This window comes from Candidatus Krumholzibacteriota bacterium (assembly GCA_016932415.1).
In the GTDB taxonomy this organism is placed as follows: Bacteria; Krumholzibacteriota; Krumholzibacteriia; order Krumholzibacteriales; family Krumholzibacteriaceae; genus Krumholzibacterium.
On the sequence record JAFGCX010000011.1, the window covers coordinates 115343 to 173013 of the forward strand.

Annotated in this window: 43 protein-coding genes (1 of these 43 cut by a window edge); 18 read left to right on the forward strand and 25 right to left on the reverse strand. The window is 52.7% G+C overall.

The window, feature by feature from the left end:
- From JW814_04900 to JW814_04935, 8 genes are all read right to left on the reverse strand, one after another.
- Nucleotides 1–1469, reverse strand: partial view of a peptidyl-prolyl cis-trans isomerase gene (locus tag JW814_04900; protein ID MBN2070777.1) — the 5' portion only. It extends 232 nt beyond the left edge of the window; the window shows 1469 of its 1701 coding nt (coding positions 1–1469); its start codon is at nucleotides 1467–1469; its stop codon lies beyond the left edge, outside the window.
- Nucleotides 1470–1542: 73 nt separating this feature from the next.
- A complete protein-coding gene (gene mfd / locus JW814_04905; GenBank protein MBN2070778.1) occupies nucleotides 1543–5004 on the reverse strand; it encodes a transcription-repair coupling factor in 3462 nt (1153 codons plus the stop codon).
- Complete coding sequence (locus JW814_04910; GenBank protein ID MBN2070779.1) at nucleotides 4994–7120, reverse strand: BatA and WFA domain-containing protein; 2127 nt, start codon at nucleotides 7118–7120, stop codon at nucleotides 4994–4996. The genes mfd and JW814_04910 overlap by 11 nt, the downstream gene beginning before the upstream one ends.
- Nucleotides 7121–7123: 3 nt before the next feature.
- Nucleotides 7124–8029: a DUF58 domain-containing protein gene (locus JW814_04915; protein ID MBN2070780.1), complete on the reverse strand. Its 906-nt coding sequence runs from the start codon at nucleotides 8027–8029 to the stop codon at nucleotides 7124–7126.
- 41 nt (nucleotides 8030–8070) lie between these two features.
- A complete protein-coding gene (locus tag JW814_04920) occupies nucleotides 8071–9054 on the reverse strand; it encodes a MoxR family ATPase (GenBank protein ID MBN2070781.1) in 984 nt (327 codons plus the stop codon).
- Between the two features lie 25 nt (nucleotides 9055–9079).
- Nucleotides 9080–10972, reverse strand: coding sequence for a S9 family peptidase (locus JW814_04925; protein ID MBN2070782.1), 1893 nt, complete (start codon nucleotides 10970–10972; stop codon nucleotides 9080–9082).
- 137 nt (nucleotides 10973–11109) lie between these two features.
- Nucleotides 11110–12795 (reverse strand): energy-dependent translational throttle protein EttA, encoded by a 1686-nt coding sequence (gene ettA, locus JW814_04930; GenBank protein MBN2070783.1) that lies wholly within the window; start codon nucleotides 12793–12795, stop codon nucleotides 11110–11112.
- Between the two features lie 125 nt (nucleotides 12796–12920).
- Entirely contained in the window at nucleotides 12921–16058 is a 3138-nt protein-coding gene (locus JW814_04935; protein ID MBN2070784.1) for a S8 family serine peptidase, read from the reverse strand.
- A 588-nt stretch (nucleotides 16059–16646) separates the two neighbouring features.
- Between JW814_04935 and JW814_04940 the strand changes: the two genes are divergently transcribed.
- A complete protein-coding gene (locus tag JW814_04940; protein MBN2070785.1) occupies nucleotides 16647–17093 on the forward strand; it encodes an Hsp20/alpha crystallin family protein in 447 nt (148 codons plus the stop codon).
- Nucleotides 17094–17200: 107 nt separating this feature from the next.
- Here JW814_04940 and JW814_04945 read toward each other — a convergent pair whose 3' ends face one another.
- From JW814_04945 to rpmH, 14 genes are all read right to left on the reverse strand, one after another.
- Nucleotides 17201–17671 carry a polymer-forming cytoskeletal protein gene (locus tag JW814_04945; GenBank protein ID MBN2070786.1) on the reverse strand — a complete coding sequence of 157 codons (471 nt, stop codon included), beginning with the start codon at nucleotides 17669–17671 and terminating at the stop codon, nucleotides 17201–17203.
- 8 nt (nucleotides 17672–17679) lie between these two features.
- The gene (locus JW814_04950) at nucleotides 17680–18459 is read right to left on the reverse strand and encodes a M23 family metallopeptidase (GenBank protein ID MBN2070787.1); all 780 of its coding nucleotides are present in this window, start codon (nucleotides 18457–18459) and stop codon (nucleotides 17680–17682) included.
- Between the two features lie 35 nt (nucleotides 18460–18494).
- Nucleotides 18495–19352 carry a ParB/RepB/Spo0J family partition protein gene (locus JW814_04955; protein ID MBN2070788.1) on the reverse strand — a complete coding sequence of 286 codons (858 nt, stop codon included), beginning with the start codon at nucleotides 19350–19352 and terminating at the stop codon, nucleotides 18495–18497.
- Nucleotides 19349–20149: a ParA family protein gene (locus JW814_04960; GenBank protein MBN2070789.1), complete on the reverse strand. Its 801-nt coding sequence runs from the start codon at nucleotides 20147–20149 to the stop codon at nucleotides 19349–19351. Before JW814_04960 ends, JW814_04955 begins: the two co-directional genes overlap by 4 nt.
- Before the next feature lie 36 nt (nucleotides 20150–20185).
- Nucleotides 20186–21409 carry a right-handed parallel beta-helix repeat-containing protein gene (locus JW814_04965; GenBank protein ID MBN2070790.1) on the reverse strand — a complete coding sequence of 408 codons (1224 nt, stop codon included), beginning with the start codon at nucleotides 21407–21409 and terminating at the stop codon, nucleotides 20186–20188.
- 214 nt (nucleotides 21410–21623) lie between these two features.
- A complete protein-coding gene (locus JW814_04970; GenBank protein MBN2070791.1) occupies nucleotides 21624–22295 on the reverse strand; it encodes a class I SAM-dependent methyltransferase in 672 nt (223 codons plus the stop codon).
- Complete coding sequence (mnmG, locus tag JW814_04975; protein MBN2070792.1) at nucleotides 22292–24205, reverse strand: tRNA uridine-5-carboxymethylaminomethyl(34) synthesis enzyme MnmG; 1914 nt, start codon at nucleotides 24203–24205, stop codon at nucleotides 22292–22294. Before mnmG ends, JW814_04970 begins: the two co-directional genes overlap by 4 nt.
- Before the next feature lie 36 nt (nucleotides 24206–24241).
- Nucleotides 24242–25600 carry a tRNA uridine-5-carboxymethylaminomethyl(34) synthesis GTPase MnmE gene (gene mnmE, locus JW814_04980; protein MBN2070793.1) on the reverse strand — a complete coding sequence of 453 codons (1359 nt, stop codon included), beginning with the start codon at nucleotides 25598–25600 and terminating at the stop codon, nucleotides 24242–24244.
- Nucleotides 25601–25603: 3 nt separating this feature from the next.
- On the reverse strand, nucleotides 25604–26305 hold the full coding sequence (locus JW814_04985; GenBank protein MBN2070794.1) for a Jag N-terminal domain-containing protein: 702 nt from the start codon (nucleotides 26303–26305) through the stop codon (nucleotides 25604–25606).
- Nucleotides 26275–26427, reverse strand: a complete 153-nt coding sequence (locus JW814_04990; GenBank protein MBN2070795.1) for a hypothetical protein — start codon at nucleotides 26425–26427, stop codon at nucleotides 26275–26277. Before JW814_04990 ends, JW814_04985 begins: the two co-directional genes overlap by 31 nt.
- A 2-nt stretch (nucleotides 26428–26429) precedes the next feature.
- Nucleotides 26430–28229 (reverse strand): membrane protein insertase YidC, encoded by a 1800-nt coding sequence (gene yidC, locus JW814_04995; GenBank protein MBN2070796.1) that lies wholly within the window; start codon nucleotides 28227–28229, stop codon nucleotides 26430–26432.
- A 47-nt stretch (nucleotides 28230–28276) separates the two neighbouring features.
- On the reverse strand, nucleotides 28277–28501 hold the full coding sequence (gene yidD / locus JW814_05000; GenBank protein MBN2070797.1) for a membrane protein insertion efficiency factor YidD: 225 nt from the start codon (nucleotides 28499–28501) through the stop codon (nucleotides 28277–28279).
- Nucleotides 28498–28857, reverse strand: a complete 360-nt coding sequence (rnpA, locus tag JW814_05005) for a ribonuclease P protein component (protein ID MBN2070798.1) — start codon at nucleotides 28855–28857, stop codon at nucleotides 28498–28500. Before rnpA ends, yidD begins: the two co-directional genes overlap by 4 nt.
- Before the next feature lie 30 nt (nucleotides 28858–28887).
- Nucleotides 28888–29022, reverse strand: coding sequence for a 50S ribosomal protein L34 (gene rpmH, locus JW814_05010; GenBank protein MBN2070799.1), 135 nt, complete (start codon nucleotides 29020–29022; stop codon nucleotides 28888–28890).
- 524 nt (nucleotides 29023–29546) lie between these two features.
- Between rpmH and dnaA the strand changes: the two genes are divergently transcribed.
- The 8 genes from dnaA (at nucleotide 29547) to hflX (ending at nucleotide 41648) form a co-directional block, all read left to right on the forward strand.
- Nucleotides 29547–30902, forward strand: a complete 1356-nt coding sequence (gene dnaA / locus JW814_05015; GenBank protein MBN2070800.1) for a chromosomal replication initiator protein DnaA — start codon at nucleotides 29547–29549, stop codon at nucleotides 30900–30902.
- A 350-nt stretch (nucleotides 30903–31252) separates the two neighbouring features.
- Nucleotides 31253–32362: a DNA polymerase III subunit beta gene (gene dnaN, locus JW814_05020; protein MBN2070801.1), complete on the forward strand. Its 1110-nt coding sequence runs from the start codon at nucleotides 31253–31255 to the stop codon at nucleotides 32360–32362.
- Between the two features lie 30 nt (nucleotides 32363–32392).
- Entirely contained in the window at nucleotides 32393–33502 is a 1110-nt protein-coding gene (locus tag JW814_05025) for a DNA replication/repair protein RecF (protein MBN2070802.1), read from the forward strand.
- Between the two features lie 96 nt (nucleotides 33503–33598).
- Nucleotides 33599–33916 (forward strand): DUF721 domain-containing protein, encoded by a 318-nt coding sequence (locus JW814_05030; protein ID MBN2070803.1) that lies wholly within the window; start codon nucleotides 33599–33601, stop codon nucleotides 33914–33916.
- Nucleotides 33913–35826 (forward strand): DNA topoisomerase (ATP-hydrolyzing) subunit B, encoded by a 1914-nt coding sequence (gyrB, locus tag JW814_05035; GenBank protein MBN2070804.1) that lies wholly within the window; start codon nucleotides 33913–33915, stop codon nucleotides 35824–35826. The genes JW814_05030 and gyrB overlap by 4 nt, the downstream gene beginning before the upstream one ends.
- Nucleotides 35827–35923: 97 nt before the next feature.
- The gene (gyrA, locus tag JW814_05040; protein MBN2070805.1) at nucleotides 35924–38443 is read left to right on the forward strand and encodes a DNA gyrase subunit A; all 2520 of its coding nucleotides are present in this window, start codon (nucleotides 35924–35926) and stop codon (nucleotides 38441–38443) included.
- 14 nt (nucleotides 38444–38457) lie between these two features.
- A complete protein-coding gene (locus JW814_05045; GenBank protein MBN2070806.1) occupies nucleotides 38458–40314 on the forward strand; it encodes a T9SS type A sorting domain-containing protein in 1857 nt (618 codons plus the stop codon).
- Nucleotides 40315–40316: 2 nt separating this feature from the next.
- The gene (gene hflX, locus JW814_05050; protein ID MBN2070807.1) at nucleotides 40317–41648 is read left to right on the forward strand and encodes a GTPase HflX; all 1332 of its coding nucleotides are present in this window, start codon (nucleotides 40317–40319) and stop codon (nucleotides 41646–41648) included.
- A 6-nt stretch (nucleotides 41649–41654) separates the two neighbouring features.
- Here the strand turns inward: hflX and JW814_05055 are convergent, their stop codons facing one another.
- Complete coding sequence (locus tag JW814_05055) at nucleotides 41655–42935, reverse strand: hypothetical protein (protein ID MBN2070808.1); 1281 nt, start codon at nucleotides 42933–42935, stop codon at nucleotides 41655–41657.
- A gap of 186 nt (nucleotides 42936–43121) precedes the next feature.
- Between JW814_05055 and JW814_05060 the strand changes: the two genes are divergently transcribed.
- Entirely contained in the window at nucleotides 43122–44534 is a 1413-nt protein-coding gene (locus tag JW814_05060) for an aldehyde dehydrogenase family protein (GenBank protein MBN2070809.1), read from the forward strand.
- Between the two features lie 62 nt (nucleotides 44535–44596).
- On the opposite strand, the gene JW814_05065 is transcribed toward JW814_05060, so the two are convergent.
- Complete coding sequence (locus JW814_05065) at nucleotides 44597–45835, reverse strand: M20 family metallo-hydrolase (protein ID MBN2070810.1); 1239 nt, start codon at nucleotides 45833–45835, stop codon at nucleotides 44597–44599.
- A gap of 234 nt (nucleotides 45836–46069) precedes the next feature.
- On the opposite strand from JW814_05065, the gene JW814_05070 reads away from it, so the two are divergent.
- The 4 genes from JW814_05070 (at nucleotide 46070) to JW814_05085 (ending at nucleotide 52603) form a co-directional block, all read left to right on the forward strand.
- A complete protein-coding gene (locus tag JW814_05070) occupies nucleotides 46070–48235 on the forward strand; it encodes a response regulator (protein MBN2070811.1) in 2166 nt (721 codons plus the stop codon).
- Nucleotides 48235–49818, forward strand: coding sequence for a PAS domain S-box protein (locus JW814_05075; protein MBN2070812.1), 1584 nt, complete (start codon nucleotides 48235–48237; stop codon nucleotides 49816–49818). Before JW814_05070 ends, JW814_05075 begins: the two co-directional genes overlap by 1 nt.
- A gap of 215 nt (nucleotides 49819–50033) precedes the next feature.
- Nucleotides 50034–51710: a peptidase gene (locus JW814_05080; protein MBN2070813.1), complete on the forward strand. Its 1677-nt coding sequence runs from the start codon at nucleotides 50034–50036 to the stop codon at nucleotides 51708–51710.
- A gap of 200 nt (nucleotides 51711–51910) precedes the next feature.
- Nucleotides 51911–52603, forward strand: coding sequence for an SIMPL domain-containing protein (locus JW814_05085; GenBank protein ID MBN2070814.1), 693 nt, complete (start codon nucleotides 51911–51913; stop codon nucleotides 52601–52603).
- 15 nt (nucleotides 52604–52618) lie between these two features.
- Here JW814_05085 and JW814_05090 read toward each other — a convergent pair whose 3' ends face one another.
- On the reverse strand, nucleotides 52619–53620 hold the full coding sequence (locus JW814_05090) for a zinc-dependent alcohol dehydrogenase family protein (protein MBN2070815.1): 1002 nt from the start codon (nucleotides 53618–53620) through the stop codon (nucleotides 52619–52621).
- Between the two features lie 221 nt (nucleotides 53621–53841).
- On the opposite strand from JW814_05090, the gene JW814_05095 reads away from it, so the two are divergent.
- The 4 genes from JW814_05095 to JW814_05110 all read left to right on the forward strand — a co-directional run bounded on the left by JW814_05095 (nucleotide 53842) and on the right by JW814_05110 (nucleotide 57647).
- The gene (locus tag JW814_05095) at nucleotides 53842–54489 is read left to right on the forward strand and encodes a corrinoid protein (GenBank protein ID MBN2070816.1); all 648 of its coding nucleotides are present in this window, start codon (nucleotides 53842–53844) and stop codon (nucleotides 54487–54489) included.
- Nucleotides 54490–54529: 40 nt separating this feature from the next.
- Nucleotides 54530–55453: a homocysteine S-methyltransferase family protein gene (locus JW814_05100; GenBank protein ID MBN2070817.1), complete on the forward strand. Its 924-nt coding sequence runs from the start codon at nucleotides 54530–54532 to the stop codon at nucleotides 55451–55453.
- A gap of 31 nt (nucleotides 55454–55484) precedes the next feature.
- Complete coding sequence (locus JW814_05105; GenBank protein MBN2070818.1) at nucleotides 55485–56129, forward strand: hypothetical protein; 645 nt, start codon at nucleotides 55485–55487, stop codon at nucleotides 56127–56129.
- A 63-nt stretch (nucleotides 56130–56192) separates the two neighbouring features.
- A complete protein-coding gene (locus tag JW814_05110) occupies nucleotides 56193–57647 on the forward strand; it encodes a trimethylamine methyltransferase family protein (GenBank protein ID MBN2070819.1) in 1455 nt (484 codons plus the stop codon).
- Nucleotides 57648–57671: the final 24 nt, after the last annotated feature.

The following is a 57671-nucleotide window of genomic DNA, read 5'->3' on the forward strand; positions in this document are numbered from 1 at the left end:
ATCGAACCGACCGCCGGGAGGGCAAAAGCGACGCCGTCATACTCGAGATAGTTGCCTGAGGGTATAAGCCCCGTTTTTCCCATGTTATCCTTGACGGTTGGATCCTTTGAATATTTTCTGGTCAGCAAGTCAAAACTTTCCTTGGCCCTGGCTTTCTGCGCAACCATATTCGCGGTAGCCTCATCCTCAAGGACTATGATCTGGTAGTTTCTTTTTTCCTTGGTCCTGAACATTTCCCTGCTCTCTTCGTATTCCTCCCTGATCTCTCTTTCAGTAACGCTGATCTCGTCCTGTATCTGATCCTGGTAGAGCCTGTACACGAGGAACTGTTCGAGGCGCTTTTCATAATTTTCCTTTACTTCCGGCACCTCGAGGACCTTGGCCACCTCTTCCGCGTACACGGGAAGAATCCTGTCATAAATGACCTTCTTCAGGAGCTGGATAATACTGTATTTGCCGGTCGAATGCCGAGGCCTGTCCGGCAGAGCCGTCATGGAATAGAGTTCCTCGAAATCGGCAAGGGTATAGATCCCGTCATCGTATTGACAGATAATAAGCTCTCTGTACTTATCGGGTATCTCGACCCTGGGGGCGTTCTCCCTGGTCACCCTGCCATTGATGAATTCTTCGAACGGGACATCTTCCGGAAGGTGATCATAGGCGATATCGACCGCGTCGCTGTAGATCTGAAGATGTATATCACGTTCGATCTGTTCCTTCAGGAGGTTGCGGCCCTTGTATTCCTTTATCGCGCGCACCCTTTTCCCCGCGTATTCCCTGTCCTTGTCGGGGAGGATCTTGCGTTTCTTCAGTACCTTCAGAAGCCCCCAGCCGTTGTCGGTCATGACCGGAGGAGATACATCCCCCACCTCCATGTCGAAGAGGACTTCCTCTACCCACCAGTGGATCCTGCCGACCGATTCGCTGCCTACATTTCCGCCATTTTCCCCTTCCGGCCCGAGAGAATATCTCTTCGCCATCTCGGCGAAATCCTCCCCTTCCTCTACGATCTTCTGCCTTATTTCGAGAGCTTCATTCTCATTGGCGACCAGGATCTGGGCGAGCGTGTATTCATAATGCATCTGTTCCCAGTAAAAATCGGTCTCTTCTTCCGTCACTTCGACCTTTTTAGTTATCTCCTCGTTCCATAGCGCCGTTATCAGGAAGGGGCCCTTGAACTGTTCCCAGAAGCTCTGGAACGCATCCTCGCGCTGATAGCCGAGAGCATACGCCTTCAGCGTCATTACTTCCTTGTTGACCATATGCCGGAGAAGCTCTTTTTTCCCCTCCATATCATTTGTTTCTGGAAGATATTTATTATCAAGAGTTTCCGCGGTCGTCTCAAATTCCCTTACCGTTACCGTCCTCGTGTCCACCTTCGCGACGACAAGATCTTCTCTTTCAGTCCTGGAGCATCCCATCGCTATCGCGAGGGTGACTCCAACCATTAAAATGATCGTCTTTCTCAACTCTCTCTCCTTTCCGGGCATTTTTCTCATTCTGTCGGTATGAGCCTGTTCGACCCATAGAGGTTAAACTACCTTATTTAGCAGAAAATTCCAATAAATTCAATAAACTTTCAAAATCAGCGATACCCGGTGATTCTTTCCCCATGGCCGACCGCCGCGATCTCCCATCAGCGGTATCATCCCGGTATTCCGGTTTGACGGAAAGGGAAAATCCGACATCGGTATGAAATGTCAGCCTTCCCCCGAACCTGTCGACAATCGCCGCGAGTAGTCTTTTTCCCGGAGTATGCCCCGGTTCAAACCTCGCGCGTAGCCGGCCTGCAGTATCGATCTCGACCTTATCCAGGCGGACGTTTTGCGCTCTTGTCCTGAGTTCAACGAGCTTTAGCATATTCTCCGCCGGCGCAGGAAGTGGACCGAACCGGTCCCTCAGTTCCAGGCCGATCTCGAATACTTCCCCGGCCTCACCTGCACGCGCTACCCTTCTGTATATATCCATCCTTTCCTCTGAGTCGTGGACGAATTCTTCGGGCAGGTATGCTGGCACCGGGATCACCATCTTCGCCTCTCTCTCTTCCTCTATCTCTTCCCCGCTTGACCTGGCGATCTCCTCCCTGATCATTCTCGCGTACAGATCGAGGCCTACCGAGTTAATCTGTCCGGACTGCTGGTGGCCGAGAAGATTGCCGGCGCCCCTGATCTCCAGGTCTCTCATCGCTATCCTGTAACCAGCCCCCAGATAATCAAACTCGCTTATCGCCTGGAGCCTTTTAAGCGCCGTAGCGGTAAGGGTCCGTCCTTTTGGAATAAGCATATAGGCATGAGCTTTTCTGTCGGATCTCCCCACCCGGCCGCGAAGCTGGTAGAGCTGGGCCAGCCCGAACCGGTCCGACCTGTTGATTATAATGGTATTGACGTTTGGGAAATCAAGCCCCGCTTCTATTATCATCGTGCAAAGCAGGAGGTCGAACTTTCCTTCCAGGAAATCGACCATGATCCTCTCCAGCTCCCTTTCTTTCATCTGCCCGTGCGCGTGAGCTATCCTTACCCTGTCGGGCAACAACCTCTGAAGGTATCCTTCCATCACCGTTATCGACTGCACTCTGTTGTGCACAAAAAAGACCTGCCCTCCGCGGTTTATTTCTCTCATGACCGCTTCCCGTATCCTCTCATCGTCAAAGGGAAGGATCTCCGTATGTATCGGCAGCCTGTTACGGGGCGCCGTGTCTATGACCGAGATGTCCCTGAGTCCCGATATCGCCATCGAGAGCGTCCTTGGTATCGGCGTCGCCGTCATGCTCAGCACATCGACGCTCCTTTTAAGTTTTTTGAACGCCTCTTTTTGTTTCACCCCGAACCTGTGTTCTTCATCGACGATCACGAGCCCCAGGTCCCTGAAATGAACATCTTTTGATATCAGCCTGTGCGTCCCGATAACAATGTCGACCTTGCCTTCGGCCAAACCTTCCACGATCTTTTTCTGCCGGGCTGAAGGAACGAACCTGCTCAGCATCTCGATCGATACGGGATACCCCTGGAGCCTCTCGCGAAGAGTGTTGTAATGCTGCAGAGCCAGGACTGTCGTCGGAACGAGAAAGGCTGCCTGTTTCCCCTCGACCACGACCTTGAACGCGGCTCGAAGCGCTACTTCCGTTTTTCCAAACCCGACGTCGCCGCACAGCAGCCTGTCCATCGGGATGAGATTTTCGAGATCCTTCTTGACTTCGGCCGTCGCTTCGAGCTGATGCGGCGTCTCCTCCCATGGAAACGACGCTTCGACCTCTTTCTGCCAGGGCTTGTCCGGTCCACAGGCGAATCCTTTTGCTACCTTCCTGGCCGCGTATATCTCGAGAAGATCCAGCGCGATATTGCCGGCGCTTTTTCTCGCCCTTTCCTTGGCCTTTTTCCATGCCTTGCTGCCGAGGCTTGCCAGAGCCGGCGAAGCGCCGTCCGAGGCGATATATTTTTCCACCATCCTCAGATGCGAGACGGGAATAAAAAGCCTGTCGTCCCCCTCGTAACGAATATCCAGGCATTCCGTCATCCCTCCCTCGATCTCGAGTTTCCGCATCCCCATATAACGGCCTACCCCATGGCTCAGATGTACTATGAAATCCCCCGGTTTAAAATGTGAAGGATCGTAAGTAAGGGATCGGCTCCTCGCCCGGGGGGAATGCCAGGGCCTGTGGAACCTCCCGAAGACTTCTTCCTCGCTGAGGAAAAGTACTCCGGCGTCCTCCCACCTGAATCCGCCCGACAGGAACCCCAGAGGAAAATCGATCTCGATCGAGACATCCGAAAGAAGTTCTTCGGCCCTTTCACTCTGCACCATTGTCGAACAGAAGAGAAAGACCTGCAGATCTTTATCAAGAGCTTTCCGGATATCGGTGACAAGCCCGTTCATCTTTCTTCTGTAGTCTCCGGCCGGAGTTGTAAAAAAAGTGACTGCTTTGTCGTCAGAGAACGAGATGAATTCGAGCGTACGCATTTTTCCGATATAACCGGCCAGTTCTTCTTCCGAAATGTATACCTGTTCGGGAGGAGGATAGAAGTTGCCTTCCTTTCTCGACGCGGCGTATCTCTCCACCGTCTCATCGCGGATATCTCCGAGCAAAGTCCTCATATCTTCCATGTCATATATCGCGATCACCGGAGGGGAATCAAAATATTCAAAGATCGGCGACAACTCGTGGACGGCAGCGGCATAATGCTCCATTCCGAAAAAGTGGATCCCTTCTTCGAGCCTGTCAGCGGGAAGAAGCCGCTTGAACCTTTCTTCCCTGCCGAGAGAATCGATATCGGCGGAGAGGAATTCCCTTAGTCTTTCCAGCCCGCCCGCGTCGGGACACAGATGATGAAAGGGCCTTATCCTTATTGTTTCCTTTTCCGCGCCGGACCTTTGGGACTCAACGTCGAAATCCCTGACAGTGATGACCGTGTCGCCATCAAACTCGATTCTCACCGGATCATCAGAGCTGACCTCGAATATGTCAAGAATCCCACCCCTTATGGCGAATTGTCCTTTTTCCTCGACTATCGCGTGCCTCTCGTAACCGCGAGCGGTCAGATCGGCGGCGAGGGAAATAAGGTCCATTTCATTTCCTCGTACGATATCGAGAAGGAGGGAAACGAAAGAATCCCTGCTGTATACCTTTTTAAGAACGGAGCGCAAGGTGCAGACGAGGATCCTGCACTCTCCCTCGCAGAGCGCTTCGAGCGCCCTCATCTGCATTCCGGTGAGATTCCTATCGGGATCGTGATAATCATACGGCAGGATCTCGTCTTCGGGATACGATACCACTCCCTCTACCCCGAAACTGACCAGATCTGCCTCTATGTCCCTCGCCTTTACAGGATCGGCCGCCACGATCATGAAGTTGCCTCCGAGCTCTCCCGCTATCGCCGAGACAAGAAGCGCTCTCGCGCTTCCCGACAATCCTCTCACCGGGACTCTCGCCTTCTCCTGCCTTATCCTTTTCATCAGGCCGACGCCTGCAGGAAGGCCGAGGATCTTATTCTTCAGGTCATCCCACATCCCGATCGCTCCTTGCCGCCGCCATATCCTTCCTCTGGGACACGAGCAGTTCCACGAAAAATATCATCAGCGCGGCAATAACCAGGGCTCCTGATATTTCCCTTCCCTCCCTCGCCATTTCAAGATGTCCGAGAAGATCCCCGCCTTGGGGTATCAAGACTGAATCGTCTACTCCGAGCATATCGGCGATGACGGCAGTCTCCACTTTTTCGAGCCGGGACTCGGCAGATGATTCAATATTGACCGGAATAAGTTCTATCGTCGAATCTGCCGCCTCGATCCTTACAAATCCCGGTTCGTCTCCTGCCGTTATCATGGCGCCTGCGGACAGTTCTTTTTCAACCTTTCCCGGGGCGCCTCCTGAAAGATCCGACGGAATATATTCAACGCCGCCGGGAAGGACTGCCCTGATACCCTCCGCCTCTCTCCGCAGAACAAACCGTTCTCCCACCTTTCTTCCCTCCGTCCCGGCCAAAGCGGGATCGACCGAAAAGAGAAGCTGCCTGACGAGTGGCAGGAAAAGAGGCGAGAGAACAAGGTCTCCGCCCTCTGGCACGGGATCGATCGAAGCAAAGACGATCCTTCCCTTTTCCACGCTTTCGCTCCACACAAAGGGATGGCCGCTTTCAAACCTCAGGTCGACCTCTCCCGGCGGAATGCCGGTGACGACCGGCGGCCCCCTGAATCTTATCCTGAAAAGCGCCTTCATATCCTCTCGATCGAAGGGGGAGAGGAATGGCGGTTTCTCCTGGTCATAATCTATCGTCTCTTCCCTTCCGTTGAAATCGACTCCCGGCTGGTGGTTTGAAAGTTCTTTTATCATCTTTTCATGACCCCTCGTGACGAGAGCGAAAATCCCTCCCCCGCCAGAGAGATACTCCTCGAGTATCCCGATCTCCCTTTGTGCCGGCCCGACTCCCGGCCCGGCGATGACGAGATCCGCCCAATCGAGATCCGCGGTCACGAAATCATCCCATTTTTTACGCCTCAGTTCGATCTCCTCGTCATTTTCTCCGGGATTCAATGCCTGCCGCAGATAGTACTCTTCGCTGTCGCTGATCAGCAGGACTCTGTCTCTTTTTCTCGAATGAAACGAGAAGAACCTCGAGTCATCGGCTTTAAGCCGGTCATTCCGCTTGCTCGCCAAGCCTTCGATCCATCCAGACCTGTCGATCTGTATCAGCGCTTTTTCTGTCTTCGAGCCTGCCGGAGCTATTTCTATCTCCCTTTCATGCACTATCTTTCCGTCGACCGATATCCTGATCGGAAATTTCGCCCCCAACCGCTGAGAATGGTTTCTCATCACCACGCTGACCGCCGCCGTTTCCCCCTTGTGCACCACTTTTCCCGGAGTCACGACCTTATCGATCGAGACGTTCGCCGGCGCGTCTTCTCCTACCGGGATAAGGAATGTGCGTATCCTTCGTCTCTCTTCCCGTCCCACCCCGCCTGAAGAGTCGGAGATATCCAGGGCGTTTTCAGGAAGATCCGCGCCGGCGGTGAATCCGCTTTTCTGAAAATCAGAGATTATAAAAAGCTCCCTGATCTCTCTTCTTCCTGAAAGAAGTCTTTCCCTGCCTGCAGCCACTGCCGCGGCCAGATCTGTCCCGTAAAATGATGTCTCCTGCTTTTTCAGGATCTCCGAAACCTGTGCCGCCCTGAATCTGTCTGTCTCCAGTATTTTTATCACCCTCGTATCGAAAAGGTAGATAGCGACCTCGTCCTCTTCGCCCAGCATGCCGGTTATTTCAAGAGCCCGGTCTATCCCTTTCTGGAAAGCGGTCGTTTCTCCTTCCTCGACGGACATGCTGTAGCTCCTGTCTATCAGGATACATACCGCCCCGGATCCTTCGCCTGGAAATATCGCCGCAAGGCCGCCCCTGATCACCGGCCGCGCGAAAGCCAGAGCGATGAGAGCGACGCCGGCGACCCTGAGCAGGAGCAGAAGAAGACGCCTGAAATCGATCTTGCGCATACTCCGGCGCTCAGATCCTCTCAGGAAGATCAGAGAGCTGAATACGATCTCGGGGATCTTTCTCCTGCTGAAAAAATGGATGAGGATCGGAACTGCCACGGCTCCGAGCATCACCAGAAATAATGGGTTGAGAAAATCCATCTCCTATCCCATCCTCCGCCTCTTTCCGAGATAAGAGACCAGAGCCTGATCGAAAGATGTATCGATAGTGACCAGGTTATAGTCTATCGCGTTTTCCTTGCACGATATTTCAAGACCCTTGATCCATTCTTCGATGTCGGCCCGGTATTCCTTTTTTAAAAACCAGGGTTGTGTCCTGATCTTCTCCCCCGTTTCCCTGTCGACGAACCTCACTTCTCCCCTGTAATCGAGAGAAAGCTCGAGAGGATCGAGAAGATGAAATACGACTATCTCGTGCCCTCTGTGCCTGAAATGTCTCAACCCGCTCAGGATTTCTCCCGGATCGTCGAACAAATCGCTTACCAGGATGATCAGCCCGCGCCTTTTCACCTTTTCGGCGATCTGGTGGAGGGTTTCGCTGATCCGGGTCTTCGCTCCGGGAGTGGCCTTTTCGAGAGCGTTCAATATGTGAAAAAGGTGTTTTCTTACTGACTTGTGAGGTATCATCTCGACTATTTTTTCGTCAAAAAGGGCAAGCCCTACCGCGTCGCGCTGCCTGATCATAAGAAACGCCAGGGCCGCGCAGAGAAGCGTCCCGTATCTCAGCTTGGTGATCTCCCTGCTGCCGAAATCCATCGAGGCGCTTCTGTCGAGCAGGATGGTCGCGCTCAGGTTTGTCTCGTCTTCGAATATCTTTGTATAATACCGGTCCGTCTTGGCAAATATCTTCCAGTCGATATTCCTTGTCGATTCTCCGGCGTTGTACTGCCTGTATTCCGCGAACTCGACCGAAAACCCGTGATAAGGCGACCTGTGCAGCCCGGCGATGAATCCCTCGACGATCAATCTCGCCCTCAGATCCATCCGCGCGATCCTGCTTACTACCTCTGGCTGGAGAAAGCTGCTTAGATCTTTTTTTTCCGGGGGCATGCCGATTCCACCGTTCTCGTCTCCGGGCGATATTCCCCGGGTCATTGCTCGACAGTGTCCAGCAGCCTGCCAACGAGTTCATCGGCAGTGATTCCGTCTGCTTCGGCGTGGAAATTTGCCACAAGCCTGTGACGAAGTACCGGCCAGGCGACTTCCCGCACATCATCAATGTCCGGTGTCGTCCTGCCAGTCATAACCGCCCTGGTCTTTGCTCCGAGTATAAGATACTGCCCCGCCCTCGGGCCGGCTCCCCACGAAAGATACTTTCCCACGCCGGGAAAGGTTCCATCTCTGCTAGCCCGCACGAGCCTCACCGCGTAGGAGAGGATCTTTTTCGAGACCGGGACCTTCATTATCATCTTTTGGATTTCAACGATCTCTTCTCCGCCTATGATTTTCTCCGGTGTTTCGGGAAGAGCAGAGGTAGTAGTGTCGACGATCGCTAGCTCTTCCTGCTCAGAGGGATAATCGACCCTGATATTGAACATGAACCTGTCCAGCTGCGCCTCGGGCAGAGGATAGGTGCCTTCCAGCTCGATCGGATTCTGCGTGGCAAGGACGAAAAACGGCCTTTCAAGCGCGTGCGTCATCCCGCCTACGGTGACATCGTACTCCTGCATCGCCTGCAGAAGGGCCGCCTGTGTTTTTGGAGGAGTCCTGTTGATCTCGTCGGCAAGGACTATATTCGAGAAGACAGGCCCCCTGATGAACCTGAATACCCTGCCGTGAGTCGATTTGTCTTCTTCGAGGACCTCGGTCCCCATGATATCGCTTGGCATCAGGTCTGGAGTGAACTGGATCCGGGAAAAGTCAAGGCCGAGACATTCTGCTACCGTCGAAACGAGAAGTGTCTTCGCAAGGCCGGGGACGCCGACGAGAAGACAGTGCCCGCCGGCGAAAAGCGCGGTGATCAGCTCGTCGACCACCCTGTCCTGCCCTATTATTACTTTTGCGATCTCGGCCCTGAGCCTTCCATACGCGTCGGCGAACCGGGCAAGAATGATCTCTTCCTTGTTATGATCCATAGCTCCGGAGATCTCCCTGGCGACCTTAATTTGTCCTGTCGCTGTTTTTAAGGTGTCTGTCGAGAAATTTCAGGACAGCGCCGTACCCGGCCAGCCTGTTCTCCTTTTTAAGGAATCCGTGCCCTTCATCGTCGAATACCATATATTCTACTACCGCGCCGTTCCTTCTGGCCGCTTCGACGATCTCGTCCGATTCTATCTTGAAGACCCTCGGGTCATTCGCGCCCTGCAGGACCATAAGAGGCCTTTTTATATTTTCGGCATGGAAAAGGGGCGAGATACTTTTCAGGTACTCTTCGTCTGTCTCCGGATCTCCGATCTCCTTGTACAACGCGTCCCTGTAATTTTCCCACCAGGGTGGTATATTGCTCAAAGTCCTTACCCAGTTTGATATACCGAAGAGATCCACCCCCGCCGCGAACTCTTCCGGCTGGAACGCGAGAGCGGCAAGCACGATATATCCTCCATAGCTTCCTCCCAGTATCCCTATCCGGCCAGGATCGACATACCCCGTCTTGATAAGCCAGTTTTTACCTTCGACGCAGTCTCGAAGGTCTCCGTTGCCATGGCTGTGGTCGTCCAAAGCGGAAAAACGCTTTCCATACCCGGAGCTTCCCCTGTTGTTCACCGCGAGGACGGCGTATCCATGATTTACAAGATACTGCAGCAGCGCCGAATACCCGACTCGCGCCTGCCCGCCCGGTCCGCCGTGAACGTAGACTATCGCTGGCACGCTCTCTCCTGGTTTTATCCCTTTCGGCTTGAAGTAAAGGGCAGGTATCACTTCGTCGTCAAACGACCTGTATCTTACGATCTCCGGTTCTACAAGATCGTTTCTGTTGATCTCCGGATTCATCGAATCTGTCAGCTTCCTGTACTTTCCCGTTTCGAAGTCATAGACGAAAAGGTTGTTCGTCGATCTTGGATCGCTCAGATGGAACCTCATGTATCTTTCGCTTTTTGAAAACCCCACGGAAGATATGACGCCGTCTGGAAATGCTGGGAGCTCTACCAGCTCTCCCGTTTCTGTCCTGTAAATCCTGATCTCTGTCCTTCCGTCATTATTTATTCCCGTCGCCCGGTACGTTCCATTCCACGAGCAGTAGGAGAAGCTGATATCCCAGTCGGCTTTTTCAACCGTCTCGCTCTTCCCGGTCGCCAGTTCGTATTTTTTCAGATATGTGAATTCGCTTTCCTCGTCTGTGAGATAATACAGGTAGTTCGAGTCCTTGCTGAACTCGAGAGGTGTATATATTATATCCCCGGTGTGTTCCGATATATGTCTCATCTCTCCTGTTTCGCGGTCATAGATGTACATCTCGGTATCATGCTCTGTCAGCACTCTGGAGAAAGCCATATATCTCATGTCATCTGAGATCCAGGCGAAATTATATCCCGCGTCGTTGAGATATATCATCTTAGGAGTTAACGTCTCGATATCCATCAGGTAGATATCCATATACTTCGAGTCTCGCTTGTTCGATCCGAAAACGAAGTTATCCTCATTTTTCGTCCATCCATAGAAAAGCGCCCTCGCTTTTACCTCCGGAGTGAGATCTTCGATTATGCCGTCTTCATCGCGCAGGTATATATGGTATATCTCGTTTCCACCCTTGTCGCTCAGGTAGAGAAACCTGTTATCTTCCGGAAAATATGAAAGGGCGAAAACGGAATGTTTACGAGAATCCGTAAGCTGGTCGGCGGGGCCTCCACTTATCGGTATCCTGTAAGCGTTGAAGATCTTCGACTCGTCCATCGTCACCAGCAGGTTTTTCTCGTCATGCGAAAAATATCCGCCCGACACGATCACGTTATCCATGAACTGTTCGATCGTGTATTCCCTGACACCTTTTTCCGCGCAGGATGATATCATCGCGGTCAGAACGAGAAGTATCGCAACCGATAGCCTGAATTTCATCTTTCCTCCTCCAGTCGCATTTATCACCTGTCCCCGGATATCTCCCCGCCCCATTATATTTATAAAGTATAATCGGATTATGTACCATTCTTTTTATCGCTTGCCCCCTGGCTTCTTCCCTTCCCCGCAGCGCAAAGCTAATCCCTCGTCAGCGACCTGTACTTGATCCGTTTCGGAATGTCGGCAGCCGAGCCGAGTCTTTCCCTCTTGTTACTTTCATATTCGGAAAAATTGCCCTCGAACCAGAAGGTCCTGCTGTCTCCCTCGAAAGAAAGTATGTGCGTCGCGATGCGGTCGAGAAACCACCTGTCGTGGCTTATGACAACGGCGCATCCCCCGAAATTCTCAAGCGCCTCTTCCAGGGCCCGCATCGTGTTGACGTCAAGATCGTTTGTGGGTTCATCAAGGAGTATGACATTCGCGCCCTCCTTCAGCACCATGGCAAGATTCACCCTGCCGCGTTCTCCGCCGGAGAGCTTGCCGACTTTTTTCGACTGGTCCGGTCCCGAGAAGTTGAACTTCGCCACGTACGCTCTGGAGTTCACCTCTCTGCCACCAAGCAGAATCGTCTCCTCGCCACCGGAGATCTGCTCCCATATCGATTTTTCCGGATCGAGAAGATCTCTCGACTGATCCACATACGCGAGCTTTACCGTCTCTCCAAGATGAATCTTCCCCGAGTCGGGAGCTTCCTCTCCCGTGATAAGCCTGAAAAGCGTCGTCTTTCCCGCTCCGTTGGCACCTATGACCCCCACGATCCCTCCCGGAGGCAGCGAAAAGTCTAGTCCGTCGAATATGATCTTTCCGTCGTATGCCTTGCTCACTCCTTCAGCTTTGATCACAACACCTCCAAGCCTCGGACCCGGCGGTATGAAGAGCTCAAGAGATTTTCCCTTTTCACTCCCTCCTTCACCCATAAGAGACTCGTACGCGTTGATCCTGGCCTTGGCTTTCGTATGGCGCGCTTTTGGCGTCATCTTTATCCATTCCAGTTCGCGCTGAAGGGTCTTGCGCCTCTGCGATTCGTGTCTTTCCTCCATCTCGAGACGTTTTTCCTTCTGATCCAGCCATGAAGAGTAATTCCCTTTCCAGGGAATCCCTTCTCCCCGGTCGAGTTCCAGGATCCATCCGGCGACATTATCAAGAAAATACCTGTCGTGGGTCACCGCGATGACGGTGCCGTCATACCCCTGAAGGTGGTGTTCGAGCCAAGCGATCGTCTCCGCGTCGAGGTGGTTCGTCGGTTCGTCAAGGAGAAGGATGTCGGGTTTCTGGAGAAGAAGCCTGCAGAGCGCGACTCTTCTTCTTTCCCCCCCTGAAATATGTTTGATGACCGTGTCCGGCGGCGGGCAGCGCAGGGCATCCATCGCCATTTCCAGCCTGGAATCGAGGTTCCACGCGTCAAGCGAGTCTATCTTTTCCTGAACAGCCCCCTGTCTTTCCAGAAGGGAGTTCATCTCCTCTTCGTCAAGGGGCTCGGCGAACCGCGCGCTTATTTCATTGTACTCTTCGAGAAGCCTGACCGTTTCCCCGACCCCTTCCTGGACAGTCTCGCGGACCGTTTTCGTGTCGTCGAGACGAGGCTCCTGTTCAAGGAATCCTACTGTGTGCCCGGGGCTGAGGATCGTCTTTCCGTTGAACTCCCTGTCGACGCCGGCAAGTATCCTCAGCAGCGATGACTTGCCAGATCCGTTCAACCCGAGGACTCCGATCTTCGCTCCGTAAAAATACGAAAGGGAGATATCCTTCAATACCTGCCTGTTGTTATAGAATTTGCTTACTCCGATCATCGAATAAATGATCTTGTTCGGTTCCGCGCTCATATTACTCCCCTGCCGCTGCCCGCGCAGCTTCTGAAAAAGAACGATATGTAAAGGGAGAGTAAACGCTTTCCCGCAATAGTTCAATTCAAGAATTGAAACGGGTTCCGACAGGCAGGAAACTGTCTTTATCTGAGGAGGATCATCTTGCGCGACACTGCCTTTCCTTCCACCGAGAGTCTGCAGAAATACACCCCCGCGCTCGCGAGTCTGCGGCTTCCGTCTTTTCCGTCCCACCTTATCTCGTGAGGCCCGGCCTGGCAGCCGCGGTCGAGGAGCGATCGGACAAGCCTTCCACCCGCGTCATATATATCGATCGTCACGGGAGCCTCGCTTGAAAGTTCAAAACAGATCGTCACAGAGGGATTGAAGGGATTTGGAAAAAGCCGCGAAATGACCGGGGCTGGAAGAGTTCCCGGATCATTCGCTCCTTGAAGCGAGATCACCATATCCGTTGAATTCGTGTTGACCGAGACGATCGACTTCCCACCGTGATGAAAGACAGGTGATATATTGCCTCCCGAATCATTTCTCCACTCCGGGATCAGCTCGCGCAAGCCCTCTGGATTTTCCATTCCGAAAATCTCGATCCTTCCTTCAGCTCCCGGACAGTATATCCTGCCTTCCGAGATCGACACGCCTGAATATCCATATCCTTCCATCGCCTTCCTCGAGAGGATCCTTCCCCCGGTCATCTCCGCGGCGTACAGCGCGGCCGCAGGTGGCGCCGTGGCCATGAAAAAGATGACTCCTTTTTCTATATCAACGCAAGCCGGGCCTGACAAGGCTCCATCAAAATCACTTCTCCAGATCGAAGATCCATCTTCAAGCGCCAGCACCTGCAGGATACCTGTAGAAGATATCGTCACCAGCCGGCCAGCGTGACAGATCATCGGAGCGGCCAGCGCCCCCCCGGAGGATGCCATCCATTCGATGGCGCCTGTCGAGGCGTGGATCCCTTTCAGTATGCCGGCCTGTGTCGAATAAACGAGGAGGTCGCCGCTTCCCGCCGGGGGAAAAGGACTGACAGCATCGCCTTCGCCAGGACGATCCTCCCAGAGTTTCCTGCCAGTAAATGGATCGAAGGCGCAGACCCTGTCAATTCCACCAGTCGCCCTGTCGTGAAAAGCGACAAAGACTTTATTGCCGTGGACGACCGGGTCTTTAGCCACGCTGGTCTGATTGCCGGCCTCTTCCTCCACCCCGGCCGACCAGACGATCTCCGAAGAGGCCTGGTCGATCGCGTGCAGATACCTCCCGCATGAAGCGAACAGGACTCCCTTGAACCACGCCAGATACCGGGCTCCCGATTCAGAGATCCCGGGGAGTTCTCTTTTCCAAACGATAGAACCGTCAGCGAGAGAAATAGAGTAGACCGAGTTATGTTCCCCTTCTCTTCTTGAAACAAAGACCCTCGTTCCGGCAACAAGTGGCTGGCAGAGAAGCGATCCTTCTCCATCGAGTCCGCTCTCCCACTCTTTTTCCAGAGGAGGCTCTGCCGATCCGTAAAAAAATCCTGTGTGTCCCGTTCCACCCTGGCAAGATATTCCCTCTCCTTCCATCCCGGGATCTCCCGCGTAGGAGATCCAGAGTGGTATGCTGCTGTTCAGTCTTAATCCGGGCCCTTCCACTTCAAGCCGAAGACGCGACAGGGGCGCCTCGGCAATCTCTCCGATCTCAAACTCGAATCTCAGCGTCGCCTCGGAATTGACGGAGTCGAACACGGCGTATTCCCATTCAGTAGCCGTCTCCCCGCCAAGAGTTGAAATATCGAGGGATCCCCGGATTACCGATAGCTCGCCGGAGTGGTCTTTGAGACCGACCAGGCAGGCGATCCTTTCTCCCCTCCCCGCTCCACCGTCTCCATCCCCCGAAAGCTCCCTGATACCGATGACTGTCCGCTCGAGAGTTATTTTTCCAGTGATGGGGATCATAAATTCGATCGACGTCTCTCCCTGGTCGCAGTCGAGGCTCAGGTTCACGCTCACTGCCTGCCCGGCCAGGGCCTCTTCAGCGACTGCCATACGGAGATCTATCGCTGTCTCATCAGAAGAAGTCATATCCCCGATGAAAAATTCCTTTTCCGACACGATAGAAATATACGGATCCCCGGTATCGACAGTAAGCGAAGCGGAAGTGATCTCCCGCCAGACATTCTTGACTGTCAGGGTAACCATGGCTGTCTCTCCCCCCTCGACCACTCCGTCTCCGTCCCCCGAATATTCCGCGCATAGATACCCGGCGACAGAGACCTTTATGCCCGGTTCCCTTTCAAGCGCGAGATCTGCCCTTACAAGCCCCGCTCCGGTGAATTCTTCCAGCCCCGGAGTGGAGATATTTTCCGCTGTATTGAGGATCTGGTTTTTTATCAACTCCGAAGTCTCGTATAATCCCGAGCTTTTCAGGAGAGCGGCAGTCCCGCTTACGAAAGGAGCGGCTACTGAAGTGCCGCTTCTATATCCGAACAGGCCTCCGGGTTCGGTCGACAAGATCGAGATCCCAGGCGCCGCGCAATCGGTCCAGCCACCATATCCCGAGAAGATCGCCGGCAGATCATTCCTGTCAACCGCGCCAACGGCGAGGCACTCGTCAAAAGCTCCCGGGTATACCGGCTCGTCGCTCCCGTTATTGCCTGAAGAAGCTATGATTATGACTCCGGCGTCGCTCGCATCTTTCACGGCCAGGTAAAGAGGCCCGGAATAACTTCCGCCAAAAGACATATTTATTATGTCCGCTCCGTTTTCAACGGCATAATCGAGCGCTTCGCAAATATCGCTCTCTTTAAGTTCTCCCGCGCCATCCCGGCGTTTATACCCCGCCCTGAGTATCATAAGCCTGCAACGGGGCGCGATCCCCTCAGTGCCGATACCATTACCTGCCCGGGAAGAGATTATTCCACTTATGTGTGTCCCATGGCCATGGATATCATCGGGGATAGGATCAGGCGGCCCGGGATCCTCTCCCGCCGCTACTTCTTCCTCCGTCGCGCTCACGAAATCATATCCATGCAGATCGTCGACATATCCATTACCATCGTCATCGATTCCGGAAAGGCCAGCGGCTTCAGCGATATTTATCCAGAGATTCTCCATCAGATCGGGATGATCGAGATCGCACCCCGTATCTATTACGGCAACGACGACACTGCTGTCACCTTCAGTTATAGCCCGAGCCTTCTCTACCCCGATCCGGATCTTTCCCCAGGAATAAGGCCACAACGGATCGTGAGTTTCCAGGCAGAGCGATGTCTTGTTTATTTTTTCCATTTCATCGGACCCCGCGGCAGAATTCCCGCCCTCCTCGATGAACCCGTACCTGATATCTTTCTCGCAGATAAAAAATCTATTTTCTCCGGTGTCGCCGGACCTTTCGAGCCTGGCCCGGTCTGAGTATCGAGGGCTCCCTCCCGCGGGAGGGATGCAAATGATTACCGCGGCAAGAAAAAAACAGTTTCTCGCAGGTCTTTTGATTATTTTCAATTCGATCCTGACCGAAAATTAAGGAAATCTTTTTTTCTTACCTTTTTTCGTCCGAATCTGCCGATACTTGACTTTTTTCCTCCCCTTCCTTATGCAAACCATCTCTCTCGGCAGCGCTGCCATTCGGCCAACGCGCGGCCTGCCATAATGGCGGTGTCGTCTTGTCAAAATGTGCCTTGTTGGCAGTGTTTTCGGGCGCCGCGGCAGCGCACGGAAAGGCCAAGCCCGGCCAGCCGCATGGATAACCGTCGTTACTCTTTGTTATTGATGCAATTAGGGTCTTCATTCTATTCTGGCACGCATGATGCCATATACAGGAATGAAACTGCGGAACGTAAAAAGGTTATTTAGAGGTTTTTTAAAAGGAGGAAGAAGATGAAACTCGTAAGATGGATGCCGACATCGAACCTCAACAGGTTTGAAGATGAAGTAAACGATATTTTCAGCAGTTTTTTCCCGGCCAGACTCGATTACGCGCAGGGTGGCGGGAGAAATTGGGTTCCAAGGGTCAACGTCAGGGAACTCGATGAAAAATTCGAACTCAGCGCCGAGATTCCGGGGATGGAAAAGGACGAACTTTCCATTGAAGTCCAGGAAAACACCCTTACTATAAGGGGAGAGAAGAAGACGGAAGAGAAGATCGAGAACGAGAAAATGCATATAAAAGAGATCTTTCGGGGAAAATTCGAAAGGTCTTTCAAGCTTCCCGAAAACATCAAGGCAGACGATGTAGACGCGGAATACAAAAACGGCATGCTGATCGTCTCGATCCCAAAAACTGAACCGGCAAAACCCAAAGAGATCAATGTAAAGATCAAGTAAGCCGGCGAAGCCCAGCGATGAAAAGGGCCGCTTTCCAGCGGCCCTTTTTTTATCCCTGCCAAAGCTTGTTTCCGCTCTGGCCCTTCACAGACTCGTCCCGAAGTATCTTACTTCGCCCAGGCGTTAGCTGTATCTTTCTTTTCCTTTTCGTCTTTTTCGATCTTCGGCGCGGCAGAAGAGGACCTTCCATCAGGGCTCATCTTGCAGGAACCTTCAAAGAAGACACCTTCGTCAATAACGAGACGTGTCGTTTTAATATCACCTTCAAGCCTTGAGCCCGCCTGAAGTTCTATTTTTTCTCTCGCGTCGATATTGCCTGTCATCTCTCCGCCGATAACCGCGCTTGCGACTTTAACGTCGGCTTTTACCTTGCCGCCCTTACCGACAACCAGAGTACCAGGACAATTAACAGTCCCCTCGAACTCTCCATCGATCCTCAAAGTGCCATCCTTGACCTCTATCGTACCTTTTATGGTGCACCCCTGCCCGATTATCGAGTTCATCTTTCCTTCAGTCACCATGATCTCACCTTCTTTCCCGAACTTTGAAAACCCCATCACTGGATTCTTTTTTTTCATTATCATCCTTATTGCAAAAGGTATTTCAGGGGATCGACATGAAGGTTGTTCTGCGTTACCTCAAAATGCAGGTGTGGCGCGGAACTTCTTCCGGTATTCCCCGAATAGGCTATCGTCTGCCCCCTGCCGATCCGGTCTCCCTTAATTACTACCAGTCTTTCATTGTGTCCGTAAAGTGTTTTTATTCCATATCCGTGGTCTATTTTGACAAAATACCCGTACGTGTCGTCCCATGCAGCCTCTATCACATACCCTGCCGCGGCTGCCCTCACGGGCACTCCCTTTTCTACCCCTATATCTATACCGGGATGGTAGTCCTTGTCCTTCTCCCCTCCGGCAATATTATACCCCTTGGTGATATACCCCCTTACCGGCCAGAAGCTCGGTATCGCGCTCATCATGCTTGATTTTTCGTTGTCGGTCTCGCCTGCCATATCCAGGTCTCCCGCGCTGGCATGCTTCAGGGCGACACTGTCTCGAGAGCTCAATCCGAGCCCGAGCAGATTCCTCACCTTTAATTCCATCGCGTGCATCTCTGAAAGGTCCCGCATAAGCTCTCCGATCTTTTCATTCTTTTTCGTCAGCTCGGCGACCTGCCTTTCGAGTCTTACAGTCTCTCTTGTCTTTACAAGCAACCTCCCGTATGTCAGAACGAAAATCGATACGGTCAGCGCTCCAGCGGCCAATATGACCATGAAAAAATAAAAAAGCCTGTATGGGATCTTGTATGTCCTGGTTTTTTTCAGATCGTGAGGAACGATTATCACCGAAAATGTCTCTTTTTCCATTTCTTTTCCCACGACCACCCCGAGTGGGCCAGCCTTTATATCGCCGTCTCTATCCCCATTATTTTCAGAACTGCCTCAAGATCATCGTCTGAATAGTAATCTACGGTTATCGTCCCGCCCTTTTTGCCCGGCGTGATCCTCACCCTCGTGCCAAGATGCTTTTCCGCTCTTTCCTCAAGGGCTGTTATCGCCGCGTCTACCTTCCTTGCCGTTCTTCGTCTTTTTTTCCTTTTCCCGGGCGCTACCTCTATCTCGACTTCCCTTACCGATATCCCTTTCTCAACTACTTTCAGCGCCATCTCGATCCGTTTTTCATCCCCCTCGACAGCAAGTATCGCCCTGGCATGTCCGGCCTTGAGGCTTCCCTTTTCTATCAGTTCAAGCACCTTGTCAGGCAGGGACAGGAGCCTTATCGTATTCGATACCGTCGTCCTGTCCTTACCGAGCAGCTGGGATATCTCTTTGACTGACAGGCCGAATTCATCTCTGAGCGCCTTGTATCCTCTTCCTTCCTCTACCGGATTAAGATCTTCTCTCTGAAGATTTTCAAGCAGGGCGAAATTCAAAGACTCCCTGTCCTTTATATCCCTGATAATAGCGGGGATCGTCGTTTTTCCCGCGATCTTCGAACTCCGGAGTCTTCTTTCCCCCATAATGAGCTGGTAGCGGTCGCCTTTTCTTCTTACGACGATCGGTTGGATCACTCCGTTTTTCCTGATTGATTCTGCGAGGTCCCCGAGCTGCTTCTCGTCGAAATAAGCCCGTGGCTGATACGGGTTCGGCTCGATTGAATCTATTTCCAGCTCCTTTACTCTTTCCGTTTCCGAGACGCTTTCTTTAAGGTCTTGTGATATAAGCGCTTCGAGCCCCCTGCCAAGCACAGTCCTTTTCATGGGGATCCTCCCCTTTCTTTTTTCGCCGCGGGGTTCGTCCGCTTCTGTTTCTCTAAAATCTCTCTGGCAAGCATCAGGTAGCTTTTTGCGCCGCTACTCTGAACGTCATAAAGGATAACCGGTTTTCCAAAACTCGGCGATTCGCTCAGGCGCACATTTCTCGGGATTATACTGTCATAAACCTTTTCCCCAAAATAAGATATCGCTTCATCGGCAACCTGGCCCGACAACCTCAACCGTTTGTCAAACATCGTAAGCAGCACTCCCTCTATCGTCAGATCGGGATTGAGATGTTTCTGGACCATCCTGATTGTGCTTAGAAGCTGGCTCAACCCTTCAAGCGCGTAATATTCACACTGGATCGGTATCAACACTGAATCCGCCGCGGTCAACGTGTTCAACGTCAGGAGTCCCAGGCTCGGCGGACAATCTATTATTATAAAATCATATCTGTCCACAAGCGGCGCGAGAGCGGTTTTCAGTTTTCTTTCCCTCGCAAGCTGTGATACCAGCTCGATCTCCGCCCCGTTAAGCCTTGGATGGGAAGGGACAAGGTCGAGAAGCCCCGTCTTCTCAATTATATCCTCGACCCTCGTCTTTCCTATAAGCGCCTCATAAATAGTCGGTTGTCCATTATCTATCCTTACGCCGAGCCCACTGCTCGCATTTGCCTGGGGATCGGCATCTACAAGAAGGACCTTTTCCTCTATCGCCCCGAGGCTTGCTCCGAGATTGACCGATGTCGTCGTCTTTCCGACACCACCCTTCTGATTCGCTACTGCTATTATTTTTCCCATTGTCTCTCTATCAACCCTTTTTATAAAGAGTCTTGCTTACGGCTGGCTCATAAGCCATCCCGAATAATCTACATAGATATCCGGTTGCGGTGGCAGGAAGTCAAAGCCGTCATAAATCCTCTCCTGGATATCACTCTCATTTGTGACTCCCCAGAAGTTATATCTCGCGTCAATACCCGAATCGTTGAAATACTGAAAAAGCATAATGTCGTATCCGCCCGACGCCTTATCGTTAAGATATATCGAATTATAGTTTATGACCGGTAGCGCGTAATATGAGATCTTTATCCCGTCGCCGACGTTCGTCGCGATCGTGCACCCTTCGATTGCCACATCATATATATCTCCCGATCCGTCTTCATCTATTTCGATCCAGATTCCGTATCCCGAGTTATCTCTTATCTCGCAATTGGTTATCTCTGCGTCAGCATCGAGGATATGTATGCCCCCGGCATTGTCCGAGACCCTGCAGTCTTCGACGGAAATCTCGGATTCTTCAACGTTTACGCCGATCCCTACTCCGTCATGGACAAATATCGAGTCAAGAACGACATTAGCTCCATCTTCAACGCTGATCCCCCTGACAGCCATCGTTATGTTGGCGTTTAATATGCTGCCCGACGCATCCGGCCCATCAAAGAGGATCCCTCTCCACACCCCGTCCTCCCCCGGACAGATATTCGGCTTGAAGATGACGGGCGATCCTGCCGTCCCGACAACCTCAAGCCTCCCAAAGACATTCAACCCTCCTTCTTCCTGATCGATCACAACCGTCACTCCCGCATGTATGCGGAGAGTGGCAGAGGAGCCGACGAAGACCGGTTGTGGCGAATCTATCATATAAAACGACCCGTTATCTGACAGCTCGGTAATCCCCGAAATGACAGGGAGAGCTTCTCCCACCTCTATCTCCGCGCTGCTTGTGCTTTCGTCCAACCGGTCTGTGGCCGTCACTTTAACCGTATATATTCCAGGCTCATCCGGCGCTATCCAGACAACCGAAAACCCCTCGCCTGATTCCGGGTAAAACTCTCCGTATTCAGCCTCCCATAGGACCGTGACCGGATCATCGTCAGGATCAGGGGCGGAACAGTAAAGCTCCACATCCCCCCCAGCCCCGACAAAACACTTCCCTATCGATATTTTGGGATCGTCAGGTGGCTTGTTATGGAATCCCAGGGACTGGTCGCAGCTTGAAAAGGTAGCCACTGAAAGGGTAAATACCCCTAACACAATGAAACAATATGACTTGACCTGCATTTCCTTCTCCCTGTCAATCAGATGGGGTCCAGATGATTATAGGGTCGCTTTTATGATAAATCAATGGAAATCTCTCCCGGGCGGGCGGAAAGGGATGACGTTTCACGTGAAACGCTGATGATGGAAGCCGGCCCCCCTCCCGGCACCTGTCCGGGCCGTCCCCGCATTCTTTTCTTCGTCTGTCGGCTCCTCCGTTTCACGTGAAACGTTGCGGTCAGTCCTTTTCTCTTCTGAAGAGCAGCAACGATCCCCTCTCTCCTTCTGCCGGCTCTGAAAAATCGAGGGTCATCTTCCCAGAATATCCCTCCAGCTCCCATTCCCACTCGCTTCCCTTTATCGTCAGGTACTTTCCGCCCGCGCCGAGAAGCGATTCAGCAAGAGGGAGGATCGCCGGCAGCCTCCCGGCCGCCTTGGAGATAACAAGGTCGTAAACGGCCTTTCCGCTGTCAAGCGCCGCATCCCCGCGGGTCCTGGTCCCCTCGAGGCTCATAAGAACGGCCAGCCTTTCAAGAAAGAGAGCTGCTTTTTCCTTCCTTTCATAGAAAGTGATCTCGGTCCCCGGAGATAGAATCTTCCATATTATCCCCGGAAAACCGTACCCACTCCCTATGTCGGCGACCCTGATTGCCTCCTGATCCTTTTCCTGCTTTCTGGCCAGCGCTCCCGTCCTTTCGGCGAAATAAAGCATCAGCAGAGAATCGACCACCTGCCTTTCCAGGGATTCACCGAAGCTGCCCCTGGCGACAAGGTGCATCTTTTCACCCCATTCGATCTGCTCCCTGGCGAAGAGTTTTATTCTTTCGATCCCGGCATCGTCGAGCCTTCCGGGAAAAAGTCCTTCCGCCCTCTCGATGATCTTCTCTGCTATCTTTGTCTTTTCTGTCATTTTCCGGTTTTCCCCGTCTCCGGGCCGTTTTCCACTCGTTTTCTGCTTTTTTCCAGAAAGATCATCAGTATCGACAGGTCGGAATTTCTCACCCCGGTGATCCTCGATGCCTGGCCAAGGGTATGAGGCTTGAATCTCGCGAGCTTTTCCCTCGCCTCGGTGCTCAGCGCTTCCAATTCGAACGAAAAGCCTTCCGGTATTACCATCTTGTCCATTTTCAACAACTTGTGCGCTATCCTCTTCTGCCTCGATATATACCCGTCATACTTGACCTCTATCGCCAGCATCCCGAGTTCCCTCTCGGAGAGCCCCAGTCCCCTGTCGCCGAGCACTTTTTCTATTTTTTCCGCTCCTATCCCCGGGTGTCTCGCCAGCTGGATCGCCGGCCTTGCTTCTTTCACCTCAGGGATCTCCACCCCGCCAAAGACCTTGTTTATCTTCGCCGCCGGGATGATCTCCCTTTCCAGCCTTCTTTTTGCCTTCAGGACCTTTTTCTTCCTCGAGATCATCTCGAGCCACAAGCCTTTGTCGAGAAGCCCGAACTTTACTCCGTACCGGAAAAGCCTTTCGTCGGCATTGTCCTGCCTGAGCAGCAGCCTGTGTTCCGCCCTCGAGGTAAACATCCTGTATGGTTCATCGATCTCTTTTGTTATCAGATCATCGACCATGACTCCGGCGTATGCCATCTGGCGTCCCGGGATAAAAGGCGCCTCACCCCTGAGGGACAGCGAAGCGTTGATTCCAGCCAGGATTCCCTGGGCTGCCGCCTCTTCATATCCCGATGTCCCGTTTACCTGCCCGGCAAAGTAGAGGCCTTCGATCCTCTCCGATTCGAGGGACGCGCTGATCTGGTGGGGGGGGAAAAAGTCGTACTCTATCGCGTATCCATATCTTACTATTTCCGCCTGCTCAAGCCCTTCTATGGTTCTTATCATCTTTTCCTGGATCTCCGCCGGAAGGCTTGTCGAGAGACCGTTGATATAGATCTCTTCGGAATCCCTGCCCTCCGGTTCGAGAAATATCTGATGTCTCGGACGATCTGAGAACCTGACGACTTTGTCTTCGATCGAAGGGCAGTATCTCGGCCCCACTCCCTTTATCTGCCCCGAAAAGAGGGGGGCCCGGCTTATATTGTCCTTGATGATCTCGTGGGTCCTCGCGTTTGTATATGTTATGTGGCATGAGATCTGGTCGACTTCAAGGGATTTTGTCCTGAAAGAAAAGGGGCTTGGGAATATATCGCCCGGCTGTTCTTCGCATCTTGAAAAATCTATGCTTTCTCTCCTCAGCCTCGCCGGAGTCCCCGTCTTAAGCCGCCCTCTCTCTATTCCCTTTCTCGCAAGATCGTCGGAGAGGCGGCATGATGGCGGCTCTCCTTCCCTTCCCCCTGGTATTTTCCTTTCTCCTATATGCATCAACCCGTTAGGAAAAGTCCCGAGCGCCATTATTACCTTCCGCCCCGCTATCCTCTCCCCCGAAACCGCAACTCCTACGACCTTTCCACTTTCCACGATTATTTCTTCGACCTCCGCCTCTGCCAGATCGAGCTGTTCGGCCAGGACGAGCGCCTCAAGCATCCTTTTGTGATATACTTTCTTGTCGGCCTGCGCCCTTGGAGACCAGACCGCCGGCCCTTTGGCCCTGTTCAGCATCCTGAACTGTATCCCCGCCGCGTCGATGCAAAGCCCCATCTCCCCTCCGAGGGCGTCGACCTCTCTTACAAGCTGACCTTTTGCCAGGCCGCCGATGGCGGGGTTGCATGGCATCCTAGCTATGTCGCCCGTATTGATAGTCGCCAGCAGAGTATCGTTTCCCATCCGAGCCGCCGCGAGAGCTGCTTCGCAACCGGCGTGTCCAGCACCAACGACTATAATGTCATATCTTTTATCAAGGGTTTTAGTAATAATCATTATTAATATCTGTCTAACAGCTTGTATTACAGGTGGTTATTTTCCTATACAAAACCGGCTGAAGATCGTTTCGAGCAGTTCTCCCGCTATCGACCGCCCCGTGATCTTCCCGAGCGCTTCTGCCGCTTCCCTGATCTCGAGGCTCATTATCTCCGCCCTGCCCTTCCCTTCGAGTTCTTCGAGCATCCTTTTCAGGCCTCGCGAGCACTCTTTCAGGGCCGCGGCGTGCCTCGAGCTTACCGCGCCATTTTCCCTGACTCTTTCGGCTATATCTTTCCTTATCGTGCCGGTGTGGATCATATCCCTGAGCCTGGAGATGTTCTCCCCCGTCTTTGCCGACACCTCTATCTCCGGCCCGCTTAGGCCACGGTCCTCCGAAGCGATCACTACCCCCAGATCGCGCTTGTTGAAGACTATTATATGGTTCTTCTTCTCTATCCTGGCTATTTCCCTTTTCGTTTCCTCGTCAAGCCCGGCGCTGCCATCTACAACGAAGAGTATCAGGTCCGATCCTTCGGCAGCCTTCCTTCCGATCGATATTCCCCTCGCTTCGATCTCGCACCCCGTTTCCGCGATCCCCGCCGTATCTTCGAGAAAATATGTGAATCCGCCGATATGGATCCTTTCCCTGAGAAGGTCCCTCGTAGTCCCCGGAATAGCAGATACTATAGCCCTTTCCTCACCCAGTAGCGCGTTGTAGATGCTGCTTTTTCCCGCGTTTCTCGGCCCCAGCACTGTCACCCTGATGCCCTGCCTGAGTTTTTTCCCGGCGATCTCAGACTCTATCATTCCTTCTATCTCGCCGATCGCTCCGTCGATATTCTCGCGAAGAATCTCACTGTCGTATGTCTCGATATCTTCTTCCGAAAAATCGATTGAAAGCTCGATCAGGGCAAGCTGCCGCAGGAGAATCGCCTCTATGTCTCCTATCTTTCTTGACAGCGACCCTTCAAGCTGTTCGAGCGCGACGCGTCCCTGGAGCTTTGTCTCCGCCGATATAAGATCAACGACCGCTTCGGCCTGTGCCAGGTCGAGCTTTCCTTTCAGGTAGGCTCTTTTCGTGAATTCTCCCGGGCCGGCGATCTCCGCGCCAAGCCTGACCGCTTCTTCTATGATCGAGGAGTAGACGTAGATGCTTCCATGGCAGGATATCTCTATGACATCCTCTCCCGTATATGAATTCGGCGCAAACATCGCCGTGACGAGGACCTCGTCGATCTGTTCGCCGGTGGAATTTTTTATGATCCTTTTGTATACCCTGTGTGATTCCCGGCGGCCAGCCGGATCCGCCATCGAATCGAGGATTCCGAGCGCGTCGGGTCCCGAGATCCTGATCACGGCTATTCCCGAGACTCCAGGCGGAGTACTCAGGGCAACGACAGTGGTTCCGTCCATATTCTATTTTCTGCCAGACCGGTTCGATTTTCTCTCCCGGCCCTTGTCCGCGGAGACAAAGACCTTTCTCATCTCCCCGTTCCCGACGGTATAAGTCGTTATCCCTTCCATCCCGGCGAGTGTCATATGGATGATACGCCTCTCGGACGCTTTCATCGGTTCGATTCCGACTTCCCTCTGCGTCTTTTTAGCTCTTTCGGCCGCTTTCTCAGCTTTCTGCCTGAGGATCTCCTGCCTGTTCTTCAGGTATCCGCCAACATCGACAGTCAACCTCTGGTATCCGCCCATCTTCCTCGACACGATCCTCCCGATCAGGTGCTGAAGCGAGTTCAGCGTGTCTCCCTTCCTGCCGATGAGCAGCCCGTCGACACCAGCCGTTTCTATATTTATATATGTCGAATCGTCTATCGTGTCAGAAAATATCCTGTACCCGACATCCAGCCCTTTCATTATAAGCCCGGTGACTTCGTCGGCTACCTCCTCTATCCCCTTCGATCCATTTTTCATCGACACCTTGACTCTCGCGCTCCTGGCGCCGAAGATCCCCAGGACCCCCTTCTGTCCGGGATCTATTATCTCAATATCTACATCTTCTATTTTCGAACCAAGGTCTTTCAGCGCCTTCTCCAGCGCTTTCTCTACAGTCTTTCCCTCTACCTCTACCGGTCTGCTATTTATTCTTTCCTGTCTCCCGTGCTTTTCCATATCTGTCTCTCCTGCATCTTTCTTTTATATCCCCGGCCCATCTTTTCCCGTCCGGCGCCGCTCTCGGGCGCTTCGCGCTGAGCCGTTATCGATATTTCCCCGGGGCTTTTTATCCGCCCCATTGCTATGCGGTTACTTCGCCTTCCGCCGCTTCGGTCTCTATCGCCTTATGTACATAATACTGCTGGACGATCGACAGTATGTTGTTGATCAGCCAGTAAAGCACCAGGCCCGAAGGCATTCCGTAAAAAATAAACGTAAATACCACCGGCATCATCGTTGTCATCATCTTGGTCTGCGCTGCCGGCCCCGCGTCTCCAGTCGGAGAGCCACCCATCTTTGACTGGACGAACATCGCCACGCCCATCAGAAGAGGAAGCAGGTGGAACTCGCTTCCGATGACAGGCAGGCTGAAACCAAACCCGAACAGGACGTCCGGCGATGAAAGATCATTGATCCACAACCCAAGGGGGGCGTCTCTGAGTTCAATCGTGTTTCTGAGAACGTTAAAAAGAGCTATGAAAACAGGCATCTGAAAAAGAAGAGGCAGGCATCCGCCAAGGGGATTGACCCCCGCCTCCTTGTACATCTTCATCGTTTCCTGGTTCAGTTTTTCTTTTTCGTTCTTGTACTTCTCCTGCAGGGCTTTGAGTTTTGGCTGGAGCCGCTGCATATCTTTCATCGATTTGAAGCTCTTGTGCGTGAGCCTGTAGAACAGGACTTTCGTCAGGATCGAGAGTATTATTATTATCAGCCCGTAGTTGGGAATGAACCCTTTCATCCACATCATCAGGCGAAGGACAAAAACGCTGAAAAATCGCATCTTGCCAAGCTCTATTGTCCTTTCCAGCCCTACTCCGTAATCCTTCAGCCCGTTCATGTCAAGAGGCCCGAAATAACATTTGAACGAATCTTCGACTTTTCTCGGGTCTCCCCGGAATGGATAAAATATCGAATACCCGGACATGCTGCTGTCCTTGTCTCCGAGCATCTCCAGGACTCCCGAGCGCTGCTCGTCCACTATTACCGCGCTGAGGAAGTATTTGCTTCTCGCGCCGGCCCAAACGACCATGCCTTCCTGGACTTTCCTGTCCGTTTTGCCGAATTTGCCCGAGCCCTCCTTATAATATTCATCCCCCACGCGCCCGAGCGAGGCCATCTGCCTTATCTCCCATTTTCTGTCTTTCTCGTTCAGCGCCAGGCCGCTCTCCCACGCGATCGCGTACCCACTGGCCCCTTTCATCTCTCCCTCTCTTACCAGGGAGATCGCCACGCCTACTTCGTAGCCCTCTCGCGAGAACCGGAACCTTTTTTCGACAGTCCCTCCCGAAGCCCCTCTCCATCTGAAGAGGACTGTCGCCTCGATGCTTTCTCCGGTCAGGTCGATCTCCTCACCGTCATAGATCTCTCTGCCGTTGACAAGAGCGTCAAACCGGGCGCCGGAAAAGCCGGTCCTCTCCATGTCTTTCTCAACGTAGAGGGAAAGAGCCCCCTTCGCCCCTTCGGGAACGAGCTCAACATCCCCTCCGTCGCTCCTGGCGAATTCCCTCAGCTTAATACTCGTGATCTCCCCGCCGAGACTGCTCAGCGCGACTCTCATCTTCTCCGTAGCGACGGTAAAATTCCTTGTCTCCGCCGGATCATCAGGGGAAAAGAGCCTCCCCGTTCCCTCCCGCGCCTTGCTTTCGAAAAACTCCCCCTCCGCCTTTTCTCCGCCCGCCGGCAGATCCTCATCCGCGCCCTCCCTCGCGCTGTATTCCGATCCGGCCTCGAGGGAAGCGAGTGAATCGGCTACGGCCTGCTCGCGCAGTTCCACGGCTCTTCTGAGCGCCGCCTCTTTCTGCCTGGGCGCCACATAGAGCATCTGCCATCCGAGCAATATCGCAAAGGTCACTGCTATAGCCAGAATAGAGCGCTTATCCATCCCTGTATTTCCCTTCTATAAGAAGATGATAGGTTTATCGGGCTTTTTCAGCGAACAGGATCATATCCGCCACGGGAGAACGGGTTGCATTTCAGAAGCCGGACAACGGCCTTGCCGCTTCCCTTGAAGAAACCATATTTCTTCAGAGATTCTTCCGCGTATGCCGAACAGGAAGGTGTAAACCTGCAGACCGGTGCGTGGTACGGGGAAATCGATATTCTGTATATCCTGACGGCCGCCAGACCGGCTTTAGTCAGAATCCTGGATATCATCCGCAACTTGATATCAGTCCGGCTCTCTTGAGAGAGCTCACTACATCTTCCGTGAGTTCCTGAAATGATGTCTCCTCAGGACGAAATGAGGCTATAAATACTATCCAGATATTTTTCTCGTTAATTCGGTCCTTGACTGTTCTGAATATTTCCCTCATCAGCCTTTTCGCCCTGTTACGCTGATAAGCCTTTCCAACGTTCTTTTTGCTGGCCACGAATCCCGGCAGAAGGCCCCTGTTCTCATCATCCCCCTCACCGTTTCTTCCCAGGTACAGTATCGTGATCTTTTGCCCCGCCTCCCTTTTCCCTTCACTGTAGACGAGCCTGAACTGCCTGCTATTCTTTAGTCCTTTCATCGATACCATCGCCCGGGCTCATCCCGGAGGTCATACGGCCAGCCTCTTTCTTCCTTTTTCTCTTCTTCGCCTGAGCACTTCCCTGCCGTTCTTCGTGCTCATTCTTTTTCTGAATCCGTGAGTTCTTTTTCTTCTCTTGTTATGAGGCTGAAATGTGCGTTTCATTTTCTATCCTTTTCCATTCATTTCCATGCAGATAGAGGCCTTTGAATATATATAAACAACTTACAATAGAAGTCCTCATCTTTTTTGTCAAGCATTTTATCTCTATCTTTTTTAACTTGTTTGTTTATCATTCTTTTCAGATCTTATCCCCGCCGGTAATCTTTCCATTTTTTCGTCTTCTCCGCCCTTAAGGTATCCCGCAAGCTTTATCTCCTTGCATTTCCATCAGTTAGAATTTATTCCACATTTTATGTAAATAATTCTTGATATCGATTTTTCCGTATGATACATTTCCGCCTGCGGGATCAGGGGAGGGTTCGTTTTTAAGGGCTTCGCAGCCCGTTTCTTTTCTTTTTTGCTTCCCCGGTTTTTTTGATTGTGGATAACGTCATGACATCATATTGAAAACCCCGCCGCTAATGTTGTTATTATTAAAGTTATAGAGTTTTCCACATTTGTGGAAAACAAGAAAGATTTTGAAAGCTGCCGGCCTTTCCGACGGACCGGTATCTTCGGTCATTGCTATGAGACTAGAACAAGACCCTGGCATCGACATATGGGAAACGATCCTCGACAAGCTTAAAAAGGTCGTAAACGCGCAGAGCTTTCAGACCTGGTTTGCCCCCACCAGGCTGGCCGGATATGAAAGGGGCGTCCTGCTGGTCGAAGGACCAAATTCGTTTTTCATCGACTGGCTCGCCGAACACCACATCGACAAGATAACCGAGGCCGCCTCGGAAGTCCTTGGCGAAAAAGTAGTTATAGAGTTTTCGTCTCCCTCTCCGCGCAGGACTGTCCGCGCGGAGAAGCCTGTTGAGCGCTCCGTACTTGTCAGAGAGCCGGTCATCCTTCCCAACAGCGTTCAACTCAACAGCCGATACACGTTCCAGGAGTTTGTAGTGGGAAACGAAAACCTCCTGGCTCACGCGGCGGCCCTCGCAGTAGCTGAAAAACCGGCCCAGACCTACAACCCCCTTTTCATCTACGGCGGCCCCGGCCTGGGAAAGACTCATCTTCTGCAGGCTATTGGCCATTTTGTCCTCGAGGAACATCCCGGAATGAGGATCTCGTATGTCTCGACCGAGAGTTTCATGAACGAGCTTATCCGTTCGATCAGAAACGGCGAGACCTTCGAGTTCAAGGAACGCTACCGCAATATAGATATTCTCCTGATAGACGACATCCACTTTCTCGCCGGCAAGGAAAGGACGCAGGAAGAGTTTTTCTATACTTTCAACGCTCTCCACAACGCCAGCAAACAGATCGTCTGTACGAGCGACCGGCCCCCGAAAGAGATCCCGTCACTTCAGGACAGGCTTACTTCACGTTTCGAGTGGGGTCTTATAACCGACATCCAGCCTCCAGACCTCGAGACCAGGGTCGCGATCCTGCGCAAAAAGGTCGAAAAGGAGATAATGCCTATCCCTGAAAGCGTCATCTTTCTTATAGCGGAGAACGTAAGGGGAAATACGAGGGAGCTGGAGGGGTCGCTCGTCAAGATCCTCGCCTGCGCCAGCCTGACAAACCAGGATATCAATGTCGATATGGCCGGTGAGGTACTGAAAGTCTTTATCTCGGGAGCTGAGAAGAAAAAGATCTCTATAAAGTCGATACAGCGTGCTGTCGCGGCGGAATTCGACATCCCCGTACACACGCTTTCCGCCAAGACGAGGATGAGCCGCGTCGTTGCGGCGCGCCAGGTCGCCATTTTTCTTTCCCGCGAACTTACCTCTCTTTCGCTGGTGCAGATAGGAAAAGGTTTCGGGGGCAGGGACCACAGCACGGTCCTGCATTCGATCAAAAAGATAGAAACATCCATTTCCGTCGACCCGTCGCTTGAAAGGCAGATATCCGCTCTCAGAAAAGATCTTGAGACCTGATCTCTTACCGCCTCGTTATCCACATCCTCGCTGTTTATAAAATGTTGATTCCTGTTGGTATCTTTTCCCATGGGCATAATTGTTGAGATTTTCCACTTGTTCACACAAATGCCAACACCGCTTCGCCTCCTGCCGCTCGAGCCTGTTCTTGAACACTTGGGTGATTATCCACATATCCACACGCTCTACTCCTACTACTGATTCTATTAATTACACAATGTCTGTATAATACCTCCTGTTTATATTTTCCCTTTATTTTGTCTTGTACGCGTGTATAAATTCCCTTATGATTCACTTTCCTGAAGAATGAAAAATTAATACGATTCAGAAAGCCTGGAGGAGGTAGCGGAGTGAAGGTAGTTATCCCGCTTGAAGAACTGAGCAAGAAAATGAACGCCATATCAGGCGTTGTCCCCGCGAAAACAACGATGCCGATACTCTCCATGACCCTTATCAAGGCCGACACTTCGGGGATCTCCTTTTCAGCCACAGACCTCGATATCTCAGTGACTTCAAAGGTGAACGGGAAGGTCGATGAAGAAGGATTGATTTCCGTACCGGCAAAAAAAATAGCCGAGATCGTGAAATCGCTCTCCCAGGGAGAGGTAACGCTTTCGTCGAACGAAGAGAACAAACTCACTATCAAATGCGGGAAAAGCAGGTTTTCGGTAAATGGAAGAAGCGCGGAGGATTTTCCAAAACTACCCAAACAGGAAAGCAAGGCTGAATTCTCGATCGATTCCGCGCTTCTCGGAAAACTCGTCCAGAAGACACTCTACGCGGTTTCGACCGACCTTACCCGGCCCGCGCTATGCGGCGTGAAGTGGGAAATCGACAAGGGTGGAGTCCTGATGGTTTCTACAGACGGACACAGGCTCGCGAAGGCCGAAGTGAAACTGGCGCTCGGAGAGATAAAGAAATCGGAAGTGATCGTGCCTCCAAAAGCCCTTTCGACATTCAAGGCATACGCCCAGAAAGACGAGATGATCAGGGTCAACATCGGAGATAACAGCATATCGTTCGAGATGGACGAGGTGTCGATTTATTCGCGCCTTCTCGAAGGACCCTTCCCGAATTATCAGAAAGTGATCCCGGCAAACAACACAAGAGAGATGCTTGTATCGAAGGAAGCTTTGTCGATGGCAACGAAACGCGTATCGATTCTTTCCGACGCGCTGACGCATCAGGTGATCTTTTCTCTCGGTAAAGACAATCTGAGGCTCCATGTGACGACGCAGGATCTTGGAGAAGCGACAGAGGATATCGACGCGACATACTCTGATGAAGAGATGGAGATAGGTTACAACGCCGCGTATATTCAGGATATTCTCAGAACTTTCGATACTGACGATATCGCATTCAATCTCGACAGACCGGACAATGCCGGAATAATAAAACCGGTCGAACAAAGCGGGGAAATCAAACAGCTCTGTATCGTCATGCCTCTGAGAATTCTGTGATATTATCAGAGGGAAGTGTGGTGAGCAGGGTTGATCATTAAAGATATAGAGTGTGTCAATTTCCGGAATATCGAAAAAGCCAGCCTGGAATTCTCCGACACTTTCAATATCATCGAGGGAGCGAACGCTCAGGGGAAGACGAATCTTCTTGAGGCTGCGCATGTTTTTTCCCTTGGAAGGGGTTTCAGGACAAGAAGGACAGACGAACTGGTAAGGTTCGGTGAGGAATATTTTTTCCTTAAGCTTGCCGGAAAAAGCGATAACGACGTGGATTTCACGATCGAGTTCGGATATGAACGGGGGGGCAAACCAAGAGTCTCGGCTAACGGAAACAGGCTTTCATCCCTGTCGGGGATGATCGGTATAATGCCGACAGTAATATTCACGCCGGGAGATGTCGAGCTTGCCTCGGGACCTCCGTCGCAAAGAAGATTATTCATCGATTATACCGCCGCGCAAATATCTCCGGCTTTCCTCTCGGACCTGGGTGAGTTCAGGAGGGTCTTGAGGCACCGGAACACCCTGCTCAGAAAGATTTCAAGCGGAAACGGGGAAAAGGAAGAGCTTGGCGCCTGGGACGAGATTTTTATAAGAAAGGGCGCTGCCCTGACAAGAGGAAGGATCGAGGTTCTCAGGCAGATCGAGGAAGCAGCGAGGGAGATATTCGAGAGGATCAGGCCGGCAGGGGAAAAGCTCGGAGCCAGATACCGGGCGTCTTCCCGCGTCGGGAAGGATTCGATCGAGGAAGATCTCAGAGAAGCGCTTGGCAGGAACGCGGGGACTGAACAGAAACGCGGGTTTACGCTGACAGGGCCGCAGTATGACGATGTCGACCTGTTGCTTGACGAGGTGCCGCTGAGGAGGTTCGGTTCCCAGGGAAGAAAAAGACTTGTCGCGGTCGTTCTTAAACTTTCCCAGGCGGTTGTGATCATGGAGAGGCGAGGAGAGAGGCCCGTAGTCCTTCTCGATGATATTTTCTCCGAACTGGACGCCGAAATATCGGGAAAAGTAAGAGACCTCCTGTCGGACAGGTACCAGAGCCTTATAACTTCACCCCGCAGCGGCGCTTTTTCGCCTCTGCCGGAGGGAGCGGCTGTCTTCTCTGTCGAAAAAGGCTCTTTCAGGCGCCTGAAGCAGTAGTTACATGACCCTTTTTTGGGGGAGATTTTTGTTTATTTTTGAGGGCGGACGTAATAGAATGAAACCGCCCCGATGAAGCAGTGGAGGAGTGAGGAATTGCCTGCCGAAAGAGGTTCGAAAAGTATAGACAAGATACTTCCGGACGTGATCAAGGGCCTGGGGATTGAAGAAAAATTTGAAGAAGCTTCGCTGAGGGCCGGGTGGAAGGAAGTTGTTGGAGACGGGGTGGCCGCACGGAGCAGACCACTCGACATAAGAGGCGGAACGCTTTTTATCGCGGTTAAAAACAACGTCTGGATGCAGGAGATGAGTTTCCACCGGACGAGGATAATCGACGGAATAAAACAGAGATTTCCCCGGCTGAAGATCAGGGAGATACGTCTTGTGATAGAAAGGGAAAAAACCGAGGAATGAGCAAGGAATATACAGCAAAAGGTATCCAGGTCCTCAAAGGCCTCGACGCGGTAAGAAAACGCCCCGCCATGTATATCGGAAGCACCGACATTCACGGTCTTCACCACATGATATACGAGGTCGTCGACAACAGCATCGATGAAGCGATGGCCGGACACTGCGACACGATCGAGATCAAAATATCAAGGGAGGGATACGTGACTGTCGCTGATAACGGCAGGGGCATCCCGGTCGACATTCATCCCACGCAAAAGGTGCCCGCCGTCGAAGTCGTTATGACGACCCTTCACGCCGGAGGGAAGTTCGACCATGATTCATACAAGGTGTCGGGAGGGCTTCACGGCGTAGGCGTCTCTGTGGTGAACGCGTTGTCGGAATGGCTGGAAGTCGAGATATTCCGTAACGGTAAATCGTATACCCAGAGGTTTGAGGCGGGGGTGCCGGCGACGAAGCTGAAAGAAGCTCCACTCAGCGAGAAGAAGAAAAGAACCGGAACGGCGGTCAGGTTTCTTCCGAGCAACAAGATATTCAGTACGCTGGAGTACAGCTTCGACACGCTTTCGCAGCGGTTCAGGGAGCTGGCCTTTCTGAACAAGGGGATATCGATCTTTTTCGAGGATGAGCGCAAGGGGAAAAAACACGAATTCAATTACACCGGCGGGATCATCTCCTTCGTTGACTTCCTCAACGAAAACCGCGACGTCCTTCACAAAAAACCGATCTATATCGAGGACTCGACCGAACCGCACGAGCTTGAGATAGCCATACAGTACAACACATCGTATGGCGAGAATATATTCTGTTTTGCCAACAACATCAACACGGTCGGCGGGGGGACTCATCTGGTCGGTTTCAGATCGGCGCTGACAAGGACTCTTAACAATTACGGCCAGAAGAACGACCTGTTCAAAAGAAACAAGCTTAAGACCTCGCTCTCCGGCGACGACGTCAGAGAGGGCATTACGGCCGTGATGAGCGTCAAGCTTCCAGACCCGCAATTCGAGGGGCAGACGAAAGGAAAACTCGGGAACAGCGAGATCAGGAGCTACGTGGAAACGGTGGTGGGGAAGAAACTGGCCGATTTTCTCGAAGAGAATCCAAAGGTAGCGAAAAAAATAATAGAAAAAGCATCACAATCGGCGATGGCGCGAGACGCGGCGAGAAAGGCGAGAGAGCTTGTCAGGCGGAAATCGGCGCTGGAATCGAGCACCCTGCCAGGAAAGCTTGCCGACTGTTCTCTGACCGATCCCGAACATTGCGAGCTATATCTCGTCGAGGGCGATTCGGCGGGCGGATCGGCCAAGCAGGGCAGGGACCGCAGATTCCAGGCGATCCTGCCGCTCAAGGGAAAGATCCTAAATGTCGAGAAGGCGAGGCTTGACAAGGTCCTGGCGAACGAGGAGATAAAAACAATAATAACCGCTCTCGGAACGGGGGTCGGCGACGAGTTCGATATAACAAAAGCGAGATACAGCAAGATAATCATCATGACCGACGCGGATGTCGACGGAGCTCATATCATGACGCTGATTCTGACCCTCTTCTTCAGGCACATGCGCCAACTGATAAGCGCGGGGAACGTATATATCGCGCAGCCCCCGCTTTATAGCGTGAAGAAGGGAAAGGTCATGAGGTACGCTTATAACGACGAGGAAAAGGATAAGGTAGTCAACGATCTTGGCGGGGCGAAGGGAGTCTATATACAGAGGTACAAGGGTCTCGGCGAGATGAATCCTGACCAGCTGTGGACGACGACGATGGATCCGGAAAGAAGGACTATCCTCAAGATTACACTCGAAGACGCCGTAGAGGCCGATCATACCTTTACGATGCTGATGGGCGACAAGGTAGAACCAAGAAAGAATTTTATCCAGGAAAACGCGCTTGCCGTGGAAAACCTGGATATCTGAGAAAGAGATAATATTGCAAGGGGCTCTTTTTGCAGCTTTCCCTAAAGAGTGGCGGAAAGGGGTCTTCCCGAGCGGGACGCAGAGGAGGCGCTGATAGATGGATTTAAGCAGGCAACGGGTCATACCGGTCTACATAGAAGACAAGATGAAAAGCAGCTATCTCGATTACTCGATGAGCGTGATCGTTTCGAGAGCCCTTCCCGATGTCAGGGACGGGCTCAAACCGGTACACCGGCGCATACTGCTAGCGATGAACGACCTGAACCTCGCTCATAACAAGCAGTATAGAAAATCGGCAAAACTTACTGGAGATGTCTCGGGTAACTATCATCCGCACGGGACCGCGTCGGTCTATGGAGCGGTCGTGAGACTGGCCCAGGATTTTTCGATGAGGTATCCCCTGATCGACGGGCAGGGGAACTTCGGGTCTATCGACGGAGACGCCGCCGCGGCGGAAAGGTACACGGAAGTCCGTATGGAAGCGATCGCCGAGGAACTGCTCGCTGATATAGACAAGGAAACGGTCGAATTCGGTCCGAACTATGACGAGACACGGCAGATGGCCCTGGTGCTTCCGTCGAGAGTCCCCAATCTTCTGATAAACGGAGCCTCGGGGATCGCCGTCGGGATGGCGACGAACATCCCGCCCCACAACCTGACGGAGATAACGAACGCTCTTAAAGCCCTGCTCGACGATCCCGAGATCAGTGACAACAAGCTTTACCGCCATGTTCAGGGGCCGGATTTTCCGACCGGCGGAATAATATACGGAAGATCGGGAATCAGTGACGCTTACAGGACCGGGCGCGGACTTATTACTTTGAGAGCCAGGGCGAATATAGAGACACAGAAGGGCGGAAAGACAAGTATTGTCATATCGGAGATCCCCTACCAGACGAACAAGTCGGCGATAATCGAAAAAGTCGCCGAGCTGGTAAGGGCGGGAAAACTTTCCGGGATATCGGATATCAGGGATGAATCGGACAAAGAAGGGCTGAGGATCGTAGTCGATCTGAAAAGGGACGCTTACCCGAAGGTAGTGCTGAGCCACCTCTTCAAGCATACCGGGCTGCAGGTGACGTTCGGTATAATCATGCTGGCTCTCAACAGGCTGCGCCCCGAGGTGATGAGCCTCAGGCAGATGATGGCTTATTACCTCGAGCACAGGGAAGAAGTCATCACCAGGAGAACGAGGTTCGATCTCGCCCGGGCAGAAGAAAGGGCGCATATACTGGAAGGGTACAAGATCGCCCTCGATAATATAGACGAAATAATCAAGCTGATCAAAAAGAGCGCTTCTCCGGCCGAAGCAAAAAACGCGATGATGAAAAAGTTCGCGTTGAGCGACCTGCAGGCGCAGGCGATCCTGGATATGAAGCTGCAGAGGCTGACCGGGCTCGAACGGAAAAAGATTGAGGATGAGTACCTTGCCCTGATACAGAAGATCGCCTATTTCAAATCGATCCTTGAGAACCGGAACATGCTTCTGGAGCTGATAAGGGAAGAGCTTGAAGAGTTGAAAGAGAAGTATGGCGACGGAAGGCGCACGGAGATACTCGATGCCGACGGGGAAGTCAACCTCGAAGACCTTATCGCCGAAGAGGAGATGATCATCACCGTGACGCATTCGGGGTATATCAAGAGGATCCCGGTCGGAACGTACAAGCGCCAGAAAAGAGGGGGGAAGGGGATCACCGGCATGGGGATGAAAGACGAGGATTTCGTCGAACAGATGTTCATCGCCTCCACCCACAGTTATATCCTTTTCTTCACCAATACCGGAAAATGCTTCAGATTGAAAGTACACGAGATCCCCCAGGGCGGCCGGCTTGCCAGGGGAAAGGCGATGGTCAATTTCTTCCCGATGAGCCAGGACGAAAACATTACCGAACTTATACCGGTAAGCGATTTCGACAACGGTGACTATCTTGTAATGGTGACAAGGCAGGGGATAGTCAAAAAGACGGAGCTTTCAGCCTATTCAAAGGTCCACAGCGGCGGACTTATAGCTATCAAACTGCGCGAAGGAGACAACCTCGTAAGAGCCAAGCTGACTTCCGGGAACGACGATCTGATAATCGCCAAAAAGAGGGGAAAGCTTGTCAGGTTCAACGAGACCCAGATAAGGGCTGTCAATAGAGCGTCGATAGGGGTAAAGGGAGTGACTCTTGAGAAAGATGACGAAGTCGTCGAAATGGTGATCGTCAAGAGAGAGTCAGACCTCTTCTTCATAACGGAAAACGGTTATGGGAAACGTACCCGGATCAGCGAGTTCCGAAACACCAACAGGGGCGGCAAGGGCGTCATATGCATACAGACGGGAGAACGCAACGGCAATCTCGTGACCTCGAGAGAAGTAGTGGAATCGGATGAAGTTATGATCATAACAAAGAGTGGGATGATAATCAGATCGCCGGTGACAGGAGTCAGGGTCGTTGGAAGGGCGACGAAAGGAGTCAGGATAATCAACCTGAAAGACGGAGATAAAGTCGTCGACGTAGCCCTCGTCGCCGGAGGAAAAGTCGACGATGATGACGAACCTGAAGATGATGTCACGGCGGCAGAAACAGAGGCAGAGGGCGAGGAAGAGGAAGCCGGCCTCGATCCGGAAGAATAGAGAACCCAGGCGTCATGAAGAGTAGAACCGGAATAAAAAGAGCCTTGGTGGTCGTCGCGATGCTGGTGACCGGCGTGGCCGTATCTTCCTGGGGCGCCGGCAGGCAGCCGGAAAAGACCGGGCTGGCTCATCGCACGGGAAGAGTCGCCGCGAATCTTCCAGAGAACGGAAGCCTCGGCAAGCGCATCTTCGGGGGCGAAGAATTCGCCATAAGATGGCCCGGGGAGGGGGGGAAGGAGTATGTCGAGGAAGGCGGATTCATGATCAGGCTGAGAGTGGAGGGCGAAGAGCGGCCCTTCGTATTCGGCCCGGCGGCGTTCAGGGGGGTCAACTCTCGTATCGAAGCTAACGTTTTCCACGAGGGGGATGAAGGAGGGATAAGATATCCACTGCCGGGATGTGATGATGATGGTGACGGCAGGGATGATGAAGACCCTCTTGACTATCTGGACAATGACCAGGATGGAGCGATCGACGAGGATTTCGGGATCACCGGAAACGAGATGGCTGTTGCCCTCGGGGTCGAACCTGTGACGGGGATCACGCTGACACAGTCGAGCTATACATGGTCTTACGGGCACGTCAGGGATTTTATAGGATTTACATCAGAGTTCAGATATCCGGAGAGCGGGGAGAAGCAAAGCCCCGATATCATCGACCTTCAGGCCGCGCTGTACGCAAGATTCGCCATTGGACGAGGCGAAACAGTCGGCCGCGCCGATGATGACGAGACTTTTCTCATAAGAAAAAAAGAGGGCGGAGAGCAGGAAAGAGAAGACTCCTTCCTGCATTACCCGTGCGTATGCGACGGTGGCGGTAAAGGTTGCTGCGCGCTGGTCGTCTTCAATTTCGAAGGGCCGGGAGCGCAAGGTTCTCCGGACTATCCGGTCATAGCAGGAAGACGCTCTTCTCCCGATTCTCTGATGTGTGCCGCCGGACAAGAAAGAGAAGAGGGTAGAGACAAAGAGGAAACTCTCCGCCACGAAAACGCGATCTATAAAGAACTGGCAGGCGCCTTTGAGGTCTCGACGAAAGAAACAGGAGAAAAAACGGTTGTAAGCAAAATAGGGGCGATACCGAGGCTTTGTCCGGGAGAGAAGTTCACGATAGAGTGGGCTCTCGTATTCGGAGGTTCTGAAGAAAGGCTTGCCAGGAATATAGACAGAGCGATTGAGACGTATAAGGGCGTAGCGGAAAAAGATGGAAAAGAAAACCGCTGGATAGTACCGGCCAGAAAAGCTTCCCATATCACCCTCCCGGGCCGGCTGGCGCCCATATGGGTGCGTGGCGGGAGAAGGCCGGCAGCATCGATAATAGTCCCGGAAGGGATTGACGAGGAGATCGAATGGCTTAAGGTCGCTGGAGAGACGAGCGAGACTTTCGAACAGATCGGACAGAGAGTGATGATAACGATCGAGGACAGGGTAATAGAAAAGAGCGAGGCCTTCCTAATAGAGGGCCAGCTTTCTGACGGGACTTTATTTGCCGCCAGGATAAGCGAAAATGATATCGCGGGATTCGCCGCCGATGAACCGGTGTCACCGGGACGCCTGCCCGAAGAATGCATGTCGGTATTCCCAAATCCGTTCGCGTCGTCTCTTAACGTAAGCCTGAGGATAAGCGATGCTCCCGTGGCAGGTGGGGCTGCGAAGGCCGAACAGATCCAGGGGATCAGCTCGGTGAAGATATACGATGTAAAGGGCCGTCTTGTCAGAACGGTCATGCCCGAAGAATATCTTCACCCGGGCGATTACAACCTCGGCTGGGACGGGAACGACGAAAACGGCATGCCGGTATCTGCCGGGGTCTATTACTGCAAGTTGCAGATCGACGATCGGACCCTTACCAAAAGGATAATTCTACTCAGATAATAATGTCACTCTATAACCCATCATCAGACATTCCCGAAGAAAGAGCGATCCTGATCGGCGTAAAACTTCCCGGCGCGACAGTCCAGCGGGAACGCGAAAATCTCGAAGAGCTGAGCCAGCTTGCGTCAACGGCAGGGGCGCAGGTGATCGAGACGCGTTTGCAACAGAGGGCGGGGGTCGACGGAGCCACATATATCGGAAAAGGAAAGATGGAAGAGATAGGGAAAATCGTTGAAGAAAAAGGACTCAACCTGGTGATCTTTGACGACGACCTTTCGCCGGCGCAGGCACGAAATCTGGAGGACCGGATCGGAATAAACGTGATCGACAGGACGGAACTCATACTTGATATTTTTTCGCGCAGAGCAAGGACAAGACAGGCAAAACTTCAGGTAGAGATAGCTCAGCTGACCTACGCGCTCCCACGGCTGAAAAGACTCTGGGACCATCTGTCCAGGCAGGACGGCGGTATAGGCACGCGAGGCCCGGGAGAGACCCAGCTGGAGGTCGACAGGCGACGGGTGCGAGAGAGGATCTCCTTTCTCAAGAAAGAACTGATCAAGATAAGCCAGAGGACCGGGGAAAGAAGGAAAAAGAGAAAAGACACTTTTAACGTGACGATCGTAGGATATACCAACGCTGGCAAATCGACTCTTCTGAACCGGCTCTCCGGAGCGGGGGTCCTTGAGAGCGGGATGCTTTTCTCAACGCTGGATTCGATTTCGCGAAAGATCGTCATCGAAGAAGGAGTCGAATTCGTCCTGACCGATACGGTGGGGTTCATAAGAAAATTACCGGCGCACCTTGTCGCCAGTTTCAGGGCGACACTGATCGATGTTGAAGAGGCCGACCTGCTGCTCCACCTTGTCGATTTCTCGTCCCCCCTGTTCGAAGAAAGAATAGATATTGTAAACCAGGTCCTCGAAAGAGTACTGACCGGAAGAGGAGAGAGTCGGGACGGATCAAGAAAGATCCCGACGATAACGGTTTTCAACAAGACGGATCTCGGGGCCACGGGAGAAGAGATCGCGGCGGCATGCAGAAAATACGAAGTGGCTACAGCTATAAGCGCGGCAAGAGGAACAGGGACAGAGCAGCTTCTCCTGATGATAAAAGACCGGATCGACAGCAAAAAGGTAAAGGCAAGAGTCAGCCTGAATGTCTCCGACGGAAGGACGCTGGCATTTATAGAGGCGTCGGCGAGGATCCTCGAACGGACGATCGAAGGAGAGATGATCGAACTTACCCTGCTCATTGACAAAAAAGATCTTGGAAGGATCGAAAAAGCGGGGAAGGCGCAGATCAGCATCCTCAGGCAGGGCATCGACAGGTAAGAAACCCTACCTGTCGATCTCCAGCTTCCCATCTTTCATGTAAACACCTGGAAATTTTTCCGCGAAGTCAACCTTGCTGGCCAGGGTAGCCTTGTTTGCCGCCTTTGCTTCGTAGCTCCGGTCGAGCTGGACTACTATGAAACGGGAGAGGAAGATGAATATCAGGGGAACTACGAAAGGCACGAACTTCTTCCATCTGGTCGATGAAATAAGCCTCGAACAATAGACAGCTCCGGCGGCTATCACGGAGACGAACCCGACCGAAACGAGATAGAGATGGCGGATATTCAGCCAGTCGTAGGGGAATTGGAAAAAGGCGAAGGGAAGGACCATAATATATGTCCATGCTATAAGAAATCTGATCGTGCGGTTCCCGAAGATAAATCCGAAGAATGAGTACGAGAGCACGGTAAGGGCGAAGAAGATCCGGATCGCTGTCGCGAACCTGTAAATAAACCGTACTGCGCTGCCGCTTTCAGTGACAAGATGGGAAGTATGGATAGGAAAGATCATCCTCACAAGGTAGTTGATGACGTTTTTCCCGGCGAGAAGAAGAAAAGAGAATATCCCGGGATTCTTCGTGTAGAGCGACGGGCTGTAATGGAAAACGGAATATTTTATCACGAGAGACGCCGCTGCGATCAAAAGGAGAACGATAAAATTCGCCCTGAAGACGCGTTTGCCCGTCTCGTTGCGGAAGAAAAAATTAAAAGCGAGGAAAGCTCCAAGGATCGAAAAGCTCGTACTTCGCGTAAACATCGAGGCTATGAAAAAGAGAAGGGTGAAAAAATACCTGAAAGAAGCGATCTTTCCCTTCCCGTCCAATTCGTTTTTAAAGTAAAAGATCATAGTCAGCAGGGTTATCGACGTGATGATAAGGTCTTCAAGCCCCGAAGCGATCATTACCGCCTTGCCATAGCTGCCGACGGTGAAGACGAAAAGAAGTCCCGAAAGAAACGAGACGGCCCTGTCTTTCAGAAGGGTGTTCACGAGGAGGTAGACAAGAAACGAATTGAAGGCATGCAGGAGAATGTTGAAAATAAAGTATGCCCTGGAATCGAAAAAGAAATTATTAAAAAGCAGGAAATGAACTCCATAGACAAGGGGTTGAAATTTGAACGGAGCCGTGCTGTCAAAGAGGGCCGACTTGTCTTCGAGCATCCTCATGCTGTTTTCCAGGGAGACGAAATCGTAGCTGCTCCAGAATCCGTTGTCGATCGACATCCCGAAAAAGAGGAACGCGAACGAGACAAAGACTGCCATTATCAATAAGTCGATCCATCTCATTTATTCATGACCCCCGGGGAAACGGATTGCTGCATGACGAGGGAGAGTGTAACATATAAAGGGGATAAAAGTGAACCGCAAATAAACCTGGGAGGCGGGTCAGGCCGGGATGCGATAATCGGGGGTAAAGTCCGTGCGCGAAAGACATCCGGCAATCAGCGGAGATTAAGCGGGAGGGCAGGCGCGATGGAAAAATACTGTTATGTCGGAGGGGAATGGACGCAAAAGGGAGAACTTTTCGAAGTGACGACTCCCGGCGGAAGGTCGGTGGTGGGTCAGGCACTCAGGCCCGACGAAGGGGAGATCGAAAGGGCTCTGGAAGCGGCGGTGATGAGGTTTCCATTACAGAAAGGAATGCCGGCGCACGAAAAGGAGGATATCCTCCTCGGGGCGGCGGCCGGCATAAGGGAAAGAAGCGATGAATTCACCAGGACTATAATAGCGGAAACGGGAAAGCCGATCCGTTACGCCGCTGGCGAGGTCGAACGAGCGATCCGGACATTCACCGAGGCGGCCCAGGAATGCAGCAGACTCTGCGGGGAGATGATACCGCTCGACGTGACACGTCCTGGGGAGGGAAGATTCGGGATAACCGGGTGGTTTCCCGCCGGACCGGTTCTGGCGATCACGCCTTTTAATTTTCCGTTGAATCTTGTAGCGCACAAGGTAGCGCCCGCAATCGCGGCCGGAGCGCCGGTGATCGTCAAACCTTCGAGCGAGGCGCCCCTGGCAGCGCTACTGCTGGCCGAGGTGCTTGAAGAAGCGGGGCTGCCGCCCGGAGGGTTGAGCGTTCTTCCGATGACGGGAGAACAGGCCGGAAGACTGGCGGCGAGAAAAGAGATAAAGAAAGTCACCTTTACGGGCAGCGCCGATGTGGGGTGGAACCTATGGTCTTCCTGCGCAGGAAAGAAAATAACCCTTGAGCTGGGAGGGAACGCCGCCGTAGTGCTGCATGAAGACTGGGATGATATCGATTCTGCCGTCGAGAGGATAGTGGTCGGGGCTTACGCCTTTTCGGGGCAGGTCTGCATTTCGGTGCAGAGAATACTCGTATCCCGATCGATCCTGGGACTTTTTATCGATAAGTTCGTCAAAAGGACGGCATCGCTGAAAAGAGGGGATCTTTTCGAACGGGAGACAGAAACGGGGCCGATGATAACCGTCGAGGAGGCCGAAAGGGTTGAAAGCTGGATAGCAGAAGCGGCTGGCGCTGGCGCGCGGATCCTGGCCGGAGGAGAGCGCGAAGGGGCTTTTTACCCTCCAACGGTCATTAACGGAGCGGCGAAGGGATTGAAGGTCGTCGACGAAGAACTCTTCGGGCCGGCAGCTGTCGTGACCGGGTACGACGATTTCGATGAAGCGATAGAAATGGTCAACGATTCGAGGTTCGGCCTGCAGGCCGGAGTCTATACGAAAGATATCGGAAGGATCAGGAGCGCCTTCAGCCGGATAGAGACGGGAGGGGTCATTATCGGGGATGTCCCCACCTTCCGTGTAGACAGGATGCCGTACGGGGGAGTAAAGGATTCGGGAACGGGAAAAGAGGGCCTCAGGTACGCGATAAGGGAGATGTGCGACATGAGGCTTCTCGTGATATGACCGGCAGGCGGGGGAGGCTGCCGGCTCCCCCGTTTGCCCGAAAACCGGAAAGCGCTGACCGGCTACTCCTGAAGGAATAGATTCGCGAAGATCTTCGCGTCTCCCTTCATCCCCGCAAGGGTCGTATATTCATTCGGCTGATGGCAGGTATCCTCTATTTTCGACCAGACAACCGCGTTGAACCCGTTTCTTCTGAAGACTGCCGCGACCGTTCCTCCGCCGATACCCATCGGCTTCGCTTCTATCTGGTAGACATCACCGATCGCGCGCGCAAGGGCCCTGACTACCGGCGCGTCGACAGGGGTCGCCGGAGCGGCCTCTTCCTTCTGTACGGAAGAAGTGGTTATTTTGACGTTGAATTCTTTCTCAACTCCATCGGCGATAGAACGGATCTCTCTGTCCACTTCCGCGAGGTCGATTCCCGGGAGGACGCGCATATCGAGGTAGAAGACGTCATCTCCCGGTATCGTGTTGATGTTGGGGACATTGGCGTCTTTTTTTGTCGCTTCGAAGGTGCTTGTCGGCGGATCGAAGACCTCGTCTTTCCTGTCGAATATCTCATAGAGGGAATGAAGCCTTGTTATCAGGTGCGCGCCGGCGTAATGAGCGTTGACGCCCGCCGCGGGAGTCGAAGCGTGGCATTGTTTGCCTTTCGTCTCGACCTTGAGCCAGTAGATCGATTTTTCAGCGACCTCTATCATCGCTCCGTCGGGTTCGCCCGCGTCGGGAACGATTATGTAATCGTTCTTTCCGAACATGTCGCATTTGTCGAGCATATATCCTATTCCGTACTCGCTACCCGTTTCCTCGTCCGAAACGAGAGCGATGCAGACGTCATATGGAAGCTTCGCTCCGAGCTCTTTGATCGCCTTGAGAGCAAAGAGGGGAGTCACTATTCCGTGCTGGTTATCCTCCGTTCCCCGGCCGTAGATATTGCCATCTTTCAGGACGACCTTGTAAGGATCAGTATCCCATTTTTTAAGATCTCCCGGGGGGACTATATCCATATGCGCCATGACCCATATTCTTCTTGCCGTCGAGGCGCCTTTCATGACGGCGGCGATATTGGGCCTGACACCGGATGGGACGCGTTTGTCAGGGGCGTCGAAATGATGGACCTCGTCGAACCCGATCTCGCTGGAAAGCCACTCTTCTATAAAAGCCGCTTTTTTGGATTCACCCTCTCCGTCGTTATCCGGGCCGAGGGCGGGGATGGCGGTCATTTTCGTCTGAAACTCGACCATCGAATCGGAATAGCTTTCGATCCTGTCATATATTTTTTTAATGATATCTGAATCCATGACAACTCCCGTCAATCTGTTGCTTCTGGCCTGCGCCGGCACAGCCGGCAGGATTTCATGAAATAATCATTACACCGGGTCTCGCGAGGGTCAAGGGCTTTCTTGAAAAAGAGATGCCAGCAGGTCCGGAAAGAGGGAACAGATTTCACTGTTGACTTTCAAAGAGTAAAAATGGTTCAATGAAAAACGATCGGCTACTGGCTTTTATGATTTATCACAAAGAAAACAGCAGAAATGAAAGATATCAATCAAAAGCTGGAAAAAGGAGACGCAGGAAAAAGCCCGAAGCCGGAACGGAAGAAGACAATATCCGAGAATTCAAATGGCAGGCTGCTCGGCCTTGAGAGCAGCCTGTTCATTTTCAGGGAACTGTGCGGCAACAGCAGCCTTGACAAATCGATTCAGAATATAACCGATTATCTCCTTGAACTTATCGACCTTTCTTTCGTGATGTTCATCACCGAAGACCTTTCCGGAAGCAGCCTGAACACAAAAGCGATATCGGCAAGAGAGGGAGTCTATCATTATATCCAGGGGATCAAATACCGGTACGGAGCCTCTGGATACATGGATAAATGGATCGGCGAGATCTTCGACGCTCAGGGGGCGACAAAACTCGATTCGGAAATGCTGGGAGGTTTTCTTGCCAAGATCTCCAGCGAGGGAATAATCTCGGAAGAGACCTTCCTGGCGATCATCGATTCGATGAAAACGAAAGAGAATCTCGAAACGCTGTTTATTGGAAGAAAAAGAGGAAACGGACAACCGCTTTTTATTATAGCCCTGTCGAGCAGCCGGAAAATAACCAAGACGGAACTCGGGCTTATATATTCGCTGTCTGACTCGATCGCGGCAGCCCTTGAACGAAGGGTGGAGATCGAAAGAGCATCGAGAGAGCTTACAAGATACAAAGCTCTTGTCGACAGCAAGGAACACGCGTTTTTCCTTTTGATCGATGGAAAGCTCGAATTTTTCAGCGAGAAACTCCCCGAAATACTTGGAACCGTTAAAAAAAATCTTTTCGGAAAAAGAATAGAGACTTTTTTTGATGAGGAAAGCGCCCGGGATCTTGTCAAAATGATCTGTAACTTCAACGAGATGGAAGGACCCGCTTCAAAAAAATATTATCATATATACAGACTCGCCGATAGCGCCGAGGAAGTCGAACTGCAGATCCATTCGATCGATTTCAGGGGCAAAAGGGCGATCAGGGGGACAGTCGAGAATGTCAGCCAGAAGAGCATGCTGGAAAAGACCGCCATGGAGTCGATCCATCTTGAATCGATGGCGAAACTCGCCGGTGGCGTGGCGCATGATTTCAACAATCTCATCGGCGCGATGATAGGGTTTTCATCTCTGGTAAGAAATTCACTTCCGGAAAACGACCACCGGGTGGTCCAGCTCGAGAAAATAGAGGAAGCGGGGGCAAAGGCGAACAAATTGACTCACCAGCTTCTGTCGATGTCGAGAAAAGGGAATTATGTCTGCGAGATCGTCGATATAAGCGAAGTGGTCGACCGGGCGGCCAAAAGCTGTCTTCTCTCGCAGGCGAACATCTCCCTCGCCAAGGAGTTCAGAGCCGATCTCTGCAATGTGAAGGGAGACCCGTCACAGCTGCACGAAGCGTTTTTCAATATACTTATGAACTCGCGTGAAGCTATGCCTGATGGAGGCAACATAAAGATAGCGACAGAAAAGGTATTCATAGACAGTACGAACGAGATCTTTTCCAATGGAATGACAACAGGGGATTATATCCGGATAACTATCTCGGATGACGGGATCGGGATGGCGCCCAGCGTGTTCAGGCGGGCGGCCGAACCGTTCTTCACAACGAGAAAAGAGATGGGAAACAAGGGGCTTGGCCTTCCGGCGGCGATCGGTATAATCGAGGGGCACCAGGGGAAGATGGACGTCAGGAGCCGGGAAAACACCGGAACAGAAGTGATGATCTTTCTGCCGCTGACGGCGATGGATCAGAAGAACCAGGGCGGAGGGAGCTGGAATTCGAAAGAAACGAAAAAAATCCTTATAATAGATGACGAAGAGATCATACTTGACCTGGCGGCAGCGATGCTCGCAATGCTCGGATATGAAGCGGTAAGGGCTGAATCAGGGCAAAAGGGTCTGGAGATATTGAAGTCGCAGAGGATCGATCTCGTTTTTCTTGACCTTGTCATGCCGGAGATGTCGGGAGACGAGGTCTTCACGAGAATAAAGGAGTTTAAACCTGACCTGCCGATAATCATAGCAAGCGGATACAGCGAAGATTTCGTTATACAGCAGCTGCTTGACAGGGGAGCAGTCTCATTTCTGAAAAAACCCTACAGGCTTAAGGATATGGCCGCGGTAATGCAGGGTGCGATGGGGGTGTTGTTGCAAGCCGAGAGGAAGGGGTGATGGAGGAAAAAGTGATGGATGATTTCCGCGAACTGTTTGCAAAAATACAGAAAAGCGGGAACAGCCGGGATTATCTCGATATCATGGAGGCTATACTCGAGAACGATCTCGTAGGTTTTGCTGTAATCGACCTTGATGGAGAATACAAGGCTTTCAACCGGGGCGCCGAAAAGCTGACGGGGTTCAGCAAGTCGGAACTTCTCGGTTCCAAGCTCGATTCCGCGCTGTATTCTGAAGAAGACTATGAATCGATAAGGAACGCCCTCTCCGGCGATATAGATATACGGAACAGGGAAATCAAGATAAGGCGGAGCGACGGTCGCGAGAAGGAACTGATCTTCTCCATGTCGCCCCAGAGAAACAGTGACGGCGCGATCACCTGCTACCTTCAGATACTGATAGACAACAGCCAGAAAAAGCACCTGCAGGACCTGCTTCTGCATTCGCAGAAAATGGAGACGATCGGAGAGATGGCGGGGGGGATCGCTCACGATTTCAACAACCTTCTCGAAGGAATCCTCGGCTACACCTCTTTTATGATGGACCTTATCGAGCCGGGCCATGAACTCTGGACATATCTCGAGATCGTCGAAAGATCGGCAAGAAAAGCCTCTGAGCTCACGGAGAGGCTGCTGACGCTATCCAGCAACCGGACAGCGGAAAAGAGCATCTTAAACTGCAACGCTCTTATTCGTGAAGTGATCAAACTTTTTGAAAAGACGATAGACAAGAAGATCGTCCTCGAAACGAATCTGTTCAGAAACCTCAAGGCGATCAGCGGATCAGCCACGCAACTGGAGCAGGCCCTGCTCAACATCTGTCTTAACGCGAAAGACGCGATGCCGGACGGAGGAAAGCTCGTCGTGACTTCGGCCAATATCGAAGTCGACGATTCATATCCGAAAATAAGCCTGTCGATGGCGTATGGAAGTTATGTGCGGATATCGATATCCGACACGGGGATCGGGATGGATGAGAGAACAGTCGAAAAGATCTTCGAGCCTTTCTTCACTACCAAGGCGAGGGGTGAGGGGACGGGGCTCGGTTTGAACATGGTGTATGGGATCGTCCATAACCACGGCGGATTCATCGATGTCTACAGCGAGGTCGGCAAAGGTACGACGTTCAATATATACCTGCGTGCGGAGAAGGACGACCTGCCGGAAGAGAGCGATGAGAGGGAAAGGATAGCGTACAAGCCGGGCGAAGGTCAGACAGTCCTGATCATCGACGATGAACCGATGATCCTTGATATCGGAAGCGAGATGCTCGAAAAGCTCGGATACAAAGCACTCACCGCTGTAAATTCCGAGAAGGGGATGAAATATTTCAACGACAGGATAGACGAGATATCACTTATTATTCTGGACATCATCATGCCGGGAGAGAATGGCAAGGAAGTGCTGGATAAAATAAGGGAGATCAGGAAGGAGATCCCGGTGATCCTTTCGAGCGGATACGACAGATCGATACTCGACCGGAAGATCCTCGATGACGCCAATATCCATTTTATGCAGAAGCCCTATTCGATAGGCGACCTGGGGCTGATGCTTAACAGAATATTCCTCGATCCCGAAGAATGAAAGGAGCGCGCAGGAACCAAGGGATCTTCAGGAAGGACCGATACCCCACCAGGAAAGATATTTTGAGGCGGGAGAGCATCCGCTCGAACGGCCCAGATGATTTTAATGCAATCGGCCCTCGATGCCGGCAGGATACCCCGCCCGGGGGGCGGTGGGAAGCCCCTTTCGAGGCGCCCGAAAGGCAGGCCGGGCAAGGAAACGATAAGGAGAGAGTGATGGTAAAGAGAAGAGCATTGATGTTGGCCGGCAGTTCTCTGCTGGTCTTTATTCTCGCCGTGGCGGCCCGCGGAGGTGAGACTGTGAAAGGGAAAAGCATCGAAGAAAGAATGGCCCCGTACGCCCCGGTGGAGTTGAAAGTCCCGTGGGACCTTCTTGGCGGGAACGAGACGGCTGTCCTTGAGAAGCTTTATCGCGCGTCTAAGGTAATGGACGATATTTTTCTGACGCAGGTGTCGAAGGATAACGCAGATCTGAGGAAAAAACTTGTGGCTGAGGGCGATGGAAAGAAGCTCAGATTTTTCGACCTGAATTTCGGGCCCTGGGACAGGCTGGAAGAGCATGAACCTTTTGTCCCGGGCAAGGAAAAACCAGCCGGCGCGAATTTCTATCCCGAGGACATTACAAAGGAAGAATTGGGGAGCTGGCTTGAAGCGCATCCGGAAGATGCTGAAAAATTCGAAAGCAACTTCACCGTGATCAGGCGCGGCGAGGACGGAAGCCTGAAAGCGGTTCCGTATTCGGTGGAATACAGGGGAAAACTCGAGGAAGCGGCAAGATACATGAATGAAGCGGCCGATCTGACCACAAACGTTTCTCTGGCCAGATTTCTAAGATCAAGAGTAGCGGCCTTTTTCAGTGACGATTATTACCAGTCCGACATGGACTGGATGGATATCACGGACAACCTGATAGATATCACGATAGGGCCGTACGAGGTATACGAGGACAACCTGTTCAACTACAAGGCGGCATTCGAGTCCTTTTTGTGCATACGCGATCCGGAAGAAAGCAAAAAACTCGACGGGTTGAAACACTATCTCCAGAAAATGGAATTGAACCTTCCCGTGGAGGACAGGTACAAGAACCTTGACAGGGGAAGCGACTCGCCGATCGCCGTCGTCGACGAGATATTCTCCGCGGGGGATACAAAGGCCGGAGTACAGACGCTTGCGTTCAATCTTCCGAACGACGAAAGGGTGCGCGAGGCGAAAGGCTGCAAAAAAGTGATGCTACGGAACATGTGCCAGGCGAAGTTCGAGAAGATCCTCGTTCCGATAGCGGAAAAGGTGATCGATCGGGAGCAGTTGAAATATCTTACTTTCGACGCTTATTTCAACCACATCCTGCTGCATGAATTCTCTCATGGACTCGGCCCGGGGATCATAACTCTTGAGGACGGCACGGAAACTACCGTGAATAAGATGTTGAGCAATACGTACTCCGCGATAGAAGAAGCAAAAGCAGATATTGTGGGAGAGTATAATTTTTATTATCTTATTGATGAAGGGTTCTATGACGACAGGCTGGAAAAAGAGACGGCCGTCTCTTTTCTGGCAGGGTTCTTCCGCTCGGTCCGATTCGGTGTTGAAGAAGCTCACGGCAGGGCGAACATGATTATCTTCAATTTCATGAAAGAAAAAGGGGCTTACAGCCAGGATCCGGCAACCGGGCTCTGGTCTGTGGATTTTGCCGCCGCAAAGGACGCGGTCAAAGCGCTGTCGCATGAGATCCTCATGATACAGGCCCGTGGGGACTACGAAGAAGCGGCACGATATATAGAAAAATATGGAGAAATGGGCGAGGATGTCACGGCATCGTTGAAGAAGCTCGAAGGCGTCCCCGTCGACATAATACCGTCTTTCGAGATAGAAAAGAGGTATGCGGTCAACTGAAGACTAGGCCGGAGATGACCTCCGAAAAGCTGGTCGGCCTTCCGGGGGATTAATGTTGAGATACCGCGTGTCCGGCCACCCCTGTTCAGTTAACTGCAGAGAAGCCCCCAGAGTAGTCACTGGGGGCTTCGAACTGAAAGGGCCGATACGCCCGCGCCGTAAGCGGCGTAATAAACGCGGGCAAGGAAAGGAGGCTTCAGGTGTACAGATCAGGGTTTCTGATGGTGTTTTCTGCCGCGATCCTCGCTGCTTCTTCCCTCGCTTTTGCCGCTGGAGCGGAGATATCCGTTTCGGGGCAGGGAGAGGCGGCGGTAGTGCCTGACATAGCGAAAATACACTTTTCGATCACGGCCAGAGCGGATAAATCTGAAGAAGCGGCGAGGGAAAGCGCCAGGCTTCACGCTGAAGTAGTGAGCGCCCTCAACGCGGCGGGATTTTCGGAAAAAGAGATATTTACTACCCTGTTCAGGGTCGAACCGGAATATCAGTATTCCGAACAGACAAGGCAGAGAGAACGGAAAGGTTATTCTTCGAGGCAGATGCTCTGGGTGAAGACCGAGGACTTCTCGAAGATCGGGAATATCATAGATGCTATTCTTACCTCGGGAGCCGCCGAGATCAATGATATCCAGTATTCATCTTCGAGGATCGATTTTATGAGGAAGAGAGCCCTGTCCGACGCGATAAGACGGGTCAGGGAGGACGCCGAGACGCTGGCGAGAGAGGCGGGGGGAAGCCTGGGAGAATTGATAGAGATATCGACACCCTGCCAGGATGGTCCCGGGATCATCGAAGCAGTGCGGTTTGGCGGGGCGCAGGTACAGGCGCAGCAGGTCCCGGAGGAGATAATAGTAAGGGTCAGCGTAAGTTGCCGCTGGCGGTTCGTAAAATAAAGCACTTCCCGGGAGCTAACCGATTCGGAGGACCCCAGCGCCTGATATCCGGCTTTCCCTTATCATCAGGAGGGCCTCATTCGCCGCCTCAAGGGGAAAAAGAGTCGTATCGGTCCTTATCGGTATCGAAGCGGCAAGAACAAGAAGCTCTTGACCGTCACGCCGGGTCGAATTTGCCACGCTCCTGAGAACCTTCTCGTGGTACAGATGCTTTTCATAGTCGAGAGGCGGCGTGTCGCTCATCGTGATCCCAGCCAGGGCTACTGTCCCTCCCTTTTCGACAGCGGCGAGGGCGTCGGGGATCAGCCCGCCCGCCGGTGCGAAGATTATCGAGGCATCGGGTTTTACCGGGGGAACATCTCTGGACGAGCCGGCCCAGAAAGCGCCGAGCCTGATCGCGTGGTCCCTGTGTTCTTCGCTCCTTGAAAAGACCAGGACTCTGCAACCCCAGTGAACGGCGATCTGTATCGTCACGTGCGCGCTCGCGCCAAAACCGTAGAGACCGAGGACCTGGCCTTTCGCTATACCGCTGATCGACAGCGCCCTGTAACCGATGATACCGGCGCAGAGAAGCGGAGCAGCCGCTTCGTCCGAGAAGCCCGCCGGCAGTGGATATACAAAGGCAGCGGGCAGGGCGACATATTCAGCGTACCCTCCATTGATGTCATACCCGGTGAAACGGGCGCCGGCGCAAAGGTTTTCGCGCCCGCTTTCGCACCAGCGGCAGCTGAGGCAGGTGCTGCCAAGCCACGCGGAGCCCACCCTCTCACCGAGCGCAGGAGAAGAGACCCCGGGGCCATGTTTCTCGACCGTTCCCACGATCTGATGACCGGGGATCAAGGGAAGGAGCGGAAGTTCAAGGTCTCCCTCTATGGTATGGATATCGGTATGGCAGAGACCGCAGCATGAAACGCGAAGGAGTATCTCCCCCGGGCCAGGTTCGGGAACGGGGATCTCCGCCAGATCAAGCGGCCTGTCCTCAAGCAGCCCGGGTTTTCTCAGTATCATCGCTTTCATAAGAAGCCCCCTTGATTTACCATTCATTATTGCGCTAAAATGCGTCAGGCTGGCGCACGCGATTATTTCCAGGCGGGGCAGGGCCCGGGCCGGCGCGCGCGCGGCTTTTCATCGAATGATACACCCGACGGGAATCCGATGGCCACAAAGATTCTTGACAGATCCATGAGATAAAGGCAAATCTATTGATCCGTCCCTGATTGAAAATGGAGGAACGTGATATGAAAGGACATCTGGAAGAATGCAGAAAAGCTGTTCTTGAAGGAGACCAGGACAAAGCAGCCGAACTTGCCGCGGCGACTCTTAAAGAGGGATTGCCACTCCTCGAGGTGATCGAGGAAGGATTCGTAAAAGGGATAAGAGAGGTCGGCAGGCTGTGGGAAGAGGGGACGCTTTTCCTTCCCGAGCTTGTAATGGGCGCAGAGGCGATGAAAAAAGCGATGGAGGTCCTTCAACCGGCGCTCGAAGCGAGCAGCGAAAAACAGCAGAAGGCGGGACATGTAGTCATCGGTACGATAGAAGGCGATATACATGATATAGGGAAGACTCTCGTGGCGACGATGCTCGCGGCGAACGGATTCGAGATCACCGATCTCGGGGCAGATGTTCCCGCTCTGGCGTTTGTTGACGAGGCAGAGAAGAAAAATGCCGATTGCATAGCCGTTTCGGCGCTTCTGACGACGACGATGCCCGGACAGAAGGATGTGATACTCGAACTTGAAAACCGATCGATGCGGAAAAAAGTCAGGGTAATGGTAGGTGGCGCGCCCTGCGACGAGAAATGGGCTGAACAGATCGGAGCCGACGGGTACGCGGGAGACGCCGTGGCGGCGGTCAGCCTGTTGAAAAAACTCCTGGATGAAGGGTAGGGCGGCTGAGGCCGGGCCCCGGGGATATCGTGACCGCACGGTGAAAGACAGGAATGTGATGAAAAAAGATTTCAGGGATATTATCAGGGGAAAAAGGATCCTCTTCGATGGGGGAATGGGGAGCATGCTTATCGCCGGCGGGCTGGGCGAGAGGGAAGTCCCCGAGCAATGGAATTTTCTCAATCCGGAAAAGATGATCGCAATACACCGGGCGTACATCGACGCGGGAGCCGACGTCATCCAGACGAACACATTCGGGGCTACATCGATCAAGCTTGGCGCATCGGAAGGGGGAAGAGGCCTCGATCCTTCCGGCGTCAACGAAAAGGCAGCCGCTCTTGTCCTTGAAGCCCTGGAAAAATCGGGAAAGAGCGAAGTATATGTCGCCGGAGATATAGGCCCCACCGGAGAGTTCTTCGCTCCGGTAGGAAGGCTCACCGCGGAAAAAGCAAGAGAGGCGTTCCTTCAACAGGCAGCGGCGCTTGACCGCGGCGGAGTCGACATTTTTCTGATAGAGACGATGTATGATATCCGGGAAGCTCTGGAAGCGCTAAGAGCGGTACGAGAGATCTCGGACAAACCGGTAGCAGTAGAGATGACTTTCGACAAAAAACCGAAAGGGTATTTTACCCTTATGGGCGATACGCCGGAGAAGGTCGTCGAAGCGCTTGCTTCCGAAGGCGCAGACGTCCTCGGAGCAAACTGCACCCTCTCCAGCGACAGGATGATAGATCTTGCCCCGCAGATGAGAAGGCTGACAGAGTTGCCTCTGCTTTTCCAGCCGAACGCCGGCAAGCCCGAGATCATCGGCGGAAAGGCGGTATACCGCCAGAGCCCGGAAGAGTTCGCCGCCGACGTGGGGAAGATGCTGAAAGCGGGGATCGAAGCGGTGGGAGGTTGCTGCGGTACGACTCCCGATTTTACGGCGCCGCTCAGAAGGCTTGTCGACGATTTTAACAGATAGAATATCAGATATCGCGCGCATAGGAAAAATAATGGAACCGGTAATAATCGACAATATCACGATCAACCCGGACAGGGCCGAAGTCGTCAGGCTGCTCGGCAAAAAAAGGGATAGTGGCGAGAGTTTTTCCGACAGGGTCGAAGAGGCCCTCGAAGAGGCGATGTCGGAGGCGGCGCGGCTGATAAGGCCGGCAGGGATATACCTGATCACGGCGGGAAAGGATCTTCCGCGATCGACGATCTTCGACGATCTCGAAAAAGTAGCTTTCTGCATATGCACGATAGGGCCGATGCTTGAAGACCTCGTATCGGAACTCTCAAAGACGGGAGAATTGCTCAAGGCGGTGATACTCGATTCTGTGGGGTCAGTCTGCGCCGAGGAGACAGCCAACCACATCGACAGGCTTATCGCGGCGAAGGCTGCCGGGGAAGGACTGAAGACTTCATGCAGGGCAAGCCCCGGATACGGGGACTGGGATATAAAAGAACAACGTTCGATCTTCGATCTGCTCGACGGAGGGAAGATCGGAGTCAGACTTTCCGAAAGCAGCATGATGATCCCGAGAAAATCGGTGTCGTTCGCTATAGACATAGCCGAAAGGCCGGCAAGGATGAGAAGCGAGAATTCTTGCAGGAACTGCGATATGGACAGATGTTTCTACAGAAGGGATAAGTGACGCGCCCAACCGCGCGACAGTAGCCGAAACGGAAATATGCGATAGAGGAAAGCGAGGCGGGAAATGAGCCTGATGCCGAGAGTCCGGTGGTTCGAAAAAGAGGACAGACAAAAGATCGTCGACGAGGCAAAGGAGATCCTCGAGGAGATCGGAGTATTCGTGGAAAACCGCGAAGCTCTCGAACTTCTCGGCGGCGCCGGCGCGAAGATTGACGGAGAGACGGCCAGGATCTCCGGGGCGATGGTCGAAAAGGCTCTCGAGACGGCGCCGGAAAGAATACTTCTCTATAACAGGGACGGGACGGTCGCGATGGATCTTGGCGGGGAAAGGATACATTTCAATCCCGGTTCGGCAGCGCTCAGGATATTCGATCATAAGCTCGGAGACGCGAGGATACCCGACACATCGGACGTGAAGGCTTTCGCCACGGTGATCGATGCCTTGCCTGGATACTCGGCGCAGAGCACGGGGATGATACCGGGCGATGTTCCTGAAGCGATAGCTGACAGGTACAGGGTCTATATAGGGCTTCAATATTCATCGAAACCGATTGTGACGGGGACATTCAGAATAGACGCGTTCAAATCGATGCACGCGATGCTTTCCGCCGTTTCCGGGTCGGAGGAAAAGCTGCGGGAAAAACCGATCGCCATATTCGACTGTTGCCCCTCTCCCCCGCTTAAATGGAGCGATCTTACCTGCCAGGCGCTGATCGATTGCGCCCGGACCGGCATTCCCGCCGAACTTATCTCGATGCCTTTGACGGGGGCTACATCCCCGGTTACGCTTGCCGGAGCGGTCACGCAGCACTGCGCGGAATCTCTCAGCGGCATAGTGATCCATCAGCTCGCGTACCCCGGGGCGCCGATCATTTACGGCGGATCGCCGGCATGTTTCGATATGAGGAAAGGGACGACCCCGATGGGAGCGATCGAGACGATGATGATAGACGGAGCTTACGCGGAGGTAGGAAAACATCTCGGAGTCCCGGTCCAGGCATATATGGCGCTGAGTGATTCGAAACCTGTAGATTACCAGGCGGGGATGGAAACGGCGATGGGAGCCATCGTTGCGGCGGTTTCGGGGATAAACAATATTTCCGGTCCGGGGATGCTCGATTTCGAATCATGCCAGAGCCTGGAAAAACTCGTTCTAGACAACGAGATCTGCCAGATGGCTCGAAGGCTGACTGCCGGGATAGAGCTGAGGGACGACCCGATCGCCAAGCCGATCATAAGCCAGGGCCTCGAGAAAGGGGAATTCCTTTCCCTTTCCCACACGATGAAGTGGTTCCGTAAGGAAGTATATATGCCGGGCGAGGTCATTGAGAGGGGTACGCTCGAAGAATGGCGCGCCGGCGGCAGGGCAGACGCGGCTGGCAGAGCGGCGGCGAAAGCGGAGAAGATACTGGCGACGCACAAGCCGGAACCGCTCAAAAAGGATACGGCAGAGATCCTCAGGGATCTGATGGAAGCGGAAGCAAAAAAAGCCGGTATGGACAGATTGCCAGCGCTTTAAATATCAGAGATGACAGTGCGGGTT

Bases quoted from the DNA above. Each gene is read 5' to 3' on its own strand.
- yidC (MBN2070796.1), bottom strand. From the start codon at position 28,229: ATGGATAAGCGCTCTATTCTGGCTATAGCAGTGACCTTTGCGATATTG.
- JW814_05080 (MBN2070813.1), top strand. From the start codon at position 50,034: ATGGTAAAGAGAAGAGCATTGATGTTGGCCGGCAGTTCTCTGCTGGTC.
- JW814_04920 (MBN2070781.1), bottom strand. From the start codon at position 9,054: ATGGATCATAACAAGGAAGAGATCATTCTTGCCCGGTTCGCCGACGCG.
- rnpA (MBN2070798.1), bottom strand. From the start codon at position 28,857: ATGAAAGGACTAAAGAATAGCAGGCAGTTCAGGCTCGTCTACAGTGAA.
- JW814_05105 (MBN2070818.1), top strand. From the start codon at position 55,485: ATGGAACCGGTAATAATCGACAATATCACGATCAACCCGGACAGGGCC.
- JW814_04990 (MBN2070795.1), bottom strand. From the start codon at position 26,427: ATGGGGCGGATAAAAAGCCCCGGGGAAATATCGATAACGGCTCAGCGC.
- JW814_05065 (MBN2070810.1), bottom strand. From the start codon at position 45,835: ATGGATTCAGATATCATTAAAAAAATATATGACAGGATCGAAAGCTAT.
- JW814_04950 (MBN2070787.1), bottom strand. From the start codon at position 18,459: ATGGAAAAAGAGACATTTTCGGTGATAATCGTTCCTCACGATCTGAAA.
- JW814_05110 (MBN2070819.1), top strand. From the start codon at position 56,193: ATGAGCCTGATGCCGAGAGTCCGGTGGTTCGAAAAAGAGGACAGACAA.
- dnaA (MBN2070800.1), top strand. From the start codon at position 29,547: ATGAGACTAGAACAAGACCCTGGCATCGACATATGGGAAACGATCCTC.
- JW814_04955 (MBN2070788.1), bottom strand. From the start codon at position 19,352: ATGAAAAGGACTGTGCTTGGCAGGGGGCTCGAAGCGCTTATATCACAA.
- yidD (MBN2070797.1), bottom strand. From the start codon at position 28,501: ATGATATCCAGGATTCTGACTAAAGCCGGTCTGGCGGCCGTCAGGATA.
- JW814_04910 (MBN2070779.1), bottom strand. From the start codon at position 7,120: ATGGATTTTCTCAACCCATTATTTCTGGTGATGCTCGGAGCCGTGGCA.
- JW814_04935 (MBN2070784.1), bottom strand. From the start codon at position 16,058: ATGGAAAAAATAAACAAGACATCGCTCTGCCTGGAAACTCACGATCCG.
- JW814_05095 (MBN2070816.1), top strand. From the start codon at position 53,842: ATGAAAGGACATCTGGAAGAATGCAGAAAAGCTGTTCTTGAAGGAGAC.
- JW814_04970 (MBN2070791.1), bottom strand. From the start codon at position 22,295: ATGACAGAAAAGACAAAGATAGCAGAGAAGATCATCGAGAGGGCGGAA.
- JW814_05075 (MBN2070812.1), top strand. From the start codon at position 48,235: ATGGAGGAAAAAGTGATGGATGATTTCCGCGAACTGTTTGCAAAAATA.
- JW814_05070 (MBN2070811.1), top strand. From the start codon at position 46,070: ATGAAAGATATCAATCAAAAGCTGGAAAAAGGAGACGCAGGAAAAAGC.
- rpmH (MBN2070799.1), bottom strand. From the start codon at position 29,022: ATGAAACGCACATTTCAGCCTCATAACAAGAGAAGAAAAAGAACTCAC.
- JW814_05055 (MBN2070808.1), bottom strand. From the start codon at position 42,935: ATGAGATGGATCGACTTATTGATAATGGCAGTCTTTGTCTCGTTCGCG.
- JW814_04940 (MBN2070785.1), top strand. From the start codon at position 16,647: ATGAAACTCGTAAGATGGATGCCGACATCGAACCTCAACAGGTTTGAA.
- JW814_04945 (MBN2070786.1), bottom strand. From the start codon at position 17,671: ATGAAAAAAAAGAATCCAGTGATGGGGTTTTCAAAGTTCGGGAAAGAA.
- JW814_05045 (MBN2070806.1), top strand. From the start codon at position 38,458: ATGAAGAGTAGAACCGGAATAAAAAGAGCCTTGGTGGTCGTCGCGATG.
- JW814_05060 (MBN2070809.1), top strand. From the start codon at position 43,122: ATGGAAAAATACTGTTATGTCGGAGGGGAATGGACGCAAAAGGGAGAA.
- JW814_04985 (MBN2070794.1), bottom strand. From the start codon at position 26,305: ATGGAAAAGCACGGGAGACAGGAAAGAATAAATAGCAGACCGGTAGAG.
- JW814_04960 (MBN2070789.1), bottom strand. From the start codon at position 20,149: ATGGGAAAAATAATAGCAGTAGCGAATCAGAAGGGTGGTGTCGGAAAG.
- JW814_05090 (MBN2070815.1), bottom strand. From the start codon at position 53,620: ATGAAAGCGATGATACTGAGAAAACCCGGGCTGCTTGAGGACAGGCCG.
- mnmG (MBN2070792.1), bottom strand. From the start codon at position 24,205: ATGATTATTACTAAAACCCTTGATAAAAGATATGACATTATAGTCGTT.
- mfd (MBN2070778.1), bottom strand. From the start codon at position 5,004: ATGTGGGATGACCTGAAGAATAAGATCCTCGGCCTTCCTGCAGGCGTC.
- gyrA (MBN2070805.1), top strand. From the start codon at position 35,924: ATGGATTTAAGCAGGCAACGGGTCATACCGGTCTACATAGAAGACAAG.
- ettA (MBN2070783.1), bottom strand. From the start codon at position 12,795: ATGAGCGCGGAACCGAACAAGATCATTTATTCGATGATCGGAGTAAGC.
- JW814_04965 (MBN2070790.1), bottom strand. From the start codon at position 21,409: ATGCAGGTCAAGTCATATTGTTTCATTGTGTTAGGGGTATTTACCCTT.
- hflX (MBN2070807.1), top strand. From the start codon at position 40,317: ATGTCACTCTATAACCCATCATCAGACATTCCCGAAGAAAGAGCGATC.
- mnmE (MBN2070793.1), bottom strand. From the start codon at position 25,600: ATGGACGGAACCACTGTCGTTGCCCTGAGTACTCCGCCTGGAGTCTCG.
- JW814_04915 (MBN2070780.1), bottom strand. From the start codon at position 8,029: ATGCCCCCGGAAAAAAAAGATCTAAGCAGCTTTCTCCAGCCAGAGGTA.
- gyrB (MBN2070804.1), top strand. From the start codon at position 33,913: ATGAGCAAGGAATATACAGCAAAAGGTATCCAGGTCCTCAAAGGCCTC.
- JW814_04925 (MBN2070782.1), bottom strand. From the start codon at position 10,972: ATGAAATTCAGGCTATCGGTTGCGATACTTCTCGTTCTGACCGCGATG.